Source organism: Shinella sp. 20P9.1.1 (assembly GCF_057798995.1).
This window is the reverse complement of sequence record NZ_JBYOLC010000004.1, coordinates 225,532-279,791: the sequence shown is the minus strand read 5'-3', so window position 1 is coordinate 279,791 and position 54,260 is coordinate 225,532. Positions and strand designations below refer to the sequence as shown.

The window sequence follows — 54,260 nt, the reverse complement described above, 5'->3', positions numbered from 1 at the left end:
CAGCCCGCCATGCCGAAAGTGCCTGCCATTACCAGCGCGACAACGGTGAGAAGAGCTCTGTTCCTGCGCATCCGATCCTCCATGCAATTGACCTTGCATACCATGCGCGCTCCTTTCGATGAATGACAGAAGCGACTTTTCAAAGCGCCCTTCCCTGCGCTATGGTTCCACCACGGCCGGAGGCGGCCGGCAGACCCGCGCCTTTCCAAGGCATGGCGAACGCCTCCCAAAGAACCTTTCTCCACCGTTCATCGTGGGCGAAGGCGTCGGCAATGCGGGCACTGACGAAGACTTCGCCGTAACGAAAGGAACGGACATGCGCGACTACCGCGATGCCAAAGCCATGGCAAAAGCCCTGCGCGAAGCCCTTGCAACCCGCAATACCGAGATCAGCCACAGCGAAGCGCTGGAAATCGTCGCCCGCCAGTTTGGCGCCGACACCTGGAACATCCTGTCGGCCAAGATCGAGGCAAAACCGAATCCCGCCGGCATTGAATTCGAGCAGGCCGTGCCGATCGTGCGCATCTTCGACGTGCCGAAGGCGCAGGAATTCTATCTCGGTTTCCTCGGCTTCACGACGGACTGGGAGCATCGCTACGGCGATAATTTCCCGCTCTACACGCAGGTTTCGCGCGGCGGTCTGCGGCTGCATCTGTCGGAACACGCCGGCGATGCGACGCCGGGCGGCAACATGGTCGTCTACATGAAGGGCATCCGCGCCTTCCAGAAGGAGCTGATCGCCAAGGACTATCGCTATATGAAGCCAGGCCTCGAAGATGAAGGCACGCGGCTGGAGGTGACGGTCACCGACCCCTTCCAGAACCGCATCCGCTTCATGGAGCACAAGGACTAGGAAGCAACGACGAGGGGCTTGCCCCTCGTCACTCCGCCCGCCAGGCGATGACGCCCTTCAGCCGCTCATGCGTGTCTTCCGCAAAGGGCATGACGAGCACGCGGGCAGGATCGACCGGACCGGGAAAAGCCAGCGCATTCCACGCGACCTTTTCGAAGCCGAGCGGGCCGTAATAGGGCGGATCGCCGACGAGCACGACGGCTTCCGAGCCTTTCCGCTTGGCGGCAGCGCAGGCGATGGCGAGCAGTTCGCGGCCGATGCCCCGGTTCTTGTGCGAGGGCCGGACCGCCAGCGGGCCGAGCAGGTGCGCCTTCACGCCGCCGGCCAGAACCGGCGTCATGCGCACCGAGGCGATCGTCTCGCCGTCATCCGTGCAGACGAAGGAAAGCGACAGATCGTGCGGCCCCTGCTCGCGGATGCGCGCGGCGGCGCGCACATGCCGGCCGGGACCGAAGGCTTCTTCGTTGATATGTTCGATTGCGGCGTCGTGGGAGGCATCTTCCGTCAGGTAGACGATATCGTGCTTGAGCATGTTCATGGATCAGGGAACCGGAATACGAAGCTGGGGATGCGGGTTATCGCGCCGCCGCCGGAGGGGGCGCAGCAGGAGCATCAGCGTCGTCGTGGGTTTCCCGTATGGAACATGCTTGTCGTCTTCCTCGCCGGCTTGAGCGCCGGTGCTGATCTGCGCGGATAGCAGAAATTTTCCTTCTGTCAAAGAGCAAAACGCACCGTTCACTAAAAAGCGCCTATCCAGCACATGCCCATGCGCTATCAATGAATTCAAGTTCAGGCCGCGACCGGCCATAAAAGGAGATCATCATGGGCATGCTCGTTGACGGCGTCTGGCATGACGTCTGGTACGATACCAAGGAGACGAAGGGTCATTTCAAGCGTTCTGTCTCGCAGTTCCGCAACTGGATCACGCCGGATGGCGCGCCCGGCCCGACCGGCGAAGGCGGTTTTGCGGCCGAGGCGGGCCGCTATCACCTCTATGTGTCGCTCGCCTGTCCCTGGGCGCACCGCACGCTGATCTTCCGCAAATTGAAGAAGCTGGAGGACCTGATCACCGTCTCGGTCGTCGATCCCCTGATGCTGGCCAAGGGCTGGGAATTCAAGGGCGAGAACGGCGGCACGCTCGATCCGCTGTTCGGTGCTTCAGCTCTTTATGAGGTCTATCTGAAGGCCGATCCGCACTATTCCGGCCGCGTGACCGTGCCTGTGCTGTGGGACAAGAAACTGAACCGCATGGTCTCCAACGAATCGGCCGAGATCATCCGCATGTTCAACGCGGCCTTCGACGGCCTCACCGGCTCGCGCGACGATTATTACCCGGAAATCCTGCGCGCCGAGATCGATGCGCTGAACGATACGATCTACGACACCGTCAACAACGGCGTTTACAAGGCGGGCTTCGCGACGACGCAAGAGGCCTATGAAGGCAGCGTCATCAAGCTGTTCGAGATGCTGGACAGCCTGGAAGACCGGCTTTCGACGAAGCGCTACCTCACCGGCGACAGGATCACCGAGGCCGACTGGCGGCTCTTCACGACACTGGTGCGCTTCGACCCCGTCTATGTCGGCCACTTCAAATGCAACATCCGCCGCATCGCCGACTATCCCAACCTCTACGGCTATCTGCGCGAGCTCTACCAGGTGGAGGGCGTCGCCGAGACGGTGAACATGCGCCACATCAAGGAGCACTATTACCGCAGCCACACGATGATCAATCCGACCGGCATCGTGCCCGTCGGCCCTGACATCCGTCTGGCAACACCGCATGGCCGCGACACGCTGAAGGCGGCCTGAGCCTACCAGAAATCCGCGAAGACGGCCCGCCCGGCGATTTCCTCCAGCCGCCGGCGGGTCGCTGCGGTGGTGGCCGCCGGCAAGGCATCGAGCGTGAAAAAGCCGGCCTCGACGATTTCGCGATCCTTCAGGCGCGGCGCCGTCTGCGTAACGCCATCGCACCGATAGAGCAGGACGTGATCGCGCTTGCTCGTCTGCCTGTTGAAATAGACATGCAGAAGCCGCGGCGGCGCGCCGAGCGCGAGATTGCCCTCCTCCCGGATTTCCTTCGCGACGGCCTCCGGCGCCGTCTCGCCCCGCTCGATCCCGCCGCCCGGCAGGTGCCAGCCGGGCACGTAGCTGTGGCGCACGAGGAAGACCCGGCCCGCCTCGTCGAAACAGGCCGCACGCACGCCCATCGTCATGCCGCGGGTCAGCGAAAAATAGAGATGCGCCAGGCGTGTCACGGCACGCGCCGCAAGGCTGCGGGTCGGTGGCGAAGCGGATTGTGGCCTATCCTGTTCCATTCCGGCACTTCGCCGGAACCTTTCGGGCAAATCAAGTCTTGCAGGTCGAAGCTTCGGGAATATCCACGCGCTTCGCGTTTCCCTGGGCGGACTTATGCTCTAAGGAGGGGGGTATGTTCAGACTTGCCCACATATCGGACGTGCATCTCGGTCCGCTGCCCGCCCTCACCTTTCTTGAGCTTTTCTCCAAGCGGATCACCGGTTTCGTCAACTGGCACCGCAACCGCCGACGCCATCTCTTTACCAACACGCTGGACATCGTGCTCGACGATATCGAGCGGCGCGATCCGGACCATCTGGCGATCACCGGCGATCTCGTGAACCTCGCCACCTCGCTGGAAATCTCGGCGGTCAAGAAGTGGCTGCCGGAGGCCGGCACGCCGGAACATGTCTCGTTGGTGCCGGGCAATCACGACGCCTATGTGCGCGGCGCCTATGAGAAGACGACGCGGGCCTGGTATCCCTATATGCGCGGCGATGCGGCCCCGGCTGAATGGGAAGAAGACAGGCATGTCTTCCCCTATCTGCGCATCCGCGGGCAGGTCGCGATCATCGGCTGCTCGACGGCGGTCGCCACGCCGCCCTTCTCGGCATCGGGCTATTTCGGCAGCCGACAGGCGCGCGAGACGGTCAACCTGCTGCGGGCGGCCGGTGAAGCCGGGCTCTTCCGCGTCGTGATGATCCACCACCCGCCGATTCGCGGCGCGACCTCGTTCCACAAGCGCATGATCGGCATCCGCCGCTTCGCCGCGACGATTTCCACCGGCGGCGCGGAACTCGTGCTGCATGGCCATACCCATCTCAACACCGTGCACTGGCTTCCCGGCCAGATGAAGCAGGTGCCGGTGGTCGGCATCGCCTCGGCCTCGCAGGGACCGGGCGGCCACAAGCCTCCGGCGGGCTACAATCTCTTCACGATCGCAGGCGCGCCCGGAAACTGGAACCTCATGCGCGAACGCTACGCGCTGACACCGGACGGCCTTGCGCTGACGCTTGCGGAAACCACGCGTTTCTGACGCTTTTCCGCGAATAAATCCTCTCGCCCGTCCGTACTTCCTTCTCAGAGCGGTCTGCCGAAAGCCGGCCGTTCGAGACGGCCCGCGTCCGGCAGATTCCGATCGAGAGGGAACCCATGACCATGCTCCGCCACACCATGTTGCTTTCATTCTGCGCCGCCGTCTCGCTGACGGCGCTTTCGGCCGCGCGTGCCGCCGATTCCGACACCACCACGCCGCCGGTCGCCACGGAAACGACGACGACCTGCACCGACGGCAAGATCTGGAACGAGGAAAAGAAGGAATGCGTCGCGCCCGAGGACATGAAGCCCGCCGAGACCACCCCGGCTGAAGGCACGACACCGGCGGACGACAAGGCCAAGACCGAAGAGCAGAAGAAGACCGAGCGCGAGATCGACGACAAGCTCTACACGGCCGCCCGCGAATTCGCCTATGCCGGCCAGCACGAGAATGCGCTCAGGGCGCTGCGCGCCGCCTATAACCAGGAAGATCCGCGCATCCTCAACTATATGGGCTACAACACCCGCAAGCTCGGCAACATGCAGCTCGGCATGACCTACTACAAGCGCGCGCTGCAAAAGGACGAGAACTACATCCTCGCCCGCTCCTATATGGGCCAGGCCCTGATCGAGCAAGGCGACATCGAGGGTGCGCGCGTCCAGCTCGTCGAAATCCGCGACCGCGGCGGCGAGAACACCTGGGCCTACCGCGCCCTTCTCCAGTCGCTCGGCGGCGAGCGCACCACCTACTGACCTGCCGTCAGGCGCCGTCCGAAAACGGGACGGCGCCCATCACATCAAGATCAATCGTTGAGGAACGCGGGAAACTGCGCTCCGGGATGCCGTTCATGCTTGCAGACCCCAGGAAGAATGTTTCATATCAGGCGGTCGCTCCGGCTCAGGGAGCGAATAGAGTTTTGATCCCGAACGTTTCCTTGGAAAAGCAATGCGTCCGACGGCAGAATCGAATGAGTTCCGGCGAGAATTGGTCAATCTGCTGCCCAAGTTGCGCCGTTTTGCCATGACGCTGACGCGCAACAGCAGCGATGCGGACGATCTCGTGCAGGAGGCTTGCGAAAGAGCCATCACGCGGGCTCATCTCTGGAACGGGGAAGGCCGGCTGGAAAGCTGGGTTTATGCCATGACACGCAATCTGTGGGTGGACGAGATCCGCAAGCGAAAGGTCCGCACAGGCCAGGGCACGGTAGATGTCGCCGAGCAGGATACTCTTCACATCGAGGCGTCGGCCGACAAAGCGGTCTATGCCAAACAGTTGCACAAGTTGATCATGACCATGCCCGAGGGCCTTTCCAGCGTCTTTCTCCTGGTGAATGTGGAAGGCCACAGCTATCGCGACGCCGCCGACATTCTCGGCATTCCGATCGGCACCGTGATGAGCCGGCTTTCAGCCGCCCGCATCCGGCTGGCGGCCATGATCTCCGAGCAGACGGAAAGGAGGGCCTGACCGTGGAAAGCACACAGGGTCTCCCGATCGAAGTGCGGCTATCGGCCTATCTCGACGGCCAGCTGCCGCGCGCGGAAATGAACGAAATCGACGAAATCCTCGCGCAGGACGACGATGCGCGCGAGGTCTTCGAGAAGCTGAAGCTCGGCAGCGAATTCGGCGCGCGCGCCTTCGAGCGCATGTTGCAGGAGCCGATCCCGCTCGATCTCGTGCGCAACATCAAGGAAGCCCGCAGCAGCGACGACGACGCGCCGAAGCTCGGCATCGCCGGCATTCCGGTCGCCGCGACGCCTGCCCCGCGCCACAGCGCGTTCTGGCCGCAAGCGCTTGCCGCGTCGCTCGCGATTTTCATGGCGGGCGGCGTTGCCGGCTATCTGATTTCCGAGCAGCAGGACACCGACGGCCCGATCCAGATTGCCGCCGCACCGCGCACCTGGCTTGATGACATCGCGGACTATCACCGCATCTATGCGCGCCAGACGCGCCATCTCGTGGAAGTGCCCGCGAGCGATCAGGACCACATCGTGGAATGGCTGTCGGCCAGCACCGGCGTACCCTTCAAGCTGCCCGACCTTTCCGGCCAGAACTTGAAGTTCGAAGGCGCGCGCCTGCTCGTCGCGGGCGGCAAGCCGGCGGCCCAGTTGCTCTATCGCGATGCCGAGAACGAAATCTTCGCCATCTGTTTCCTGCAGAGCGACCCGGTCGAAGGCAAGACGACGCTGGCTGAAAGCATGCGCAACGACATCGGTCTCGTCTCCTGGCAGCAGGGCAAGGCCTCCTATGTCGTGGTCGGCCCGTCGGCGGATCCGAATCTCGAGCGCATCGCGGAAGCGGTTTCCACGAGTATCTGAGCGGCAGGCGTGCCTTAAAAAATGGCGGCGCTGCTCCGCGGCCGCGCCTATGCGCCTTCCGTATTGCCGGCCGCCACTGCCGTCTCCCTTCCGATCACAACCCAACTTTGGCCAAGTCCTTCGCTGTGTCCGTCCACAGCCGCCACTTGTGGGCGTCGCCGCGATCGTCCATGAGGGTTTGATACTGGGGAGAATGGTATGAGCGAAGCCTTCGGTTTCATGTTCGCCTTTTACGGCCTGCTGCTGGGCCTCGCCGTGGTCGAGGTCGCATCCGGCTTCTCGCGCGCCTATGACGAGCGTCAGCAGCGCAGGATCGGCATCGTCGCCCCGCTCTTCGGCCTGCTGCTTCTGGTCGATCTCATCACGTTCTGGATGAATGCGTGGGCCTATCGCGATATGGCCGAGGTCAACTACATGATCGCCTATGCGGTCGCTGTGGTCGCCCTGCTCTACTACTTCGCCGCCACCCAGGTATTTCCCAAGGCGACCGAAAAGGACACGCTCGACAACCACATCATGGAACACCGCCGCGTTGTGGTGTTCTGCGTGCTGGGCAGCAATCTGATGACCCAGATTCCGCCGGCGGTCTCAGCCGTCACCACGCCATGGCCGCTCTCGACCTTCGCGCTCTGGATCACGCTCAACGCGATTTACTACGCGCTCCTCCTCACGGCCGCCTTCGCGAAGAGCAAGCGGGTGGTGACGATCGTTGTAGGCGTGGCGGTGCTTTACGTGCTCACCGCGACGGCGCTCTTCGCCGGGTAGGCTTTCCGCAAACCCAAAAGAAAAAGCCCGAAAGCAAACGCTGCCGGGCTTTTGTTTTGGGCTTGCGGACCTATCAGCCGCGCGTTGCGAGCACGCGGTTGGCGGCCGAGACGATGGCTTCGAGCGAGGCCGTCACGATGTTGGTGTTGATGCCGACGCCGAACAGCTTGCCGCCGGGATGGACCACCTCGACATAGGCGATGGCCGCCGCATTCGAGCCCTGCTGGAGCGAATGCTCGGAATAGTCGGCAACCGACATGGGAATGCCGAGATAGATCGACAGCGCGTTGATGAAGCCGTCGATCGGGCCGGTGCCCTTGCCCTCGATGCGCTTCGTCTCGCCGCCGTCGGTCACCTCGGCGGCGACGATGCGCGAGCCCTTCTGGCCGCTTTCATCCGGATAGGTGTGGTGGTCGACGAAGCGCAGGCGCGTGCCCGGCTGCGTGACGTAGCGCTCCATGAAGCTCTCATGGATGCGCTTGGCCGGCAGCTCGACGCCCTCTTCGTCCGTAATGCGCTGGATCTCGTCGCGGAACTCGACCTGCAGGTTGCGCGGCAGGTTGATGCCGTAGTCTTCCTGCAGGATATAGGCAATGCCGCCCTTGCCGGACTGCGAGTTGATGCGGATGATCGCCTCGTAGGAGCGACCGACATCCTGCGGGTCGATCGGCAGATAGGGCACTTCCCACAGCGGCTTGTTGGCTTGTCTGATGGCCTTCATGCCCTTGTTGATGGCATCCTGGTGCGAGCCCGAGAAGGCCGTGTAGACCAGCTCGCCGACATAGGGGTGGCGCTCCGGAATGGCCATCTCGTTGGAATATTCATAGACCGACTTGATGCGCTCGATATCCGTGCAGTCGAGCTTGGGATCGACGCCCTGCGTGTACATGTTCAAGGCCAGCGTGACGACGTCGACATTGCCGGTGCGCTCACCATTGCCGAACAGCGTGCCTTCGACGCGATCCGCACCGGCCATCAGGCCCAGTTCCGTCGCAGCGATGCCGGTGCCGCGGTCGTTATGCGGATGCAGGGAGATGATGACGTTCTCGCGGTTGTCGATGTTGCGGCACATCCATTCGATCTGGTCGGCATAGATGTTCGGCGTCGCCATCTCGACGGTCGAGGGCAGGTTCAGGATCAGCTTGTTGTCGGCCGTCGGCTTCACGATCTCGACGACCGCGTTGCAGATTTCCAGCGCCACCTCCAGTTCGGTGCCGGTAAAGCTTTCCGGCGAATATTCGAAGCGGTAGCCGCCGCCGGCCTTGGCGGCCATATCGGTGATCATCTTGGCCGCGTCGGTGGCGATCTGCTTGATGCCGTGGACATCCTTGGCGAAGACCACGCGGCGCTGCAATTCGCTCGTCGAATTGTAGAAATGGATAATCGGGTTATGCGCGCCCTCCAGCGCCTCGAAGGTGCGGGTGATCAGCTCCGGGCGGCACTGCACCAGAACCTGCAAGGACACGTCCTGCGGCACATTGCCCTGCTCGACGCACCAGCGGGCGAAATCGAAATCGGTCTGCGAGGCCGAGGGGAAACCGATCTCGATTTCCTTGAAGCCCATGTCGAGCAACAGCTGGAACATGCGGGCCTTGCGGTCGTGGCCCATCGGATTGATCAGCGACTGGTTGCCGTCGCGCAGGTCTACCGAACACCAGATCGGCGCCTTGTCGATGACCTTGCCCGGCCAGGTGCGGTCGGGAATGCTGATGGTCGGATAGGCCTGATACTTGCTGGCAGCCTCGGGCATGCCCTGCTTGGGAGAATGGGTCTTCAAAATCATCGCTTCGTCTCTTCGTCGTCCCGGCATTCGCGAAAGCGTCATAGCGCCTAACGAGCGCGAATGCATCGGAATTCATACACTGGGGGTGAAACGAGGAGCTATTGCCGGGCGGGCTTTGTCGGCCGCCGGGCGCTCCTCAACGAACCCGGCAACCGCGCGTAAGGCCGAGAATAAGAAGCGAGGAGAAGCCGCGCGAACGCTCGGCGACAGCAGTGCTGCCCCGGGAAACGCGTTCGATGATCTGTGCGCTGGTCTTCAACATAGGCCGTCTATACCGGCGGCCTGGCGAAAGCGCAAGCACCCCGTTGCCTGAAACTTTGGCGGCGGGCTCGTCGTTCATCAAAAGACACAATTGACGCAGACAGTGGAAACGCACAATCTGGGAGACGATCATGAAATATCTTTCCCTCATCCCCCTCGCCCTTCTTGCCGGTTGCATGACGCCGCCCTCGCCCCAGACGATCGCGGATAACGCCTATTGCACCCGCCTCTACGGCGCCGTCAGCGACTACAAGATCCAGTGCCTCTACGAGCGCTCGATCGGCAACAACGATCCGCGCGATCCGTTCTCCAGCCGCAAGCAATAAAAAACCCTCCGCCAGAGGCGGAGGGTTCTGCATTAAGAAAAAACGCGGGCTCTTAGATATCGGCCTGCGAGGTCACGATACGCGAGACGAGGCCGTAGCCCTTGGCTTCCTCGGCGGAGAGCCAGTAGTCGCGGTCCGTGTCCTTGGCGATCTTCTCGATCGGCTGGCCGGTGGCGTCGGCGAAAATCCTGTTCAGGCGCTCGTTCATCTTGATGATTTCACGGGCCTGAATCTCGATGTCCGATGCCATGCCGCGGGTGCCGCCCGACGGTTGATGCAGCAGGAAGCGGGTGTTGGGCAGGCAAAGGCGCTGCTCCTTGGGCGCGGCGACATAGATCAGCGCACCGGCGGAGGCGACCCAGCCCGTACCGATCATCCAGACCTTCGGCTTGATGAACTTGATCATGTCATGGATCGAATCACCCGATTCGACATGACCGCCCGGCGAATTGACGTAGATGCGGATGTCTTCGTCGCTGGCGGCGGCAAGCGCCACGAGCTGCGAGCAGACCTTCTGCGCCAGTTCCTGGTTGATCGGCCCATAGATGAAGATCGAACGCGACTTGAAAAGGTTCGCCTCCGTTTCCTTGCCCAGGGGCAGTTCCGTCTTCTTGTCGTCCTCGTCGCTCATCCAAAGTCTCCGGATTTGTCGTCAGAATAGTCTTGGTCGCTGTGTCAGATAATGCGACTCACTGGCCAAGACAATGCAACAAAACCGATAGAGGGCGATAGAGCCTGCCGGCATGACCGGAAAACAGGGTAAATGGCACTGGTCAGCCGCGGCCGCGATAGGGCTGCACGCCCTGCTCGGGGATCCATGCCCCCTCGGGTGCTGCTCCCGTCTGCCAGAACACATCGATCGGGATGCCGCCGCGCGGATACCAGTAGGCGCCGATGCGCAGCCATTTCGGCTCCAGGAGGTCGACGAGCCGCTTGGCGATGTCGATGGTGCAATCCTCGTGGAAGGCGCCATGGTTGCGGAAGGAATGCAGGTAGAGTTTTAGCGACTTCGATTCGACCAGCCAGCCGTTCGGAACGTAGTCGATGACGAGATGCGCGAAATCCGGCTGACCCGTCATCGGGCAGAGCGAGGTGAATTCCGGCGCCGTGAAGCGCACCACGAAATCCGTGCCCGCATGGCTGCTCGGCACGCGCTCCAGCATGGCCGTATCCGGATCTGCGGGAAGATCGACCTTCTGCCCCAATTGGGACAGGCCTGAAACGTCCGTCTTGCTCATCGTGGGATCCTTTCGATCTTGACCTTGATACCATGCGCCTTTTCGGTTTCCGGCTCGACATGGATGGCGATCTGCGCGCCGGGCTGCACGGCGACGATCGCCTCCTCCAGTCGGTCGCAGATCTCGTGCGCCTGCCCGACCGGCATCGCCGCCGGCACGACGAGGTGGAAATCGACGAAGGTGGCCGATCCCGCCCGCCGGGTCTTCAGATCATGCACGCCGAGCGAGCCCGAGCCATGGGCGGCGATAGCGGCCTTGATGGCCTCCGCCTCCTCCGGCTCCACCGCGTGGTCCATCAGGCCATCGACCGAATGGGTGATGACCTTCCAGCCCTGATAGAGGATGTTGAGCGCAACGAGCACGGCCAGCAAGGGGTCGAGCACCGCATACCCCGTCAGGATGGCCAGCACGAGGCCGACGAGCACGCCAGCCGAAGTGACGACGTCGGAGAGGATGTGCTGCCCATCCGCCGACAAGGCCGGCGAGCGGTAACGGCGGCCGGCGCGGATCAGCACATAGGCCCAGAGCGCATTGATGGCGCCGGCCAGGAAGTTGATCGCAAGGCCGAGCACCGGCGCTTCCATCGGCGTCGGGGCGAAGACGGCCGGCAGGGCCTCTTTCACGATGAGCAGCGCCGCCACGACGATGAGCACTCCCTCGAGAACCGCCGAGAGGTATTCCGCCTTATGATGGCCGAAGGGATGGGTCGTGTCGGCCGGCTTGGCCGCATAGCTGATCGCCGCGAAGGCAACGATGGCCGCGACCACGTTGACGCTCGATTCCATGCCGTCGGACAGAAGCGCCACCGAGCCCGTCACCCACCAGGCGACGAGCTTCAGCCCCATCACGCCCAATGACAAGGGAATGCCCCAAAGCGCCAGCCGCTTGACCGTGCTGCTATCCGTCTTTTCCATAAAACTCTCCATGCGCATGCAAACGAGTTGCAAAAAGCCTGGCCCATCAACGCAAAACCGCGCGCACGGGGACGTGCACGCGGTTTTCTCTTGGGGTCCCTATCGGCCAGTTCGGCCGTTTTGTCAAAGCCTCAGGCGGCTTTTACCTTGGCTTTTTTGGAGAGGTGCGCCACCACGTTCTCGATCATGCGCATGCCGGCATCCTGGCCAAGCGTCATGATGGATTCGGGATGGAACTGCACCGCGGCCACCGGCTCGCTGGCGTGCTCGATGCCCATGATCGTGCCGTCCTCGCTTTCCGCCGTGATGATGAAGTCACGCGGCAGCGTCGCGGGATCGGCGAAGATCGAGTGGTAACGGCCGACCGTCACTTCCTTGCCGAGACCGGAGAAGACGATGCCGGGCTCCAGCACGCGGATGCGCGAGGGCTTGCCGTGCATGGGAACCGCGAGCTGGCGCAGATCCCCGCCATAGGCTTCCGCCAGGGCCTGCAGGCCGAGGCAGACGCCGAAGATCGGCAGGTTGCGCGCGCGCGCCTTCTTGATCGTCGCCTTGCAGTCGAAGTCCTTCGGGCTGCCGGGGCCGGGCGAGAGAACGACCAGATCGGGCTTGATCCGGTCGAAAATCTCCTCCGGCACGGGCGTGCGCACGGTGGTCACGTCCGCACCGGTCTGGCGGAAATAGTTCGCGAGCGTGTGGACGAAACTGTCCTCGTGATCGACGAGCAGGATCTTGACGCCAGCGCCGACCGACGCGACGTCGCGCTGGACCTTGGAGGAATTGCCCGACTTGGCGTCGCGGATGGCTGCGATCATGGCGGAGGCCTTCAGTTCGGTTTCGGCTTCTTCTTCATCCGGGTTGGAATCGTAAAGCAGGGTCGCGCCGGCGCGCACCTCGGCGATGCCGTCCTTGATGCGGATGGTACGTAGCGTCAGCCCCGTGTTCATGTCGCCGTTGAAGCCGACCATGCCGATCGCGCCACCATACCATGCTCGCGGGCTCTTCTCATGCGCCTCGATGAAGCGCATGGCCCAAAGCTTCGGCGCGCCGGTGACGGTGACGGCCCAAGCATGCGACAGGAAGCCGTCGAAGGCATCCATATCGTCGCGAAGACGGCCTTCGATATGGTCGACCGTGTGGATGAGGCGCGAATACATCTCGATCTGCCGGCGGCCGATGACCTTCACCGACCCCGGCTCGCAGACGCGGCTCTTGTCGTTGCGGTCAACGTCCGAGCACATGGTAAGCTCGGATTCGTCCTTCTTCGAGTTCAGCAGCTTCAGGATCTGCTCCGAGTCGGCGATCGGATCGTCGCCACGCTTGATCGTGCCGGAGATCGGGCAGGTCTCGATGCGGCGGCCCGACACGCGCACGAACATTTCCGGCGATGCCCCGACGAGATATTCCTGGTTGCCGAGATTGATGAAGAACGAATAGGGCGACGGGTTGATGGCCTTGAGACGGCGCGAGATTTCCGACGGCTTACTTTCGCAGCGCTCGAAGAATTTCTGGCCGGGCACAACTTCAAAGAGGTCGCCACGACGGAAACTTTCCTTGGCCTTGACCACCAGCTCGGCATATTCGCCGGGGCGGTGATCGCCATGTGGCGGGATGACGTCGACGGTCTGGAACGGTTCGGACGCGATCGTCTCGCCCTTGCCTTCCGTCGAAAGACCGTCCCTGGCAAAGTCATAACGGTCGATCCAGGCCTTGGCGGCATAGTGGTCGACGACGAGGATTTCATCCGGCAGGAAGAGCACCATGTCGCGCTGGTCGTCCGGCCGCTTCAGCTTCAGTTCGATCGCGTCGAACTGGAAGGCGAGATCGTAGCCGAAGGCGCCGTAGAGGCCGAGGCTGGCATCCTGATCGGAATGGAAGAGGTCCGTCACGGCGCGCAGCACGGTGAAGACCGTCGGCATCTTGGAACGCTCTTCCTCGGTGAAGACCCGGTCGGGCAGCTTCACATCGAGATCGAGTCGGGTGGAGGTGCGCGCGCCGAGCTTCAATTCCGATACCGAAGCAAGTCGCTCGGCGATGAAGGCCAGCAAAACCTCGCCGCGGGCATTATAGGCTTCGATCCAGACGGAGCGGCCGAAGGAGGAGATGGCGAGCGGCGGATCGACGACGGCGGTGTCCCAGCGCGTATAGCGGCCCGGATACTCGTAGTTCGAGGAGAAGACCGCGCCGCGCCGCTCGTCGAGCTTGTCGACATAGGCCGAGATCGCGTTTGCATAATCCGCCGCACGGCGGCGGCGGGTGACGGTCACGCCGCCCTTGGTTTCGTAGGCCTCGCCGCCGTCTTCCAGTATTCTCGTCGCCATTCCCCAACTCCGTTTCAGGCCCGGTTTCAAGGCGGCCGAAAACAAAAAAGCCGCCTCGAAACTTCCGGGCGGCTTGTCGTCTCAATCACGCATGACTGGTCAAGGCCGCCTCAGCGAGCCCACCACCAACCAGCAATGTTGATCATCTTTTCCATCGCCGGAAGTGTTAGCGTGAAGTGCGCGAGCACGCAAGAGCGATTGCAGGAACGGACAATCTTGCGGGAAATTGCAACGGCAGCGCCTCAATCTTTGTCAATCCTGCGCACAGCGAGATCAACGCGCAACAAATTGTCAAGCTCGCGAAATTCGCCATGTCCGGAGATTTGCCCAATGCATGAGCACGTGCTAATCCCCGCGGCTTGGAACATTAGAATCAAGGCAAATACCCATGGTCGCCGTCATGGTCGAAGAATTCCGCGAGATGCAGCGCCAGCTCGCGGGCACATTGGAAGACTACGAAACCCCCGAGTTCAAGCGGCTCGACGGTCAGATCGCGCATGTCTTCGATGCGATCTACCAGCATGAGCCGCAGACAGCGGAAGAAGCGCGCACCCTGGCCGGCTTCTTTCTCGACCTCATCGGCGACAACGATGCGGGCGACAATATTCACCTCATCGAGAAGGTTCGCACCATCGTGGAAGAAGGGGCGACCCGCTGCGATCTGCCGATGGAAATCGTACACGGCGCCGGCATCTAGCAGCCTGGCGGCAACCAATTTGGCCGTACGGCGTTTCCCCGCTGACCTCGTCAGCCGGGAGACCGACCCATCGCACACCGCCGCACCCTCCTCCTTATCCTCGCCATTCCCCTTCTCGCCAGTGCCGCCGACCTGCCGAAGGACGGTCCCATGCCCGTATCCCGCCCCGAGCAGAAGGCCGAGGACAAAGCGAACAAGGATGCCGAGACAGCGCCGGACGCCTCGGTGAAAGAGGACGCGGAGCGCAAGGCGCAGGACGACACCAAGGCGGAAGCGGAAAAGAAGGCCAAGACGGAGGCTGAGAAGGCAGCGCAACGCCCGCATGAGGACGCCAAGGCGGAGGCAGCCTGCCGGGCGGAACTGAAAGCCCTCGGCGTGACCTTCGAGGAGGCGCCCGTTGTCAACGACGGTGCGGCCTGCGGCATCGACAAGCCGGTTCTGCTCAAGGGGCTTCCCGGTGACGTGACGGTGGAGCCGGAAGCGACGGTGCGCTGCGAGACAGCCTTGCAGGTCGCCCGCTGGCTGGATGGATCGGTCAAGCCCTCGCTGGAAGCTGCGATGCCCGGTGAGACGATCACGGTGCTCTCCCAGGCCTCCGCCTATGTCTGCAAGAACCGCAATGGCGCGGAAGAAGGCAAGATTTCCGAGCATGCCTTCGGCAACGCGCTCGATATTGCCGGCTTCACCCTGAAGAGCGGCAAGACGATCACGATCCGCCCTGCCGACAAGGAGCCGACGCTGGAGGGCGCCTTCCAGCGTGCCATCACCGAAGCCGCCTGCCTCTATTTCACGACGGTGCTCGATCCCGGCAGCGACGCCGCCCACCAGAATCATCTGCATCTCGACGTGAAGGAACGGCGCGGCGGCTATCGCTACTGCTGGTAAGCTGGCGCACCGCTTCCTATCTGTAGCGCGGCATTCGCCGCTTCATCCTTCAAAGGACCCCTCCATGTCGATTTCCGCCTACGAACTCACCATCCCCACCCTGCAGCGCGGTTTTACCGTGCTCGCCAAACTGCTCGACAAGGCCGAGGCCTTTGCCGAGGAGAAAAAGATCAAGCCGGAAATCCTCGTCAATGCGCGCCTCGCGCCTGACATGCTCTCGCTTGCCGGCCAGATCCAGCGCCTCAGCGACACCGCCAAGGGGGCCGCCGCCCGCCTCACCGGCACGGAAGGGCCGAGCTTTCCCGATGACGAGGTGACGCTGGCCGACCTGCGCGCCCGCATCGCCAAGACGACGGATTACCTTGCCTCGGTCCAGGAAAGCGCCTTCGAGGGTGCTGCCGAACGCACCGTCACGCTGAAGACGCGCGGCGGCGAGCTCAGCTCCTCCGGCAAGGACTACATCCTCACCTTCGTCCTGCCGAACTTCTATTTCCACTTGAGCATGGCCTACGCCATCCTGCGGCACAACGGCGTCGCCGTTGGCAAGCTGGATTTTCTGGGCCGGGCGTAAGATAGAAGGGGCGCCAAAGCGCCCCTTTTTTTCTCAGAACAGCCCCTCGATATAGCCCTGCTCGTTGAGAAAAATCTTCTCCGACGACGGCACCTTCGGCAAGCCGGGCATGGTCATGATCTCCCCGGTAATGACGACGACGAAGCCGGCGCCGGCCGATAGCCGGACTTCGCGCACCGGCACCGTATGGCCAGACGGCGCGCCACGCAGGTTCGGGTCGGTCGAGAAGGAATATTGCGTCTTGGCCATGCAGACCGGCAGGTTGCCGTAACCCTGCTCCTCCCAGACACGCAGCTGGTCGCGCACCGACTTGTCGGCGATGACCTCGCCAGCGTGGTAGATGTCCTTGGCGATCGTCTCGATCTTCTGGAACAGCGGCATCTCATCCGGATAGAGCGGCGAGAACTGCGACAGGCCGGATTCGGCAAGCTCGACGATCCGGCGGGCGAGATCCTCGATGCCGGCGGAGCCCTCGGCCCAATGTTTGCAGAGGATCGCCTCGGCGCCGAGCGTGGCGACAAAATCCTTCACCGCCTGGATTTCACGCTCCGTGTCGGACGTGAAGTGGTTGATGGCGACGACGACGGGCACGCCGAACTTCTTGACGTTCTGCACATGGCGGCCGAGATTGGCGCAGCCCTTCTTCACCGCCTCGACATTCTCCTTGCCGAGCTCGTCCTTCTTGACGCCGCCGTTCATCTTCATGGCGCGCACAGTGGCGACGATGACGGCCGCATCCGGCTTCAGCCCCGCTTTGCGGCACTTGATATCGAAGAACTTTTCCGCGCCGAGATCCGCACCGAAGCCGGCTTCCGTCACCACGTAATCGGCAAGTTTCAGCGCAGTCGTGGTAGCGATCACCGAATTGCAGCCATGGGCGATGTTGGCGAAAGGACCGCCATGCACGAAGGCGGGATTGTTCTCCAGCGTCTGCACGAGGTTCGGCTGCATGGCGTCCTTCAACAGAACCGTCATCGCACCATCCGCCTTGATATCGCGGGCAAAGACCGGCGACTTGTCGCGGCGATAGCCGATGATGATGTTGCCGAGCCGCTTTTCGAGGTCCTTCAGATCCGTCGAAAGACAGAGGATCGCCATTACCTCCGAGGCAACAGTGATATCGAAACCCGTCTCTCGCGGATAGCCGTTGGCGACCCCGCCGAGCGAGGCGACGATGTGGCGAAGCGCCCGGTCGTTCATGTCCATGACGCGCCGCCAGGCGATGCGCCTGATATCGATGTTCTGCTCGTTGCCCCAGTAGATGTGATTGTCGATCAGTGCCGAGAGCAGGTTATGCGCCGAGGTGATGGCATGGAAGTCGCCGGTGAAATGGAGGTTCATGTCCTCCATCGGCACGACCTGCGCATAACCGCCGCCGGCCGCCCCACCCTTCACGCCGAAACACGGCCCGAGCGACGCCTCGCGGATACAGGTGATGGCCTTCTTGCCGATGCGGTTGAGGCCGTCGCCGAGACCGACCGTGGTGGTCGTCTTGCCCTCGCCGGCCGGCGTCGGGTTGATCGCGGTGACGAGGATCAGCTTACCGTTCTTCTTGCCCGTCTGTTCAGCGATGAATTCGGCGCTGATCTTCGCCTTGTCATGGCCATAGGGCAACAGGTGTTCGGCGGGAATGCCGAGTTTGGCGCCGATCTCCAGGATCGGTTTCTTCTTGGCGGCGCGGGCGATTTCGATATCGGACTTCACATCGGCCATGCGGTGTCGCTCCCTCTTCAGCGCTTTTCTACCGCAGTCGGGCTCCTCTCCCGAAGGCGGCGCTTTCTTGTCTTGCAGCGCCATTTCAGCGTGAAGCGGCCCGCAACGCCACGTCGTAATTTGCCGCCCGATACATCAGAAGCGACATTTGCCGATTAATTTGCGCCCGAAACGAAAACGGCGCGTATCCCAAGATACGCGCCGCCTTGAAAGTGCTGCTCGATCAGCGCGCCAGCACGTCGCGCATTTCCACGAGATTGGAGCGCACGCGCAGGATATAGAAACCCATCGTGGCCAGATGCGTCGGCATGATCCAGCCGTCCTCGCGACCATTCGAGATGATCGCCGGCTGGATTTTCAGCGCGGAGCGCAGCTGCTTGATGCTTTCCGTCCAGAGCGGCTCGATGCCGCGCGCCTTGATGACGGCATCGAAATCAGCACCGGCGGCTGACAGGATGCCGTAATACCCATAGAGCTGACCATAGGCGAACCAGAAGCGATCATCCGCCCGCGTGTCGAACCAGCCGCCATTGTGGAATTCCGAGCGCTCGCGGATGATGGCGGAGGTGGAGCCGATATCGTTGGAGATACGGTCGAGGAATTCGATCAGGTTGTCCGAGCGGCCGTCGAAGATCGCCTCGCAGGATTCGAGCGCGGTGTTGAACTTGCGCAGGTCCGCCATCGCCGTGCGATAGTAGTTCGGCGTCGGCGTCTTCGGCAGCAGCGAATCCGAGCCGAAATACCAGGTCTCCTCATCGAACTGCATGTTGCCGCGGGCGCGCTGCAGGTCAGAATTGATGCCGGACGTGCCACGCACGCGGCCGAGCGCATCGACGAGCTCCACGGCGGTGCGGCGGATCGTCTGGTTCACGCCGCGCTGGAAGGCGGCCTTGTTGTCCATCCAGGGCGTGTCTTCCCAATCCATTCCAAAGAAACCGAGCTTGTAGAGCAGCATGGAGGAAATCCAGGCGTTCTGGTTCACGTTGAAATCGATGAGATCGGCCGTCACGTCGACGATCGCCGAGCGCACGCAGGTCTTCGGCTCCGGCTCGACAACCTCCCCAGCCGCTGGCGTGGTCGCGGTTGCGGCTCCGCCAGATGTGGCAATGCCGGCATCCTGCTTACGCTGGGCGAGATTGTAGCTGTTGATGTAATCGGGGTTGAAGCCGCTCCAGACCTGCGTCTGCCAGATGAAATAGGCATAGAAGGCGAAGAGCAGGACAAGGCCGATGCCGATCGGTCCCTTGATGATCCAGCTGCGCGCCTTGTACCAGTTCGCCGCCGTGATGAACGGCCAGAGAATCCAGGCGATCACGAGGCCGATGCCCCGGCCGATGGCCGCGAAGATGCGTTGGAAAAACGCGACGATCGGGTCAAGCATTGGCGTCGTCCTCTCTGATGCCGAACAGTTTCCTGCGGAAAGCAGCCTTGTCTTGCAGATAGGTCCGCGTCAACGTCGCCACAACATATTCGCGGAACTTTTCGCTATAGTGCTCGTAGGCCGCGTAAAACCCCTGCTTGTCGAAGACGAAGCGGGACACGAAGTCATAGGGAACCATCTGTGAAATCAGGCGGTTGACCAGCCATTGGTCCGGATGATCGGGGGCTGCGCGCACCAGCTGGAACCGCCGGTCGGGAGCGACCTCGCCCACCTTGATCTCACCGGTCGACGCCACGGTGCGGATCGCCTCCTGCAGGAAGGGGTAGGTTCCGTCACGTGCGACGAGATCGGCATTGCGGTGCATCCAGGTCTGCAGCCAGATCCGGTCGGCTTTCTCGATATCCGTGGTCGGATCGCTCTGGTTGACGAGATTGACCACCGTCATCTCGGCGCGGTGCTGGAAAAGGCCCGACGGCTCGACCCAGGAGGCGCGCGGCAGTTCAAGCCGCTTGGTCGAGGCGAGAAAATCGAAGATGCGCTTGGGATCGTCGAGCGCGATATAGCTGACCTGCCAGGGCCGCGAGCGGCGAAAGCCCGGCACGCTCGGATCGCAGATGACGGTCGTCGTCTTGTCGTCGAGGAAGACATAGACGCCGCCGAAATGATTTGCCCAGAAGGCATCGTGGCGAAACACCAGCTGGTCCGGCACCAGCGCATTCAGGCGGATATCGCCGGTCTGCTTTGCGAGATCCACCATGCGGTTCAGCATCGCGTCATCAGACCAGGCATTCGGCACCGTCTTCAGCCGGTCGACCAGCCCGCGCAGCTCCGCCGCCTTGCCGAGCATGTCCTCGGCCGAGAGCACCTTGAAACGCACCTCGTTGATCGATAGGAGGTCGTCGATGTCGTTGACGATGGAGACCGAGTCCTCGATCTCGCCATAGAGCGCATCGCGGATGGTGATCGCATTGATCGCCCGCGCATTGGCCGAGAAAAACTCGTGCATCAGGGCGGCAGTGTTGGAAAAGCTCGTATGCACCACCGGCAGGTTCACCTGCTCCGGCGTCATGATGATGAAGCGACGGTTGACGCGGTTCGGATCGAGATAGTCCCGGTCGCCAAGCTCGTCGGCGATCTCGGGCGAAAAACCCGTCATGTCGATGCGGAAGCTGGCGAGCGCCGTGCGGCGCATGCCGAACCCGTCAAGCGCCTTGTTATAGCGCTCGACCAGATGCGGCTCATCCACCGGCAAGAGCCGGCCATAGATCAGTTCGGCTTCGAGGAGGCGTTTCATGCGTCGTTTCTCACCACCGTCCCTCGGCCTTTATCGTCTCCATCTCGCGGATCGCCTTCTCGCGCTGGCGTTCGCGGCGGATGATGTCGGAGACGGCGGCATCGTCGGATTTGTCGGTGTAGCGGAATTCCGAGTCGGCGTAGCGGTTGATCTCCTGCAACACCATCTCCATCGAGATCGGGCCGCGCAGTTCCTCGATCATCGCCTTCTTTTCGTCGTAGCTCTTGTGCATGAAGGCGCCGGCGTTGGCGAACCAGTCGTCGGGCAATTCCACGTCCATGGCGCGCATCTTGATCGCGTCGGTGATGTTTTTGATGGCGCGGCCGGTGAAGCGCGGTTCGGCGAGCTTGATGCGGTGCAGATAGGCGCCGACATCGGCGAGCGACTGGATCGCGCCTTGCTCCTTTTCCTGCGCTTCCCAGACGGCAAGAAGGCCATCCTCCTGCGGCTTGGCGTGCTGCGCGTAGGAGGTCGAGACGGCACGCTTGATCTCCTGTCCCTCGAACAGTTTGTGATCGCCGAGCGGGATCGAATGGTTCTTGCCGACCAGCATGGCGAAGATGTCGATATAGTCGTCCTCGGTCTGCGGCCCGTCCACCAGCCAGCGGGCGCCGGCGCGCTGGCGTAGCGCATCGTCCACGTTCTCGGGGTAGTTGGAGAACATGCCGAAGGTGCAGTTGCCGCGTATCACCGTGGAGGCACCGGCAAAGCTTTCCATCAGCACCGCCGTTACCTCGTGCTGTCCGGCCGAGGCGCGGTCGTCGGAGCGCTTGGCGGCAACCTGATCGACATCATCGATCGTGCCGAAGCCGATCGCCTTGGGATTGATGACGTTATTGACGAATTCCTTGCAATTCTGGCCGGATTTGCCCTGGTAGGAGGAGATCTGGTCGACGCCGAAATTCTCGTAGTGGAAGGCGTAGCCGGCGATCTGGCAGTAGTCGTTGACGAGGCCGGCCAGCATCTGGATGAGGATCGTCTTACCGGTGCCGGGCATGCCGTCGCCGATGAAGGTGAAGAGAAAGCCGCCGAGCTCGACGAAGGGGTTGAGCTGCCGCTCGAAATCATAGGCGACCAGCATCTTGGCGAGCTTCATAGCCTGATATTTGGCGATGTGGTTGCCGATGATCTCTTCCGGCTTCTTGAAGGTCATGACCAGCGGCTTGCGCTTCTGGCCCGGTGCGACATCGAAGCCGGAAAGCGTGAAATCATCTTGCTCGATGCGGATATGCGCATTCTCGAAGCCGGCAAGGCCGGTGAACCGGGCGCGGCGGGAAATCAGCCCCTCGATGGCGACGCGCGAGAAGGCGCGGGCGCGGCTGACCAGCGCCGCATCGTCGGGCGCACCGGCAAGGGTGCGATCGAGCCCGGAGACCATGCTTTTCAGCGCGTCCTGCGGCGTGTCGAAGAGGTAGTCGGGCTCCCCGCCATCCTCAACCGGTTCGCCTTCGCCCGGCAGCGTCGCGCCGAGATAGGCGGCGAAGGTGAAGGCGGCGATATAGGCGGAGGCCGACAGCAGCGCCTTGAACTGGTTGGCCTCGTCACCGGCAAGCGGTGAGGCGAGATTGCGCGCTTGCAGGCCTTCCAGATTGGTCTGACGGGAAAACACATCGGAGACTGCCAGTGCCACCTGCAACCCGCGGCGCGAGCGGAACAGCACGGCATGCTGCTGCGGCGACAGCAACGGGTCGGCGGCGTGCACGGACTGGATGGTCCTTGCCAGTTCCACCTCGCGCGTGCGCCGCGTGCCGGCGGTCGAAACCGTCGAGACGAAGCGACGGCCGGTGCCCGCCAGCGTCGTCCCGCTTTTGCCATCCTCGCTTTCGAGAATGACGAGCTTGGTGACGAGGCTCTGCGCCGCCGCCTGATGCTTGGCGATGTCGTCTTCGTGGATCGTCGTCAGTCCGGCATTGAGGCTCATGGGAGAGTCCTTTTGAAAATTCGGCGGCGGAGGGCCGCCAAGCTATTTTCGTGCCCCGTTAGGAGCGTTTTTCAGCCGATATCTCGAGATATCGGCAAGAAGCGCGACGCAGCGGAGTGCGGAAAGAGCCGGCGGATCGACCCGCCGCGTTTTCAAAAGGACTCCTACCCCTCGCTGATGACCTGGTTTCCCGAGATGACATGCACTTTGTAGGCGCCGAAGATACCCTGCGTCTCGCCGGCGGCGTAGAGCGCCTGATAGGCATCATGCGGCACCAGCGCATGTTTCTCATAGGCGCTGACGCCCATGCGGGTGGCTTCGAGATCGTCGGTCTCGATGTGGAATTCTTCCTGCGCGGGCGTCGAACTCCAAAAACCCTTCTGCGCCGGGCGCTCGGCCTTGGAGAAGACCTCCTGCACCGTCCAGGTGAGCAGCCAGGCGTTTTCCGGCTTGCGCACCTTGGAGAGGATTTCGTTGACGCGCTCGTTGTTCTCGGTGATGCCCGCCGAATAGAACGGGCCGAGCACGATGCGGCGCAGCTGCTTGGGGTGCAGCGTCGGAAAATCCTTGTCGAGATTGGTGGCGATCGTCACCGGCGTCAACGAATAGGCGCTGTTCTTCAGCGTGAAATCGTCGAAACGGCTGGCAAGTTCGGGATTGAGCAGGCCGCCGACCGGTAGCGGAATATCCACCTCTGGATTGAGCTTGCCATCCTGCCCGACCAGCATCTTCACGACATTGTCGCTCGAATCCTCGATGGTCGCCATATAGATCATCGGCAGCGTCGCGGTGCCGTCGAAGGCGCCCCAGCAGACGATGTAGTAGGGCCGCATAGTCTTCGGATTGACCGCGACGCGGATCGTCTCCGGCAGCACGAAGGGCGAGAAAATATCGCCCTTGCCGATCTGCTCCAGATAGAGCCGCTCGGCCATACGGGCCTGGAGATCGCCCGGAAAGGCCTTCTGGCGCAGAATGAAATCCGCCATCTCGCCGCGCAGCTGATCGGCATTCGGCATGGCCGCAAGGCGCTTTTCGGCGCTCTGCCGGTCGTTTTCCAGTTCCAGCACGTTCTGGAATATCGGAAAACCGCTTTCGGCGCGAGAGACGCGGAACTGCTGGACGAAGCCGATGCGGTTCTCCCAGCAGGCGAAAGAGGCCTTCAGCCGGGCGAGATAGGGCATGACGACCTCGCCCACCACGGAATTGCGGTAGAGCGGGGAGTTGCGGTCACCCAGAAAGATTTCAAGACCACCCAGCGCGGCGCGGATGGTCGAGAAATATTGCGCGACGGCGCTGTCTGCCGGTGCGTTCATGGGCATCGCGCCCGTTGAGAAACGGCAAGCGCACGATGGGGCATGCGGACCATCACTGCTTCACGTAATTCGCGGTGTTGTGCTTGTCCATCACGGCCTGGAAACGGCGGGCGAAGGCGTCGTCGGCGAGCTTCTTGCGGCGCTGGATGTCCTGCGTCGCCAGCATGTTCTTCTCGTGCATTTCGAGGAGATCGCCGATATGGCGCTGCGAGGCCGAGCCGATGCCAGCCATGGTCTCTTCCGCCGCCGTATCGACCTGGCTGCCGAGCGTGTTGATCTTGTGCGCCACATCCTGCTGGGCTGCTGTCTTCAACGAGTCTTCCAGCGCCTTGTAGAGCACGATGCGCTGCTCGGTATCGATGGTCAGCTTGTTGATCAGCGTGTTCTGCGCGGCGATCTGGTTGTTGAGCGAATCGACGAAGGTCTGGAACATCGAGGTATAGCGCTCGAGCGTCTGGCTTTCGGCCAGAAGCTCCTGCTCCTTCGCCTGCATCATGTTGTATTCGGTCGCCAGCGCCGAGCGCTCGCCTTCGAGATCCGTGCGGCTCTTCTGGTCGGTCGAGGCGGCGATGCGGTTTTCGAGGTCCATGAGCAGCGGGTTCAGTTCCTCGATGCGCTTCTGGGTCGCTTCGAGGTTGGTCATCGTGCCCTTGCGGCGCTCGATGACCTGAATGAGGCTTGCCTCGGAGGTCTTGTAGCGCTGGTCGAGGATAGACTTCTGCTCCTTCAGGATACCGACGATCGTGTCGGACTTGGAGAGCAGTTCCTGCAGGTTGCCGGCCAGCGACATGTTGCGCACGCGGTCGGTGCGCATGCGCTGCATCTTCTGCTTGGAGAAGATGCCGATGAACTTTTCGTAGCCCGTGTAGCTCTTCATGCTCTCGAATTCGGTGCCGAAGATGTTCGTCGCATCCTCCAGGCCGATGATGAGATCGGCGATATTGCCCTCCATCACCTTCTGCTGGTTGATGACGTCGGAAATCCGGGCATTCTCGATATCGAAATTGACGTCGCCGAGCTTGGTGTCCGCCTTGGCGAACTGGTCGAGAACGGTGCTCGACTGCTCCATCTTGGAGCGCATCTGGTTGACGACGCTGCGGGTCTTTTCGATTTCCGCGTCGAAGTTCTGAAGTGTGGCCATGCCTTGTCCCCTTACGTTCTCCACGGCAGACGTCTTCGTCGCCCGATTTATTCCATCGCGGCAACACTATACGAATTCAGACAGATAGGAACCTGCCCCGCGAGAACATGTGGGACACGGCGGGCGCACCGCAAGATGGTGCCGCCAAATTTTCTGCCGATCGCTAGTAGCCGGCCGGAGCCTTCAGATAGGCGATGAGGTTGGCGATGTCCTCGATCTTCTTCAGGCCGGCAAAGGTCATGCGCGTGCCCGGCACCATCGCCTTGGGCGACATCAGATATTCGGCGATCTGCGCCTCGCTCCACACCTTGCCGTCCTCGCCGAAGGCTCGCATGGCCGGGGAATAGCTGTAATCTTCAATGGTGGCGACCGGCCGGCCGATGATGCCCGACAGCGTCGGCCCAACGCGGTTGACCTTTTCAGTGGAATGGCAGGGCGCGCATTTCTTGAACACCGCCTTGCCGGCCACCGCATCGCCCTCGGCGAAAGCCGGGGCGGCAAGACAGAGGAAGATGGCAAGTGTCGAAAACGGTTTCATCCCGCGTCCCCTTCGCCGCCTCGCCTCACTCGGCATTCATGATGTCGTCCCAATGGCGGCGGCAATAGGAAACGTACTTGTCATTGCCGCCGATTTCCACCTGCGCGCCGGATTTTGCCACCGCGCCGTCGGCGCCGAGCCGGACGACCATCGTCGCCTTGCGGCCGCAATGGCAGATGGTGCGCACCTCACGCATTTCGTCGGCGATGGCGAGCAGCGCCTTCGAGCCGGGAAACAGCTTGCCCTGGAAATCCGTGCGCAGGCCATAGGCCATGACGGGAATGGAGAGCCGGTCGGCGACGCGGGCGAGCTGCCAGACCTGCTCTTCGGAGAGGAACTGCGCCTCATCGACGAAGACGCAGGCGATCTCACCCCCGCCGTCGCCGTTGAGCGCCTCGATATGGCGATAGAGATCGTCCGTATGGTCGAAGGCGATGGCATCGGAGGTCAGCCCGATCCGCGAGGAGATGCGACCCTGCCCCGCACGGTCGTCGAAGGAGGCGATGAAGATCGCCGTGCGCATGCCGCGTTCCTGGTAGTTGTAGGACGCCTGCAACAGCAGCGTCGACTTGCCCGCGTTCATCGTCGCGTAACTGAAATAGAGCTTGGCCATGATTTTCTCCGTCCCCGCGTCATGACGCGGGAAAGGCCGTTTTTCCAGCCGGAAAGGGCGGAAAACCACAGAAATCCGCGCGGCCCGTCCTTTGCGACATCCATGTGCAAAATTGCGAACCGGCGTGAAATTAATTGGACCAATCAGGGCCTTCCGGCTACGCCAAGGTGCTTGAAAGCATATCGTTTTGATGATTGGCTAAACCACCAGTTATAAGGGGAGCAATAAAATGAAGACTGCATCACCATTGAAGACCCTGCTTGCCGCCGCCGTTTCCGTCGTCGCACTCGGCGTTGCCGGCGCGTCTGCCGCCGAAGCCGAAAGCTGCGGCAAGGTCCGGTTCTCGGATGTCGGCTGGACGGACGTGACCTCCACGACCGCGACCGCAAGCGTCATCCTGAAGGGCCTCGGCTACGAGACGGAAGTCACCGTTCTCTCGGTTCCCGTCACCTACACCTCGCTCAGCAACAAGGACATCGACGTCTTCCTCGGCAACTGGATGCCGACCCAGGAAGCCGACATCAAGCCGTTCCGCGACGACGGCTCGGTCGAGACCGTGCGCGAAAACCTCGAGGGCGCGAAATACACGCTCGCGACCAATGCCAAGGGCGCTGAACTCGGCATCAAGGATTTCGCCGACATCGCCAAGCAGAAGGATGCGCTGGGCTCCAAGATCTACGGCATCGAACCAGGCAATGACGGCAACCGCCTGATCATCGACATGGTCTCGGGCAACAAGTTCGGCCTGACCGGCTTCGAAGTCGTCGAATCCTCCGAACAGGGCATGCTGGCCGAAGTCGCCCGCGCGCAGGGCGACGGCTCGCCGATCGTCTTCCTCGGCTGGGAACCCCATCCGATGAACGCCAATTTCAAGCTGACCTATCTGACCGGCGGCGACGAGATCTTCGGCCCCAACTTCGGCGGCGCGACGGTCTATACCAACGTTCGCAAGGGCTACACGACCGAGTGCCCGAATGTCGGCAAATTCCTGCAGAACCTCAAGTTCTCGCTGGAAATGGAAAACCAGGTCATGGGCAAGATCCTGAACGACGGTCAGGATCCGGAGGCCGCAGCGACCGACTGGATCAAGGCGAACCCGGCCGCCATCGAGCCGTGGCTGTCAGGCGTGACCACCAAGGACGGCAGCGGCGAAGCCCTGCCGGCGGTCAAAACCGCGCTTGGTCTCTAACAGGCAAGAATAGGGCGGGAAGGAAACTTTCCCGCCCTTCTTCTCTCCGGATAGTGCACCTCCAGCAAACGTGCCCGGACGGTTCGTTGTCCGGAATTGCGAATGGCTTGTTGCATATCGTCAACCTCCAGACTGGGGCTCGCTGCCGTGGATTGGCTCACCGTCTCTAAAATTCCGATCGGTCCGATCGCCAAGGAAGCCGTCAGCTGGCTGACGACGAATGGCAAGGGCCTGTTCGATTTCCTGAAAGTCTTCCTGCAGGCCGGCATCGATGCCGTGCTCTTCCTGCTGCAAGGCCCCTTCTCCTCCGCCGGCGGCAAGTTCGGTTATGCCATCGCCCTCATCGTGCTCGTCACGGGCGCCAGCTGGCATTTCCGCCGCTCGATCGGCGTCGCCGTCTTCACCTTTCTCGGCCTGCTGCTCATCGTGAATCAGGGCTACTGGAAGGAAACGACGGAAACGCTGGCGCTCGTGCTCGCGGCCACCGGCGTCAGCATGGTCGTCGGCATCCCGCTCGGCATCGCCGCCGCGCGTCGCCCCTGGTTCTATTCGATCCTGCGGCCCGCGCTCGACCTGATGCAGACGATCCCGACCTTCGTCTACCTGATCCCGGCGCTCATTCTCTTCGGTCTCGGCATGGTGCCCGGCCTGATCGCCACCGTGATCTTCGCGATCCCCGCGCCGATCCGCCTCACCCGCCTCGGCATCATCTCGACGCCGCCGTCGCTGGTCGAAGCCGCCCAGGCTTTTGGCGCGACGCCGAGCCAGGTGCTGCGCAAGGTCGAGCTGCCCTTCGCCACACCGCAGATCATGGCCGGTCTCACCCAGACCATCATGCTCTCGCTGTCGATGGTGGTCATCGCCGCCCTCGTCGGCGCCAAGGGTCTTGGCGTTCCCGTGGTGCGCGCGCTCAACACCGTGAACATCTCCATGGGCTTCGAGGCCGGCCTCTGTATCGTTATCCTGGCGATCATCCTCGACCGCCTCTTCCGCTCTTCCGATGATGGAGACGCATGATGACCGAATCCGTCGTCTTCAAGAACGTCTCCATCATCTTCGGCGACAATCCGCAAAGGGCGCTTGCGCTCGCCGATGCCGGCAAATCGCGTGACGAGATCGGCGCGGAAACCGGCCTCGTGCTCGGCGTTGCGGACGCCACGCTGTCGATCACCGAGGGCGAGATCCTCGTGCTGATGGGCCTGTCGGGCTCCGGCAAGTCGACGCTGCTGCGCGCCGTCAACGGGCTTGCCCCCGTGGTGCGCGGCGAGGTGCAGGTGAAAGCCGGCAGCAGCTTCGTCAATCCCTATGCGACCACGCCGAAAGCACTGCGCGACTTCCGCATGCACACCGTCTCCATGGTGTTCCAGCAGTTCGCGCTCCTGCCCTGGCGCACGGTCGCCGACAATGTCGGCTTCGGCCTCGAATTGGCCAATGTGCCCGAGGCCGAGCGCAAGGCGCGTGTCGCCGAACAGCTGGAACTCGTCAATCTCGGCAAGTGGGCGAACCGCAAGGTCAACGAACTCTCGGGCGGCATGCAGCAGCGCGTCGGCCTCGCCCGCGCCTTCGCGACGGGCGCACCGATCCTCTTGATGGACGAACCGTTCTCGGCGCTCGATCCGCTGATCCGCACGCGTCTTCAGGACGAGCTCCTGGAGTTCCAGCGCCGGCTGAAGAAGACCATCATCTTCGTCAGCCACGATCTCGACGAGGCCTTCCGCATCGGCAACCGCATCGCCATCATGGAAGGCGGGCGCATCATCCAGTGCGGCACGCCGCAGGAGATCGTGAAGAACCCGGCCAACCAGTATGTCGCGGATTTCGTGCAGAACATGAACCCGATCAACATGCTGACCGCCGCCGACGTCATGCAGCACGGCGCCTCCGCCAATGGCGGCGTGACGGCGACGGCGACCGCCCAGACCCCGCTCGTCGACATCCTTGACGCCATGTCGCGCACGCCCGGCAATGTCGGCGTGGTCGACAATGGCACGGTCATCGGCACGATCAACGCACAGGATATCGTGAACGGACTGACGCGGCACCGCCGCCGCGGCTGACAGCCCACCCCAATCGGATTAGATAAGGCAGCGCCTCGAAACGGGCGCTGCCTTTTTCATTGCGAAGACCGGGAGAACGAGATGAGCGAGAAGGACAAGCCGAGCGTGCTGCGCGAAACAGACGACGAGGCGCGCCGCCTCGCCCGCACCCTGCTGCGCTCCGCCCGCAGCTGCGCGCTCGCCGTGCTCGAGCCGGAAACCGGCATGCCCTTCGCCAGCCGCACGCTGACCGGCACCGACACGGACGGCACGCCCGTCATCCTCGTCTCGGCACTGTCCGTGCATACGCAGGCGCTGCGCGCCGACCCGCGCGCTTCGCTGCTGGCCGGCGAGCCCGGCAAGGGCGATCCGCTCGCCCATCCGCGCCTTACCGTGATCTGCGAAGCCGAAGAGGTCGCTCGCGACAGCGACGCCCATGCGGCACTGCGCGAACGCTTCGTGCGCCGCCACCCCAAGGCAAAGCTCTATGTCGATTTCCCCGACTTCGCCTTCTTCCGCCTCGTGCCGCTGCGCGCCCATCTCAACGGCGGCTTCGGCAAGGCTTTTATTCTGACGGCCGAGGACCTGCTGATTCGCTCCGCCGCCCGCGGCGCACTCGCCGAAATGGAGACCGGCGCCATCGAGCACATGAACAGCGATCACGCGGAAGCCGCCGGCATCTATGCCCGCCACTATTGCGGCGCCAAGGATGGCGACTGGATCATCGTCGGTCTCGATGCGGCGGGAATAGACCTTGCAAGCGGCGACAAACTGAAGCGGCTGGAATATTCACGCGAACTTGATCAGGCCTCGGAACTGCGCGGCGAGCTTGCGCGTTTGCTTCGCGAAACAAGGGCAGCGAACTGATAGATCAGGCGTTTCCGATCCGTCCAGCTGGACGCTTTCGGTGTCGAGAACGGGCCATCTATCGCTATGCGTGCGCCCTACCCCCATTTCTTGCTCTTGATGGGGGAGGTTTTGTTTATATGCTAACAAGCGCATTCACATAAAATCACATGATTTGAAGCGGAAACGCCCAAAGGAGTTTCAGATGGACAAAATTTCAGACGCAGAACATGCGCAGGCCGAAGTTGCATCCGACTTTCTTTCCGCCATGGCGAACCCCAAGCGTCTCCTGATCCTGAAAGTTCTGGTCGAGGGCGAGATCGCCGTCGGCGCGCTCGCCGGCCAGGTCGGCCTCAGCCAGTCGGCGCTCTCGCAGCACCTGTCGAAGCTGCGTGCGCAGAATCTGGTGACCACCCGCCGTGACGCCCAGACGATCTACTATTCCAGCAAATCGGATGCCGTGTTGACCGTGCTTGCCGCGCTCGACCGCATCTACAAGGCCCCCGGCAACGGCGCTTCGGAAAAGAAACTCCGCATCGCCTGAACGACCCGAGCCTGTCGATCGACAACGCCCCGGATCGCCTTCCGGGGCGTTTTGTTTTGGCACGTTACGTTGCGCGGCATTCCGGAAGCGGGCTAAGACACCGGACAAAGCCGACCGGCTGCACGCAATTTTTGGAGCAAGACTTTGCGCAAATCCCGCAGCGAGATGGACGCGCTCATCAGCGACATCGTCAACGAACCGAAACGGGACAACAGCGCCTATCTGGCCGCCATTGCTGAAGCACGGGACGCGATCGCGAAGGCGGAGGCGCATTTCGGCGTGCCCGTCAAAATGACGACCAAGACCAAGGCAAAAGCCAACGGCAAATTCGTGGTGAAACTGATTTTCGAGAAGGCCGACTGAGCCCGCAAAAAGCGCCCCGACCGGCCGGCGAACATCGCTTGACGCTCTTGGGCGTCTTGATAATTTGACCATCGGGTAAAAATCACCGTCCGGGCTGGCCCGGCATTCCAAACACCATGGAGAGACCGCATGTCCAACCGCCTCAACACACCCAACGATCTGCGCGCCTTCTGGATGCCGTTCACGGCCAACCGGCAGTTCAAGAAGGAACCGCGGCTCTTCGTCGGCGCCAAGGACATGTACTACACGACCCATGACGGCCGTCAGGTGCTGGACGGCACGGCGGGCCTCTGGTGCGTCAATGCCGGTCACTGTCGCCCGAAGATCACCGAGGCGATCCGCGAACAGGCGGGCGAGCTCGACTATGCGCCCGCCTTCCAGCTCGGCCATCCCAAGGCCTTCGAGCTTGCCAACCGCCTCGTCGATATCGCGCCCGAGGGCATGAACCACGTGCTCTACACCAATTCCGGCTCGGAATCGGTCGAGACCGCGCTGAAGGTGGCGCTCGCCTATCACCGCGCCAAGGGCGACGGCTCGCGCTTCCGCCTGGTCGGCCGCGAGCGTGGCTATCACGGTGTCAATTTCGGCGGCATCTCCGTCGGCGGCATCGTCTCGAACCGCAAGATGTTCGGCACGCTTCTGACCGGCGTCGACCACATGCCGCACACGCATTTCCCGGACAAGAACGCGTTTTCGCGCGGCGAGCCGGAGCATGGCGGCGACATCGCCAGCGAATTGCAGCGCATCATCACGCTGCATGACGCCTCCACCATCGCCGCCGTCATCGTCGAGCCGGTCGCCGGCTCCACCGGCGTGCTCATCCCGCCGAAAGGCTATCTCCAGAAGCTGCGCGAAATCTGCACGCAGCACGGCATCCTCCTGATCTTCGACGAAGTCATCACCGGTTTCGGCCGCCTCGGCGCCCCCTTCGCCGCACAGTATTTCGATGTGAAGCCCGACATCATCACCACCGCCAAAGGCCTGACCAACGGCGTGATCCCGATGGGCGCCGTCTTCGTGACGTCGGAAATCCACGACACGTTCATGAACGGCCCGGAGCACATGATCGAGTTCTTCCACGGCTATACCTATTCCGGCAACCCGATCGCCTGCGCCGCCGCACTCGGCACGCTCGACACCTACAAGGAAGAAGGCCTGCTCACCCGTGCCGCCGAACTCGCTTCCTATTGGGAAGACGGCCTGCATTCGCTGAAGGATTGCCCCAATGTCATCGACATCAGAAATGTCGGCCTGATCGGCGCGGTCGAGCTTTCGCCGATCGCCGGCGAGCCGACCAAGCGCGCCTTCAACGCCTTCCTCAAGGCCTATGAGAAGGGCCTGCTGATCCGCACGACGGGCGACATCATCGCGCTGTCTCCGCCACTGATCATCGAGAAGCATGAGATCGACGAGTTGTTCGGCAAGCTGCGCGAAGTCCTGCAGAACAACATCTGATCCGATATTTCAGGACCAGGGAAATGGCGGCTTCGGCCGCCATTTTCGTTTGCGCAATCAAAGCCGGCGCAGACGGCCGGAATAGTGTACGACCGTGCTGATGCCGGGCAAGGCGATGGGCACATCGAAGCAGAAATCCTCATCCTCCGCCCATTCCCGCGCCTCGCTTCTCGGCGCAAGCCAAAGCGGCATGGGAACACCGAAGACGAACCAGCCGCGCATCACCATCGTCAGGCCGTGTTCATCGCATGGCAGATCGAAGGAAAACCGCATCGGGCCGAAGCGTTCGACAAGGCGCGTACCGGACTGGCTGAGTTCGCTTGAAAAGCACTTGCCGGCAAAATCCCGCGTCCAGCGCTCCACCCCGTCGCGTTCCTCGAAAGCGACGTGCAGATCATGTTCACCCTCCGGCGGAAAGCGCATGACCGCGCAGACCAGCCGGGCCAGCAGCGAGCGGCCGCGCCGGACCCGCCCGCGCCCGGCAGCGCCGCCATCGCCGATGACATCATGCATGCCGCGGACCGGCTCCGGCAGACGATCGTAATCCGGGCCGATCACGCGCCGATAGAGCGGCACATAGGGCCTGTCCTCCACCACATGGGCAATCGCCAGCCGCGAAAAATGCGGTTCGAAATCCTCCAGTGCAACCGCGCCCGCCGCATGGCGTGACCCCGGCGCGAGCGTGCCCGCGGCAATGGCATTGGCCAAAACATGGGCGGCAATAGTCGGGATTTCCGGACCGTCTCCCTCTTCGGCAATCAGCGTCCAGCGCCGCACCCGCGCGCCATCCGCGCCCCATCCCTTCACTTCGATCGCCATGGCAGAGCGATCCGAGCCGAAACGCGCGCTCAGGCCTTGTAGCGGCAGCAGCCATTTCGCGAAGGGCGACAGCGTTGCGAGCCAGTGCCATTTTACCGGCCAACTGAGCAGCCAGAGTGTAAGAAGCTGAAACGCGAATTCCGGCCCCGCGCGAAAAATCGTCGCCGGGCGGCCGGGAACGGTTTCCGGCACGATCGTATGATCCGGCACATCGGCAAGCGCCACCAGCCGGCGGATCGGCTTGCGGCCTGGCACCTCGAAACGCTCCCGCCGCAGCCGGTGCCAGCCGGTCTCCTCACGCCAGCGTCCGGCACGCCACAGGCGGAGCGGCTGGCCGACATAACTCAGGATCGCCGCAGCCACCGATACGCCCGCCGTCGCACGGTTCGAAGCGCTGATCGCCATCTCGATTGAGCGTACTTCAACCATATCCTTGCACAGCGCGGCAATGACCGCGCCGGAAAGGGCCGGAACGCTCGATCCGCCGGAGATGACAATGACGTTGGCCGCCCGCGCCGCCGCATCCAGCCGGGCGATGCCGCTGACGAAATCGCGGGCGTCGGCGAGATCGACATAGTGCACGCCGCAGGCGATGCAGGCTTCAACGACGCGATAGCTGCTGCCCTGAAACGGCCCGGCCGCATCGATCAGGAGAAAGGGACGATGCGCCGTGAGCACGGGTCGCAGGTCGCCGTTCCGGTCGGCCACCAGCGCCTGCGCCTGGGGCAATTCCGCCGCAAGGCGCTCGGCGGCTTCGCGATTGCGCCCAGCCACCAGCACCGCCCAGCCATCCGCCGCCAGCCGCCGGCAGAGACGAGCGCCGAACCCACCGTAACCGCCGAGAACGACGACGCTTCTCAAAGCACACGATCTGCATCGCCGGGCGACGGCACCCAGCAGGTTTCGCGCCGCCCGAAGATGCGGTAGCGATTGCGCGCCAGCCAGCGATAGGCGGGATGGCGCAGAAAGCGGGGAACGAACCGCAGCACGGCAATGGCCTTCCACGGCCAGCCGAGGCCGGCATAGATCGCCAGCACCGCGTCGCTGTCCTTCAGCACGGTATCGCCATCGACGATGATCAGGCTTTCCGGATTGGCCGGATCGATGCCGAAACGGCGGTAGAGCGCCGCGCCCGTGGCCTTCTGCATGGACGCGAGGCGGAAGCGGCGGGCGCGATCATGCCGCAGCACGAATTGCGCATTGGCCGAGCAGAGAATGCACTCTGCATCGAAAACGATGATCGGCCCCGCCTTGTCGTCTTGCATCATGCCGTCATCCTATTTCGGCGCTCCGGTGCTATCAACCGAATTCCCCCACAGCTGGCGCGCAAAACCCAGCGATCCGCGCTAGACTGGGACAATAGTCCGTGAAAGGAGATTCGATGCCGAGCCTCACCCGCATTGCCAATGCCGACCTTTCGGTCGAAGTCTCCTCGCTTGGCGCCGAAATGCAGTCGATCACCACGAGGGACGGCAAGGCCTGGCTCTGGAACGGCGACGCCGCCTTCTGGACCGGCCGCTCGCCGGTGCTCTTCCCCATCGTCGGCAAGGCGCCTGACGATACGCTCCTGATCGACGGGACGGCCTATGCGATGGCCCAGCACGGCTTTGCCCGGCGGCGGGAATTTGCGCTTGAGAGCACGACGGAAACCGCCTGCCGCTATGGGCTCGAAGCCTCCGATGAAACGCGGGCCATCTATCCCTTCGACTTCGGGCTTACCGTCGAGCACAGTCTCGACGGCCGGACGCTGACCGTGGCCTCCAAGGTGGAAAACCGCGGCGACACACCCATGCCCTTCGGCTTCGGCTATCATCCCGCCTTTCTCTGGCCGCTGCCCGGCGGCACGGGAAAACCGCACACCGTGACGCTCGACAATGCCGGCGAGCCGAAGCGCCAGCCGCTGGAAAAAGGATTGCTCTCGACAAGCCGCACGCCCTCCCCCTTCGACAGAGGGAGGCTGGTGCTGGCGCAGGATCAGTTCCTCGACGATGCCATGGTTTTTCCCGAGGGGGCGGGTGACGGCCTCACCTATGCCGCCGAAGGTGGCCCGGCCCTGAAATTCCGGTTCGACAACCTGCCGAACCTCGCGCTCTGGACAAAACCCGGCGCGCCCTTCCTTTGCATCGAACCCTGGCACGGCACAGCGGCGGAATTCGGCGGGTCGCGCGAATTGCGCGACCGTCCCTTCACGACGGTGCTTCTCCCCGGAGAAAGCCGCCGTTTCGCCTTCTCCGTCACCTTTCCCGGCTGATCGGCCTTTCTTCTCGCCGGGACGTCGCTAGAGTCTTTTGAAAAGGATTCGGGAGACATCGCCATGGCCGATTTGGAACGCTACATCGATCAGGGAACCGGCCGGGAGCCCGCCGACATCGTGCTCAAGGGCGGGCAATTCTTCGATCTCGTGACTGGCGAACTCGTCGCCTCGGACATCGCGATTTCAGGCGAGCGCATCGTCGGCACCTGCGGCCCCTATATCGGCCGCACGGAAATCGACATCACCGGCCGCATCGTCGTGCCCGGCTTCATCGATACCCATCTGCACATCGAATCCTCGCTGGTCACGCCGCATGAATTCGACCGCTGCGTGCTGCCCTATGGCGTGACGACCGTCATCTGCGATCCGCATGAGATCGCCAATGTGCTGGGCAGCGAAGGCATCGAATTCTTCCTGGACAGCGCGCTGGAAACCATCATGGACATCCGCGTGCAGCTGTCGAGCTGCGTGCCGGCGACGCATCTGGAGACCTCGGGCGCCGATCTTCCGATCGAGCGCCTCTTGCCCTTCCGCCACCATCCCAAGGTCATCGGCCTTGCCGAATTCATGAATTTTCCGGGTGTCATCCACAAGGATCCCGTCTGTCTCGCCAAGCTCGAGGCCTTTCAGGGCGGCCATATCGACGGCCACGCACCGCTTCTGCGCGGCAACGACCTCAACGGCTATCTCTCGGCCGGCATCCGCACCGAGCATGAATGCACGAGCGCCGAAGAGGCACTGGAGAAGATCCGCAAGGGCATGCACATTCTCGTGCGCGAGGGCTCCGTCTCCAAGGACCTGCACGCCCTGCTCCCCATCATCACCGAACGCCTCTCGCCCTTCATCGCGCTCTGCACGGATGACCGCAACCCGCTCGACATTGCCGAACAGGGCCATCTCGATTACATGATCCGCACCGCGATCGGCCACGGCCGCGCGCCGCTCGCCGTTTATCGCGCCGCTTCCATCTCCGCCGCCAAGGCTTTCGGCCTCAGCGATCGTGGTCTTGTCGCGCCCGGCTGGCGGGCCGACATCGTCGTCATCGACACGCTGGAAAACTGCAAGGCGGAGATGGTGTTCTCAGCCGGCCGCAAGGTGGACGACGCGCTCTTCGCCACCCGCAAATCCGTCGCCCCCGTCGGTCTCGACAGTGTGAAGGCGCGGCCGGTTAATGCCGCGCATTTCGCCGTGCCCGTCACTGACGGCGAAACACCCGTCATCGGCGTTCTGCCGGGCAAGATCATCACCGAGCACCGCCGCTATAGCCTGCCGGCGCGCGGCAATCAGACATCTGTCGATCTCGCGCAAGATATCATCAAGGTCGCCGTCATCGAACGCCACGGCAAGAATGGCAACCATGCCAATGGTTTCGTGCAGGGTTTCGGTTTGAAGAAAGGCGCCATCGCCTCGACCGTCGGCCATGACAGCCACAATATCTGCGTCGTCGGCGTGGACGAGGACGACATGGCGCGCGCCGCCAACCGGCTCGGCGAGATCAAGGGCGGCTTCGTGGTGGTGGAAGACGGCAAGGTCACGGGCGAGATCGCGCTCCCCGTCGCCGGCCTGATGAGCCTCGAGCCCTATGAGAGCGTGCGCGACACCCTGCACCATCTCCGCCAAGCCGCCTTCGCACTCGGCGCCACGCTGGAAGAACCCTTCCTCCAGCTCGCCTTCCTGCCGCTGCCCGTTATTCCGCATCTGAAGATTTCGGATCGGGGGATGGTGGATGTGGACAAGTTTGCGCTGATCGGGTGAGATCAACCCGCGCCGAAATCATTCTCGTCGATATCGAGATAGCGGCTCAGGACACGCACGACGACAAGTTGCGACGGCGTGGCACTATAAAAAAGGACGTAGTTTCCAACGAGGAAACTACGGATACCATCCGCTAGTTCAGAGCGTGATCGGCCTGCCTCGGGGTGGCTTGCGAGTTTTCGCGCAACGTCCGCAAACCGATCGAGAAGACGGTCCGCGGCTGTTTCGCTATCATCTGCGATGTATCCCCAGATCTGCAACAGGTCTTCTTCCGCCCGCGGAAGACGGACGACCTCACGCACGGCCGGCCTTTGCACGCTCCGCCCGTGCTCGCGCTTTAATCGAGTCCATGTTGAGCGGAGCGGCCGCGCCGCTTTCCAACCCTTCCTGAACAGCCTCCTTCAAGGCGGCAATCTTGGCTTCACGCTGCTTCTCGCGGTCTTCCAGCAGGCGCAGACCATCACGCAATACCTCACTCGCACTGGCATACCGACCGGTGGCGAGGAGATCACGCACGAAGGATTCATAGTGATTGCCGAGCGTATAGCTGGATGCCATGGTCAACCTCCGAAAATATCACTTTATGATACTATCGGCCGTCTAAACCCGCAACCTCACAGCCGAACGCAGGCCATATCCAGCCCATCCAGTTCGATAGCGCCGTTCTTGAGCTTCGCGCCAAAACCCGGCACCGGCAGTGGCTCACCGAGTTTCAGCGATTTCGCCGGCACGAATTCCGCCTTTTCCCGCGTCAGGTTGAAGACGAAGAGCAGCTTTTCGCCACCCTTTTCCCGGGTGAAGGCGAGGATGTCCTGGTTGGAATTCAAGAAGGCCATGTCGCCGTCGTGCAGCGCATCGTGCTCCCTGCGGAAGGCGAGCGTGGCGCGGTAGTGGTTGAGCACGGAACCGGCGATCTTTTCCTGCGTATCGACGGCATGGCGGGCGTGATCTTCCGGCACCGGCAGCCAGGGTTTGCCCGTGCTGAAGCCCGCATGGGCCTCGCTGTGGTTCCAGGGCATCGGCGTGCGGCACCCGTCGCGGCCCTTGAAGGCCGGCCAGAAGCGGATGCCGTAGGGGTCGCGCAGGTCCTCGAAGGCGAGATCCGCTTCGGTGAGGCCGAGTTCTTCGCCCTGGTAGAGGCAGATCGAGCCGCGCAGCGTGGAGAGCAGCGTGACAGCGAGCTTGGCGACGCGCTCGCGTTCCTCCGGCACCTGGATGAAGCGGCTGACATGGCGGTTCACGTCATGGTTGGAAAAGGCCCAGCAGACCCAGCCGTCCGTCACCGCGCGCTGGAAACTCTGCACGCATTTGCGCACATGCTCAGCGGTGAAATCCGGTCCCAGCAGGTCGAACGTGTAGCACATGTTGAGCTTGTCGCCGCCACCAGTGTATTCGGCGACCGTCTTCAGCGAGCGTGCACCGTCGCCCACCTCGCCAACCGTCATCCGGCCCTCGTATTCGTCCAGCAACGAGCGGAAACGCTTGAGGAAGGCGACGTTTTCCGGCTGCGTCTTGTCGTAGCGATGCGTCTGCATGCCGTAGGGGTTTACGTCGGGCGCATCGAGGCCGATGCCGTCGGGGTCCGGCTCGTGGGGCGGGTTGTCGCGCAGCTTCTTGTCGTGGAAATAGAAATTCACGGTATCCAACCGGAAGCCGTCCACGCCGCGGTCGAGCCAGAAGCGCACGGTCTTCAAAAGCGCGTCCTGCACATCCGGATTGTGGAAATTGAGGTCCGGCTGCGAAATCAGGAAGTTGTGCATGTAATATTGCTTGCGCACGCCGTCCCATTCCCAGCCCGGCCCGCCGAAGATCGACAGCCAGTTGTTCGGCGCCGTGCCATCCGGCTTCGGATCGGCCCAGACATACCAGTCGGCCTTGGGGTTCGTGCGGCTGGAGCGGCTCTCGACAAACCACGGATGCTGGTCGGAGGTATGCGAAATCACCTGGTCGATGATGATCTTGATGCCGAGCTTGTGGGCTTCCGCCAGCATCACATCGAAATCGGCGAGCGTGCCGAACATCGGATCGACATCGCAATAATCCGAGACGTCATAGCCCATGTCGCCCATCGGCGACTTGAAGAACGGCGAGAGCCAGATCGCGTCGACGCCGAGCGAGGCGATGTGCCCGAGCCGCCTGGTGATGCCGCGAAGATCCCCCATGCCGTCGCCGGTCGTGTCCTGAAACGAGCGCGGATAGACCTGGTAGATGACCGCGCCACGCCACCAGTCGTCGGCTTTCTTGGGGGACTTCGCCATGCGTTGCTGCTCCGTTTTCCAATGTGTCGTACGAAGATGTAACGCGGGGGCATGAGGGCGTAAACGGCCGGTGCCCTGATTTTTCGAAGGTTGACGAAGCAGGCCCGCGCCTGAATGATGCCGGCAAATTCCATAGAGAAGGTTGATCGCATGGCCGATGACGTCACCCTTTCCCCGCGCGAAGCAATCGAACTGGCGAAGACGGCGCTGATGCGTGTCGGCATGGCCGAACCGGCAGCGATCGCACTCGCGCAGGCAACCGTCGAGGCCGAGACGGCGGGCAAGCCAGCGGTCGGTTTCGCCCACCTGACAGACTATCTTAGAAGCCTCGTGGATGGCAGGATCGCCGGAAAGGCCGAACCACAGATCACGTCGCCGGTGCCGGCCATCCTGAAATGCGATGCAATGGGCGGGGTGGCGCAGCACGGCTTTTCGATTGCCCGGGAAGAGCTGGCCTCCAAGGCGAAAACCTTCGGCATCGCGGTCTTCACCGTCTGCAACAGCTATACGACCGGCGAACTCGGCTGGTATGCCGCAAGCCTCGCAACCGACGGCCTCGTCGCGATCGCCGCGACCAACAGCCACGCCGTGCTGGCCGGTGCGGGCAGCCGCACCCCGGTTTACGGCACCAACCCGCTCGCCTTTGCCGCGCCGCTGGAGGGGGGCGATATTCTGCTGATCGACCAGTCGTCGAGCGCCACGGCGCTGGTCAATGTCCGCGATGCGGCCGCCCGTGGGGTCGCCATCCCGGACGGCTGGGCCGTGGATCAGGACGGACAGCCGACGACCGATCCCTTCGCCGCCATGCAGGGCGCGCTCGTCGCCTTCGGCGGCAGCCGCGGTGCCAATATCGCCCTCATGGTCGAGGTGCTCGCCGCGGGCCTTGCAGGCGGCAACTGGTCGCTCGATGCCGCGGATTTCCAGGCGGGCGAGACATCGCCGGGGGTCGGACTCTTCGTGCTGGCGCTCTCGCCGCAGCTCTTTGCCGATCATTTTTCGGCCCGGCTTTCAGAGCAGGCCAGGCGGCTTTCGGCTGACTATAATGTCCACGTTCCCGGCCTGGACCGCGTGAAGCGACAGCGAACGGCGGAAACCGCAGGCATCCGCTTGCCCCGCCAACTCTTTGATAGTATTTCCTCTTTCCGGCGGAATTAGAAGCTTCCGGCGACCTGCGGTTCGCCGAAAGCTTTCTAGTTTCTTGTTTACGCATTGTCCGACGCCGAAGCGATGCCGCTTCGGCTGGAAATGCTCTAGCGGGGGATTTTCGATATGGCAGGACGGTTGCTCTCGATTGGCGAGTGCATGGTGGAACTGATGCAGGCCGAGGGCGGCCTGATGCGCAAGAGCTTCGCCGGCGACACGTTCAACACCGCCTATTATGCCCGCCAGTATCTGCCGGCCGATTGGCATGTCGATTATTTCTCCGCCATCGGCGTCGACAGGATTTCCGACGAGATGCGCGCCTTCATCGCCGGACACGGCATCGGCACGCAAACCATCGCCGGTATCGAAGGCCGCTCGCCCGGCCTCTATATGATCCATCTCGACAAGGGCGAGCGCAGCTTCTCCTACTGGCGCTCGGTTTCGGCCGCAAAGCTTCTGGCGCACGATGGCGACCGGCTGCGCGCCGCCATCGAAGCCTCCGATATCATCGTCTTCTCCGGCATCACGCTGGCGATCCTGCCGGCAGAGGATGTCGAGACATTGCTCGCGGAACTGCGCCGCGCAAAGGCTGCGGGAAAACGCGTCGTCTTCGATCCGAACATCCGCCCCCGCCTCTGGGACGATGCGGATTATATGCGTGCGACGATCACCGAGGGCGCGCGCGCCGCAACGCTCGTCATGCCGAGCCTCGACGACGAGACCACCCATTTCGGCGATGCCTCGCTGGAGGATACGATCGCCCGCTACCGCGCGCTGGGCGTGGATGGCTTGGTGGTGAAGGATGGCAGCAAGGGCGCGACGCTCGTCTTCGGCGACAGGCGCAGCCATGTGCCCTCCGCAGAGGTCGAAACGATCGTCGACACGACCAGCGCCGGCGACAGTTTCAACGGTGCATTCCTCGCCCACCTGGCGGTGCAGGATAACCCTGAGACGGCAGCCCGCTTCGCCGCCGATGTTGCCGCCGCCGTCATCCAGCACCACGGCGCGCTGGTGACGAAGGACAAGCTGCCGAAAGGCTGATTGATCGGATCGGCGCCAAAATCGATCGGCTGCGCGCCGACGCGGGCAGAAATCCATCCTAGTCTTCCCCTGCCTCTCATCGAAGACAGGAAAGATCCATGACATCGTCACGCTTCATCGCGGCGCTTGCCGCCACCCTCTCCCTTTGCCCGCTCACCGCGCAAGCGGCCGATTTCACCGTGACCAGCGAGGCCTTCGCCTCCGGCACGGTGCAGTCAGCGCAGTTCTCCGACATCATGGGCTGCACCGGCAAAAACCTCTCACCCGATATCCGCTGGTCGAACGCGCCGGAGGGCACCAAGAGCTTCGTCGTGACCGTCTATGACAAGGATGCGCCGACCGGCTCCGGCTGGTGGCACTGGGTGGTGATCGATCTGCCGGCCGATGCCGATTCGCTTGCCGCCGGTGCCGGCAATGGCAAGGCGAAGCTGCCCGATGGCGCGCGCATGACGCCGACGGATATGGGCGCGCCCGGTTTCCTCGGCGCCTGCCCGCCGGAAGGGCCGGAGCATGATTATACGATCACCGTGAAGGCGCTGGGCATCGACAAGCTGCCGGTGCCGGACAATGCCACGCCCGCCATGGTCGGCTTCGTCAGCAACATGAACGCGCTCGCCACGGCGACGATCTCGGCGAAGGGCAAGCGCTGAGCGCAGGCATCTTGCCCGGGCCTGTCGAAAACGGATAGGTTCGGGCGAGACATTGGATGGACCGGATGAACATCGCCATACGCCCCGATATCGGCGCTTCGGCCCGCATCGTGCAGTATAACCGGCTTCGCTATGCCAATATCCTGATCAACCGTCCGGTCCTGATCCTCGTCGAGCGCGGCACCAAAATCCTGCGCAACAACGAGGAGGAATGGGCCGTACCGGCAGGCGGCTGCATCGCGCTCGCCCAGGGCGAGACCTTCGACGTGATGAATATTGCCGAAGGCGAGCGGGCCTACGAAGCGCGCTGGATCGCCTTCGAGCCCGACACCGTCAGCGCCTTTGCCGGAAAATCGGGCCAGGGCCAGCCCTTCCCGCGCGCCTTTCCCGTCCTGTCTCCGCATGCGGAATTCTACGGCGCCTTTGCCGATTGCGCACAGGCGATCGTCGAACCCGGCGGCATTCCCGATGCGATCGCCCGTCACCGGCTGGGCGAACTCCTGCTCTGGCTCGATCTCGCCGGCGGGCGCTTCGCGCTGCCGCGGCCGGCCGGCTTCAGCGACCGCGTGCGCGATCTCCTCTCCACCGATCCCGCTCGCGACTGGGCCAGCGCGCGCCTGTGCGACGCCCTCGGCGTCAGCGAGGCAACGCTGCGGCGCAAGCTTGCGGCAGAGAAATGGTCGTTCCAGTCCTTGCTGATCGATGTGCGCATGTCGATCGCCATGCAGCTCCTGCAATCCACCGACATGTCCATCCTGCGCGTTGCGGAGGCAGTCGGCTACGAATCGCAATCGCGCTTCGCGGCGCGGTTTCGCGCACGCTTCGGCTTTGCGCCGAGCGCGATCCGCGGACACATCCGGCCCGATTCCTAGAGCATTTCTGGTGAACACTGGTTCACCAGAAATGCTCTAGTCTCTTGTTTTGCCGCATTATCCGACGCCGAAGCGACTTCGCTTCGGCTGGAAATGCTCTAGATCAGCGCTTCTTCTTCGCCTTCGAAGCAAACGGGTTATCCGTCGCCTTGAAGTGGATGCGGATCGGCACGCCCGGCAGGTTGAAGTCGTTGCGCAGGCCGTTCGTTAGGTAGCGGATATAGGATTCCGGCAGCGCATCCGGACGTGTGCACGACACCATGAAGCCCGGCGGACGGGCCTTCACCTGCGTCATGTATTTCAGCTTCAGGCGGCGGCCGGAAACGGCCGGTGGCGGATGCTGCGTCTGCTGCGCATCCAGCCAGCGATTGAGCTTGGCGGTGGAGATACGGCGGTTCCAGGTGCGGTCCGTTTCGATGACGGCCTGCATGAGCTTGTCGAGGCCGCGGCCGGTCTGGCCGGAAACCGGCACGGCGCGGATGCCGCGCGCCTGCGGCAGCAGACGGTCGGTCTTTTCGCGCAAATCCGCCAGCACCGCCTGCGGATCGTCGATCAGGTCCCACTTGTTGAAGGCGAGCACAGCAGCGCGGCCTTCGCGCAGCACGAAATCGACGATCTGCAAGTCCTGCTTCTCGAAGGGGATCGTCGCATCGAACATGATGACGACGGTCTCGGCAAAGCGGATGGCGCGCAGGCCGTCGGCGACGGAGAGCTTTTCCAGCTTCTCCTGCACCCGGGCCTTGCGCCGCATGCCGGCCGTGTCGAACATTTTGATCGTGCGGCCCTTCCAGTCCCATTCGACGGAAATCGAGTCGCGCGTGATCCCGGCTTCGGGGCCGGTCAGAAGACGGTCTTCGCCGAGAAAACGGTTGATCAGCGTGGACTTGCCGGCATTCGGACGGCCGACGATGGCGACGCGCAACGGCTTCGTCTCGTCATATTCCGGCTCGAAATCCTCGTCCTCTTCCGCCGCTTCGGCCAATTCGGCGCGCACGTCGATATCGGTGACGGCTTCATCGTCCTCGGGATAGGCGCGCTCCTCGCCGATCGCCGCGACGATGGCGTCGCGCAGATCGAGCATGCCCTGGCCGTGTTCGGCGGATATCGGTGTCGGTTCGCCCAGGCCGAGCGTGTAGGCATCGTAGAAACCGCCGTCGGAGCCCTTGGCTTCCGACTTGTTGGCGACGAGCACGACGGGCTTGCCCTTGCGGCGCAGCATGTCGGCGAGTGCGGTATCGACCGGCGTCAGGCCCGTCTTGGCATCGACGACGAAGAGCGACAGGTCCGCCTCTTCGATCGCCGCTTCCGTCTGGGCACGCATGCGGCCCTGCAGCGTCTCCGGTGCGGCCTCTTCGAGACCGGCCGTGTCGATGATGCGGAATTTCAGATCGATCAGCTTGGCATCGCCGGGGCGGCGGTCGCGGGTGACGCCGGGCGTGTCGTCGACGAGCGCAAGCTTCTTGCCCACGAGCCTGTTGAACAGGGTGGACTTGCCGACATTCGGGCGTCCGACAATGGCGACGGTGAAGCTCATGGACGTTTTCCGTTTCGTGACCGGCGAAAGGCCGGCTTTAGGAGGACAGCTTGCCGCTTGCCGTGATCAGGTCAAGCAGCATCTGCGCGCGGTTGGCGACGTTGCGCGGGCTTTCGCTGTCGTTGATGATAGCCTCGAACCATTCCTTGGCGCGGGCATAGTCCTCGTGCTTGTAGGCGGAGAGGCCCAGAACCTCGCGGGCGGAGTGGCGAAGCGCGCTCTGCGGCGTGGCGAGCTGTTCGGCTTCCTCCGAAACCTGCTCGTAGGTGCCCGTATCGACCAGAAGATAGGCAGCGCGAAGGCGGGCGGCATCGCGCAACGCTTCCGGCACCGCGCTGTCCTTGGCAATCGCCGTGAAGGCGTTGACGGCGCCCTGCGCGTCGGTCGCGGCGAGCAGCGAGGCGGACCGCATGCGGGCCAGCACCGGATAGGAGCCGAAGCCATCCTTTTCCAGCGCGGTCAGGGCAGCAAGCGCCTCTTCGTTCTTGCCTTCGCGGGCAAGCGTCAGCGCGCCGAGGAAGCTGTCGCCGGCGGCCGACGCCTCGCTGTCGCGCCAGTATTCGTAGCTCACCTTGCCGATCGTGCCGAGAACGACGAGGACGGCGGCGCCGATGAGGATGCGGCCAAAACGCTTCCAGACCAGACGCATCTGGTCTGAGCGAAGTTCCTCGTTCACCTCGCGGATAAAGCTGTCGTCCTGATTTACCATTCCCTGCCCGGCTCTTGCTGACGATTGGAGTTGCCGCCTTCTACCCCATTTTCACGGCGTTGTAAGGGGGCAGGCGCGAAAAGCCCCAGCTCAGCCGATCGATACGGGCAGCGGAGCGACGCCGATCACCAATTCGTGCAGCTTGAGCACGATCACGGCGTAGATCGCGAGACCGACGACGACGGCGATGAGGTCGTATTTCGCCGAGACGAAAACCGGCAGCCTGGTCTCGCCGGCCGCGATGCGCTTCTTCAGCGTGATGCGCAGGATGACGGCCCAGGCGAGGATCGTGACGAAAAGCAGCACCGAATAGCTCTCGCCGTTTGCCAGGAGATGGGCAAGCGCCCAGATCTTGATGGCGACGAGGATCGGGAACTTGAGCTTCGTGCGGATATGGCCGGCCGGCAGGAAACCGGCGACGAGACAGATCGAGGCGATCAGCATCAGCGTCAGCGCGATATGCGCCATGAAGGTCGGCGGGGAATAGAGCATCGCGCCGCCGTTTTCCCGCGCATCGACAAACCCGTAAGCAATGAGCGCGAGGCTGAGCAACGACAGGATGCCATGCACCGCCATCCAACCCGGCTTGCCAAGCGCGGCGATGGCGGCATTGCGCAGGCCCGGCGCGAAGGGGCGCAGAAGATGCGAGGCGATGAAGAGAACGAGACCGGCGATCAGCAACGTCATGGAAATATCCCTTGAATAAAGGCCGGCCCGATAGCCGTTCCCACTGGAATAGCCGTCACCGCGCGACAATTCCAGCCCGATCAAAGGCCCATCAAAGGATTGCCGCATTCCGAAACGATGACAGACCCTTTGCAAATTGTCGCGGGTAGCCATGTTGTCTCGATTTTCCCTTCTCCCCCTCGCCGCCCTGCTCGCCGCAGGCCCGGTTCTCGCCAAGGATGACGCGATCGAGCCGGCCAAACGCAAACAGCTCGTCATCGTCTCCTTCGACGGTGCGCACGACAATCTGCTGTGGGAAAAGAGCCGGGCCATGGCCAAGCGCACCGGCGCGCATTTCACCTATTTCCTCTCCTGCACCTTCCTCTTTCCCAAATCGGAACGCGCGCAATACCAGGCGCCGCATGAAAAACGCGGCCGCTCCAATGTCGGTTTCGCACCCGACAAGGAGGACACGATCCTGCGGCTTGGCGAAATCTGGCTGGCAAAGCTTGAGGGCCACGACATCGGCAGCCATGCCTGCGGCCATTTCGACGGCGGCAAATGGAGCGCCGAGGACTGGAAGGCCGAATTCACGTTCTTCCAGCAGGCGCTGAAGTCAGCCTGGCAGAGCGCCGGCGTCGGCGAACGCGAACCCGCAGGCTGGCAGGATTTTGCCGAAAAGGACATCAAGGGATTTCGCGCGCCCTACCTTTCGGCGGGCAGCGGGCTGGTCAAGGCGCTGGAAGCGAGCGGCTTCACCTATGATGCCAGCCTTGTGACCAAGGGGCCGGCCATGCCCGTCGCCAGCGGCGAAATCCAGCGCTTCGGCCTGCCGCTGATCCCCGAGGGCACCGCGCAGCGCCCGGTCATCGCCATGGACTACAATCTCTACGTCCGTCATTCCAAGGGCAAGGAGAACCCGGAAAAAAGCGCCGCCTTCGAGGAAAGCACGCTCGCCGCCTATCGCGCCGCTTTCGACAAGCAGTATGCCGGCGAACGCGTGCCCCTCCAGCTCGGCTTCCATTTCGTGGAAATGAATGCCGGCGCCTATTGGCGTGCGCTCGATACGTTCCTCACGGAAACCTGCGGCAAGAGCGATGTCGCCTGCGTGAGCTACGCCGAGGCCCTCGACATTCTCGCCAAAGAGAAAAGGGCGACCGAAGCCGCCCTTTAAGATCGTTACGGCTCGTTGGCCGCAAGCTCGCCTTCATCGGCGGCCCGTTGCAGGTAGCGTTCGTCGATATCCGGCAGCGGCTTGTCGTCGATCGCCGCTTCGAAGGCCTTCAGACGCTTGTGGATCGACAGCAGTTCGATGATCGTCGACCAGTAGTTCACGAGATACTGGAACGAGTTGCTGACCTCGCCGAAGGCGGTGGCGATCTGCTGCCAGGTGCCCATGGTGATGCGACCGGCCACGATGGTCGGGATGAGGATGAAGTTCAGGAAGATCGCGTCGAGCTGGCCATAGCCGAAGCGCGCGACGTTGAAGTAGCAATAGTGCCAGTACATGCGGAAATAATTGCGCCGCACATTGCCGAACAGCTCCTTTACCGTGACGGGGTCGGCACGGTCCGCATGGTCCTCGCCATAGACGAGTTCCTTACGATAGGCCGCCTCGACGCGCTGGTTGCGGAATTGCAGGCCGGGCAGCTTGATACCGGCAATCGCGAGCAGCGCCGTACCGAACAGCGACCAGATGATGGCGAGCCAGAACAGCGCGTGGGGAACGGCACCGATGACCGGCAGGTCCCCGACATATTCCGACATGCGGAACAGGATCGGCAGGAACACCACCAGCGTCATGATGGAATTGATGAAGGTGACGCCGAGCCCTTCGAGGATATTAGCAAAGCGCATCGTGTCTTCCTGCACACGCTGCGAGGCACCTTCGATATGGCGCAGCTTCGACCACTTGGACATGTAGTAGTCGTTCATGGCGGTACGCCAGCGGAAGACATAGTGGTTGGTGAAGAAGGCCGTGACGACGTTCAGCACCACCCCGACCATGCCGATTTCGAGGAAGCGTAGCTGCAACGAGAAGAGCTGGTCGGCCGTCACATTGCCCTGCTTGGAGAGCGCCGCCTGGAAGAGATCGAAGAACGGGCCGCGCCAATTGTTGAGCGCGACCGACACCTGCACCGAGAAATAGGCGATGAAGATGATGAAGGCCGAACCCCAGATGGCCCAGTTCGCCCAGGGATGATTGCGCGCGATGGCTTTCCAGACGAAGCCGAAGATCAGCACGAAGATCGTGAAATAGAGGTAGAACCAGAGATTGTCCGGCGAGAAGAAATAGGCAAGCCCGATCGGCGCCTTCTCGTCCGGCCCGAGCGGCGGCAGGCCGATGGCCGCGCCCATTTGCGGCCCCACCGTGTACCAGACGGCGATGCAGATGATGGCCCATACGGCACCGGAGGTGAAGAACAGCTTCGGTTGCGGGAAGAAGGAATGGAACAAGGCGCGAAACTTTCGTTTTCTGATGGCAGCAGCGCCGCCGGTTCGCGCCGAACCTAGAGGAGTTTGCGAACAGCAACAATCGCCAAGCGCCCGGATTACCGAGATTTAATGGAAAGTGCCCCGCCCAGCACGACGATCACCGCGGCCAGCAACAGGATGGCGGCGGCGGCAAGGCTGGGCAGGAGATAGCTGCCGGTGCGGGCAGCAAGGAAACCCGCGCCGAGCGGCCCGAGGATCTGGCCGACACCGAAGGCCGCCGTCATCAGCGCCAGGACCTGCCGGGGGCTTTCGCTCGCCAGAACCCGGCCAAGTTGGAGGCCATAGGCGGTGATGACGATGAAGGTGAGGCCAAGCAGAACCCCGCCGATCAGCGCCGAGGCCGGAAACGGCAGCGTCACGGTGACGGCCACGCCGACCATCTCGACCCGCAGCGCCGCGAGATAAGCCGCCGCCACGCCATAACGTCGCACCACCGGCTTCCAGGCGAGGACGGAGACGGCGGCCGATGCGCCCGTCACCAGCCAGGTCAGACATTCGAGCAGCGGGCTGTGGGCACCTTCGCGGGCGATCGCAACGATGAAGGTGGCGGTGACGACATAGCCGATGCCGAACAGGCCATAGCTCAGCGTCAGAGCCACGAGCGGCCGCGTCCAGACGATGGCCGGCTCGCGCCGCGCGCCCGCATGGCTTTCCGGGCGTGGCAGAAGTCCCATCACGACGATCAGACCGATGGCCCCGAGCACCGCCCCGGCAAGCCAGTCGAAGCGCCAGGTCGGAAGCATCGACATGTCGATAAGCGAGAGCAGATAGACCAGCAGCGCCGAAACCGCGATGCCGAAGCCGACACCGGAAAAATGCGCCATCTGCACGCGCGGATCGCCATGACGCAGACCGATGGACAGCACGATACCGGAGGTGAAGATCATGGCGAAGGCGCTGGCAAGACCGGCAAGAAACCGCACGACGGACAGCGCCGCGACGCTGGAAAGCAACCCCATGGCGACGAGCAGCACGACGGTGGAGACCAGCGCGCCGATGGCAAGACGCCGCTCGAGCCCGGCCGCCCAGCCATAGGCGGCCAGCACCGCACCAAGCAGATAGCCCGCGAAATTGGCCGCGGCGATAATCCCGGCATCGGCGGCATTGAGGCCAAGCCCCGCCATCATGCCGGGCAGGACCGGCGTATAGAAGAAGCGGCCGAGGCCCATGGCGACGGCCATCGCGACCGCACCGGCAAGGGCCGCCCGGACGGGTTCATGCGACAGGAATGGCGTGCGCTGCATCATGGCGCGACCATCGCACTGCAACATGGCCGCGACAAACGAGATTAATTGATCGACGGATCAGCGCCGGTGAAGGCTCGAGGAGCGCGGTTCAACCCGGCAGCGTCACGACCAGCGGCCCGTTGCGCGTGGCAACGACCGTGTGCTCGAACTGCACCGTCGGCGCATTCGGCTCGCTGTAGAGCGTCCATTCGTCCCGGTCACCGCTTTCGGCCCAGTTGGCGCCGAGCGACAGGAAGGGTTCGACCGTAAAGACGAGGCCGTCCGTCATGCGACGCGTTTCCTGCGGATCGGGCCAGGTGGCGATTTCCGTCGGCTCCTCGTGCAGCGAGCGGCCGACGCCGTGGCTGGCGAGGTTGGCAATCAGCGTGTAGCGGTTCTTGCGGGCGAATTCGCCGATCGCATTGCCGACCTGCGCCAACGGCTTGCCCGCCTTCACTTCCTTGAGACCGACCCATAGCGCCCGCTTGCCATCCCGGCAGAGCCGCTCCACCGCCGGCGTCGAACGCCCGACGACGAAGGACGCACCCGTATCGGCAAAGTAGCCGTCGAGCACCGCCGAGACATCGATATTGACGAGATCGCCATCCCGGATCACCCGGTCGCCCGGAATGCCGTGCGCGACTTCCTCGTTGACGCTGATGCAGGTCGCGCCCGGAAACTTGTAGCAGCTTTCCGGCGCCGAGACCGCGCCTGCCGCTTCCAGCATGCGCCGGCCGATCAGGTCGAGCTCGGCCGTCGTCATGCCGGGGCGCACGGCCGTCTGCATGTGCTGCAGCACATTGGCGCAGATCCGGCCGATGGCCTTCAGGCCGTTGAGGTCGTCGTCGTTTTCCAGGGTCATCGTTTCTCTCTTTCGCGGGCGTCCTATCACGCCCGCGCGTCGCTGTCAGGCGGAAGCAGGCTCCGGTTTGGCCGAGTGCTCCGCCAGCATCTCGCGCACCAAAGGTGCCACGCGGGTGCCGTACAGCTCGATTCCGCGCAAAATTTGGTCATGCGGCATCAGGCCGATCGCCATCTGCAACAGGAAGCGGTCGTTCTTGAAGATCTTCTGGTGTGCGACGATCTTCCGGGCCACCGTCTCGGGGTCGCCGAGGAAGAGATGGCCGGTCGGCCCAGTCGACTGGTCGAACTGCGCCCGGCTCGTCGGCCCCCAGCCGCGCTCGCCGCCGATACGGTTCATCACCGCGGCCTGCGGGCCATAGAAGGCATCCGCCGCCGCTTCCGTCGTATCGGCGATGAAGCCGTGCACGTTGATGCTGGTCTTCAGCTTTGCCTCGTCCTGGCCGGCGCGGCGCGCGGCCTCACGGTAGAGATCGAACAGCGGCGCATAGCGCGAGGGCGCGCCGCCGATGATGGCGAGCGCCAGCGGCAGGCCATAGGCGCCGGCCCGCGCCACCGATTGCGGCGTGCCGCCAACGGCGATCCAGATCGGCATCCTGCCATGCGCGGGACGCGGATAGACACCGAGCCCCGGCAGCGGCGCGCGCATCGTGCCGGTCCAGGAAACCTTTTCGCTCTCGTTGAGCGCCAGCAGCAGATCGAGCTTTTCCTCGAAAAGCACGTCGTAATCGTCAAGCGCATAGCCGAAGAGAGGGAAGGATTCGATGAAGGACCCGCGCCCCGCCATGATTTCCGCCCGGCCGCCGGAAATGAGATCGACCGTCGCGAACTGCTGGAAGACGCGAACCGGATCGTCCGACGAGAGCACCGTCACGGCGCTGGACAGCCGGATATTCTTCGTCCGCGCCGCGGCGGCGGCCAGCACCACGGCAGGTGCCGAGGCGGCATAATCCGGCCGATGATGCTCGCCCAGCCCGAAGACATCGAGCCCCACCTGATCGGCAAGCTCGATTTCCTCAAGCAGGTTCTTCAGCCGCCGCTCCCCTTCCCGCCCCTTGTCGGCTGCGGTGGGATCGACGTCGGCAAATGTATAGAGGCCAAGTTCCATGGAGATGTTCCGGATGAGAGGGTTTTTCGTCACATATGGCTGGGAACGGGCGGTTGGAAGAGCGGATCGGGAAACAGTGTGTTTACTGCGGCACTTCCTCTTCGGGTGGAAATTGCCGCCCGCCATACAGGATGCGATCGAAGACTACGGTGTCGCCGGCGATGTGAAAGGCAAGCGTTATGCGCTTTTCAAAGCCCACAAGGCGTAAGCCCACTAGAATATCGTCACGAGTGACGCCTCTTTGCGGGAAACGTTCAAAACCGAGGCAAAACGTCTCGATGCGCTCGATATAGGCTATGGCCCGCGCAGCACCGGATTGCGTGGCTATAAAATCGTAGAGCTTCAAGAGATCGTCCCGCGCCTCCGGCGCAAAGCGGATCTGGTAAAGCACGTCTCACGTCCCGCGCTGCGCTTGATGATGTCGGCGAATCTCATTGAAGACGTCCCTCAGCGGAAGGGCACGCTGCGGATCGGTCTGGGTCGCCAGCACCACGGGCACGACATCCTGTTCCAGCCATCGTTCGACAGCCTGATCCCTTTCGCGAAGTGCTCGGAGCCCGGCGCGCACCACCTCGCTGCCGCTGGCAAATGCACCACTTGCGACCAGCTCATCAATGTAGGCGGATTGCTCCTGTGGGAGACTGAATGTTCGTTTTTCAGCGGGCATTATCTGGCCTCCTCACAAACGTGGTATGAATTCTTCATACCACGTTTGACGAACCGTTGCCAATTGGCGGGTGCACGGCGCCCGCCTTGCAACGGCTCAAAGCTTCGACGCCACCTCTTCCAGCTGTGTCGCCACCTGCCCCCAGCCCTCGTGGAAGCCCATCTTCTCATGCGCTTCGCAGTCCTCCACGTTCCAGTGGCGGGCGATGGCGGTGTAGCGCGTCTGGCCGTTGCCGAGATCGTCGAACAGGATTTCGGCGCTGAAAAAGGCCTTTTCGGTCGGCTTCCAGTCCGGGCCGAAGGCATCGGTCGTGATGATGCGCCTGTCCTTCTCGATCTTCAGGAAGACGCCTGTCGAATCCATGTGGAAACCGTCCGGACCGGTCATGACCGTACGGAACTTGCCGCCGTCGCGCGGTTCCATGTCGACAAGCGCCAGCTCATAGGGCTTGGGCATGAACCATTCTTTCAGGATCTCGGGCGTCGTCCAGGCCTTGAAAAGCTGGGCGGGCGTGGCGTTCAGCACGCGGGCCAGCACCAGTTCGCGGTTGTTGGCAGGCTTGATTTCGGCGTTGACGTTCATGGGGGACCTCCTCGTCGGGTATGTTGGTCGGTTCGTATCAAGGACGCCCGACGGAGGAGCGATCCGACACCGAACACCTACTATTTTTCAGCCGCCGCCATCTCCCGCTGCACGCTGTCGAGATGCTGGCGGATGTGGGCGGCCTCGGCCGGTGTGGTCGCGAGCGCGATGGCGCGGTCGAAGGCCTCATGCGCCTCGCGGTAGCGGCCGAGCTGCTTCAAGAGGCCGCCGCGCAGGCCGTGAAAATAGAAATAGCCGTTCAGCTTCTCCGCCAAGGGTTCGACCAGCGCCAGCGCCGCCTCCGGCCCTTCCCGCTTGGACACCGCGACGGCGCGGTTGAGCCGCACAACCGGCGACGGCTGCAGGCGTTCCAGCGTCTGGTAGAGCAGATCGATCTGCAACCAGTCCGTCTCCGCCGCCGTTGCCGCACGGGCATGCAGGGCGGCAATCGCCGCCTGGATCTGGAAGGCGCCGGGCGCACGATGGCGGATCGCCTTGTCGATCAGCACCAGCGCCTCGTCGATCAGCGCACGGTCCCACAGCGAGCGGTCCTGATCGTCGAGCAGCACGATCTGGCCATCCGCATCGAAACGGGCATCGAGCCGCGAATGCTGGATGAGCAGCAGCGCTGTCAGCCCCATGATCTCAGGTTCGGAGGGGAACAGTTTCAAGAGAAGCCGCGCCAGACGGATCGCCTCCGCGCAGAACGGCGTGTCGGCCTTTTCAGGCACGCCGGCCGAATAGCCTTCGTTGAAGACGAGATAGAGCATCGCCGCGACAAGCCCGAGCCGTTCGGCGCGCGCCACGGCATCCGGCGTCTCGAAGGGAATGCCCGCCGCCGCCACCTTGGCCTTGGCACGCGTGATGCGCTGTTCCATCGCCGCTTCGGAAACGAGGAAGGCGCGGGCGATCTGCTTGACCGAGAGGCCGGAGACGATACGCAGCGCCAGCGCGATCTGCTGGGTCGCCGGCAGGTCCGGATGGCAGCAGACGAAGAGCAGGCGCAGGATAT

The 54,260-nt window shown here is 63.0% G+C and carries 59 protein-coding genes (2 of these 59 only partly in view); 25 read left to right on the top strand and 34 right to left on the bottom strand.

The window, feature by feature from the left end:
• On the bottom strand, window positions 1-104 hold the 5' portion of the coding sequence (locus AC27VQ_RS09385) for a hypothetical protein (RefSeq protein WP_488716073.1). 187 nt of this gene lie to the left of the window's left edge; only the first 104 of its 291 coding nucleotides appear in the window; its start codon is at window positions 102-104; the stop codon falls past the left edge of the window.
• A gap of 212 nt (window positions 105-316) precedes the next feature.
• Here AC27VQ_RS09385 and AC27VQ_RS09380 point away from each other — a divergent pair, with 212 nt between their 5' ends.
• Entirely contained in the window at window positions 317-853 is a 537-nt protein-coding gene (locus tag AC27VQ_RS09380) for a glyoxalase superfamily protein (RefSeq protein ID WP_421591983.1), read from the top strand.
• Window positions 854-881: 28 nt separating this feature from the next.
• Here AC27VQ_RS09380 and AC27VQ_RS09375 read toward each other — a convergent pair whose 3' ends face one another.
• Both AC27VQ_RS09375 and AC27VQ_RS09370 read right to left on the bottom strand, forming a co-directional pair.
• On the bottom strand, window positions 882-1,391 hold the full coding sequence (locus AC27VQ_RS09375; protein WP_244759669.1) for a GNAT family N-acetyltransferase: 510 nt from the start codon (window positions 1,389-1,391) through the stop codon (window positions 882-884).
• A 3-nt stretch (window positions 1,392-1,394) separates the two neighbouring features.
• Complete coding sequence (locus AC27VQ_RS09370) at window positions 1,395-1,661, bottom strand: hypothetical protein (protein ID WP_488716072.1); 267 nt, start codon at window positions 1,659-1,661, stop codon at window positions 1,395-1,397.
• A gap of 14 nt (window positions 1,662-1,675) precedes the next feature.
• Between AC27VQ_RS09370 and AC27VQ_RS09365 the strand changes: the two genes are divergently transcribed.
• Window positions 1,676-2,662 carry a glutathione S-transferase family protein gene (locus tag AC27VQ_RS09365; RefSeq protein ID WP_488716071.1) on the top strand — a complete coding sequence of 329 codons (987 nt, stop codon included), beginning with the start codon at window positions 1,676-1,678 and terminating at the stop codon, window positions 2,660-2,662.
• A gap of 2 nt (window positions 2,663-2,664) precedes the next feature.
• On the opposite strand, the gene AC27VQ_RS09360 is transcribed toward AC27VQ_RS09365, so the two are convergent.
• Window positions 2,665-3,168 (bottom strand): NUDIX domain-containing protein, encoded by a 504-nt coding sequence (locus AC27VQ_RS09360; RefSeq protein WP_488716070.1) that lies wholly within the window; start codon window positions 3,166-3,168, stop codon window positions 2,665-2,667.
• A gap of 113 nt (window positions 3,169-3,281) precedes the next feature.
• On the opposite strand from AC27VQ_RS09360, the gene AC27VQ_RS09355 reads away from it, so the two are divergent.
• The 5 genes from AC27VQ_RS09355 (at window position 3,282) to AC27VQ_RS09335 (ending at window position 7,264) form a co-directional block, all read left to right on the top strand.
• Window positions 3,282-4,184 carry a metallophosphoesterase family protein gene (locus tag AC27VQ_RS09355; protein ID WP_488716069.1) on the top strand — a complete coding sequence of 301 codons (903 nt, stop codon included), beginning with the start codon at window positions 3,282-3,284 and terminating at the stop codon, window positions 4,182-4,184.
• A gap of 116 nt (window positions 4,185-4,300) precedes the next feature.
• A complete protein-coding gene (locus AC27VQ_RS09350) occupies window positions 4,301-4,936 on the top strand; it encodes a tetratricopeptide repeat protein (protein ID WP_488716068.1) in 636 nt (211 codons plus the stop codon).
• 193 nt (window positions 4,937-5,129) lie between these two features.
• Entirely contained in the window at window positions 5,130-5,648 is a 519-nt protein-coding gene (locus tag AC27VQ_RS09345; RefSeq protein ID WP_313529193.1) for an RNA polymerase sigma factor, read from the top strand.
• A gap of 2 nt (window positions 5,649-5,650) precedes the next feature.
• Window positions 5,651-6,499, top strand: a complete 849-nt coding sequence (locus AC27VQ_RS09340) for an anti-sigma factor family protein (RefSeq protein WP_488716067.1) — start codon at window positions 5,651-5,653, stop codon at window positions 6,497-6,499.
• Window positions 6,500-6,697: 198 nt separating this feature from the next.
• Window positions 6,698-7,264, top strand: coding sequence for a hypothetical protein (locus tag AC27VQ_RS09335; protein ID WP_488716066.1), 567 nt, complete (start codon window positions 6,698-6,700; stop codon window positions 7,262-7,264).
• Between the two features lie 73 nt (window positions 7,265-7,337).
• Here AC27VQ_RS09335 and leuA read toward each other — a convergent pair whose 3' ends face one another.
• Both leuA and AC27VQ_RS09325 read right to left on the bottom strand, forming a co-directional pair.
• Window positions 7,338-9,047 carry a 2-isopropylmalate synthase gene (leuA, locus tag AC27VQ_RS09330; protein WP_488716065.1) on the bottom strand — a complete coding sequence of 570 codons (1,710 nt, stop codon included), beginning with the start codon at window positions 9,045-9,047 and terminating at the stop codon, window positions 7,338-7,340.
• 136 nt (window positions 9,048-9,183) lie between these two features.
• A complete protein-coding gene (locus tag AC27VQ_RS09325) occupies window positions 9,184-9,441 on the bottom strand; it encodes a hypothetical protein (RefSeq protein WP_488716064.1) in 258 nt (85 codons plus the stop codon).
• On the opposite strand from AC27VQ_RS09325, the gene AC27VQ_RS09320 reads away from it, so the two are divergent.
• On the top strand, window positions 9,440-9,634 hold the full coding sequence (locus tag AC27VQ_RS09320) for a hypothetical protein (protein ID WP_488716063.1): 195 nt from the start codon (window positions 9,440-9,442) through the stop codon (window positions 9,632-9,634). The two genes, AC27VQ_RS09325 and AC27VQ_RS09320, sit on opposite strands and share 2 nt — an antisense overlap.
• Window positions 9,635-9,686: 52 nt before the next feature.
• Here AC27VQ_RS09320 and AC27VQ_RS09315 read toward each other — a convergent pair whose 3' ends face one another.
• From AC27VQ_RS09315 to AC27VQ_RS09300, 4 genes are all read right to left on the bottom strand, one after another.
• Window positions 9,687-10,265: an ATP-dependent Clp protease proteolytic subunit gene (locus tag AC27VQ_RS09315; RefSeq protein WP_313529176.1), complete on the bottom strand. Its 579-nt coding sequence runs from the start codon at window positions 10,263-10,265 to the stop codon at window positions 9,687-9,689.
• A gap of 142 nt (window positions 10,266-10,407) precedes the next feature.
• Window positions 10,408-10,872 (bottom strand): preQ(1) synthase, encoded by a 465-nt coding sequence (gene queF / locus AC27VQ_RS09310; protein WP_488716062.1) that lies wholly within the window; start codon window positions 10,870-10,872, stop codon window positions 10,408-10,410.
• Window positions 10,869-11,786 (bottom strand): cation diffusion facilitator family transporter, encoded by a 918-nt coding sequence (locus AC27VQ_RS09305; protein ID WP_488716061.1) that lies wholly within the window; start codon window positions 11,784-11,786, stop codon window positions 10,869-10,871. The genes queF and AC27VQ_RS09305 overlap by 4 nt, the downstream gene beginning before the upstream one ends.
• 131 nt (window positions 11,787-11,917) lie before the next feature.
• Window positions 11,918-14,107 carry an anthranilate synthase gene (locus tag AC27VQ_RS09300; protein WP_421591972.1) on the bottom strand — a complete coding sequence of 730 codons (2,190 nt, stop codon included), beginning with the start codon at window positions 14,105-14,107 and terminating at the stop codon, window positions 11,918-11,920.
• A gap of 388 nt (window positions 14,108-14,495) precedes the next feature.
• Here AC27VQ_RS09300 and AC27VQ_RS09295 point away from each other — a divergent pair, with 388 nt between their 5' ends.
• The 3 genes from AC27VQ_RS09295 to AC27VQ_RS09285 all read left to right on the top strand — a co-directional run bounded on the left by AC27VQ_RS09295 (window position 14,496) and on the right by AC27VQ_RS09285 (window position 16,260).
• Window positions 14,496-14,804, top strand: coding sequence for a hypothetical protein (locus tag AC27VQ_RS09295; RefSeq protein WP_488716060.1), 309 nt, complete (start codon window positions 14,496-14,498; stop codon window positions 14,802-14,804).
• A gap of 150 nt (window positions 14,805-14,954) precedes the next feature.
• On the top strand, window positions 14,955-15,689 hold the full coding sequence (locus tag AC27VQ_RS09290) for an extensin-like domain-containing protein (RefSeq protein WP_488716059.1): 735 nt from the start codon (window positions 14,955-14,957) through the stop codon (window positions 15,687-15,689).
• A gap of 64 nt (window positions 15,690-15,753) precedes the next feature.
• Window positions 15,754-16,260 carry a DUF1993 domain-containing protein gene (locus AC27VQ_RS09285; protein WP_488716058.1) on the top strand — a complete coding sequence of 169 codons (507 nt, stop codon included), beginning with the start codon at window positions 15,754-15,756 and terminating at the stop codon, window positions 16,258-16,260.
• A gap of 33 nt (window positions 16,261-16,293) precedes the next feature.
• Here AC27VQ_RS09285 and AC27VQ_RS09280 read toward each other — a convergent pair whose 3' ends face one another.
• The 8 genes from AC27VQ_RS09280 to AC27VQ_RS09245 form a co-directional block, all read right to left on the bottom strand.
• A complete protein-coding gene (locus AC27VQ_RS09280; protein ID WP_488716057.1) occupies window positions 16,294-17,973 on the bottom strand; it encodes a formate--tetrahydrofolate ligase in 1,680 nt (559 codons plus the stop codon).
• A 223-nt stretch (window positions 17,974-18,196) separates the two neighbouring features.
• Complete coding sequence (locus AC27VQ_RS09275) at window positions 18,197-19,354, bottom strand: DUF2333 family protein (RefSeq protein WP_488716056.1); 1,158 nt, start codon at window positions 19,352-19,354, stop codon at window positions 18,197-18,199.
• A complete protein-coding gene (locus tag AC27VQ_RS09270) occupies window positions 19,347-20,648 on the bottom strand; it encodes a DUF6638 family protein (protein ID WP_488716055.1) in 1,302 nt (433 codons plus the stop codon). Before AC27VQ_RS09270 ends, AC27VQ_RS09275 begins: the two co-directional genes overlap by 8 nt.
• 10 nt (window positions 20,649-20,658) lie before the next feature.
• Window positions 20,659-22,569 carry an AAA family ATPase gene (locus AC27VQ_RS09265; protein WP_488716054.1) on the bottom strand — a complete coding sequence of 637 codons (1,911 nt, stop codon included), beginning with the start codon at window positions 22,567-22,569 and terminating at the stop codon, window positions 20,659-20,661.
• Window positions 22,570-22,733: 164 nt separating this feature from the next.
• Window positions 22,734-23,882 carry a hypothetical protein gene (locus AC27VQ_RS09260; protein ID WP_313529151.1) on the bottom strand — a complete coding sequence of 383 codons (1,149 nt, stop codon included), beginning with the start codon at window positions 23,880-23,882 and terminating at the stop codon, window positions 22,734-22,736.
• A gap of 52 nt (window positions 23,883-23,934) precedes the next feature.
• Window positions 23,935-25,023 (bottom strand): hypothetical protein, encoded by a 1,089-nt coding sequence (locus AC27VQ_RS09255; RefSeq protein WP_313529148.1) that lies wholly within the window; start codon window positions 25,021-25,023, stop codon window positions 23,935-23,937.
• Window positions 25,024-25,186: 163 nt separating this feature from the next.
• A complete protein-coding gene (locus AC27VQ_RS09250; protein WP_488716053.1) occupies window positions 25,187-25,561 on the bottom strand; it encodes a c-type cytochrome in 375 nt (124 codons plus the stop codon).
• Between the two features lie 25 nt (window positions 25,562-25,586).
• Window positions 25,587-26,174: a thymidine kinase gene (locus tag AC27VQ_RS09245; protein WP_488716052.1), complete on the bottom strand. Its 588-nt coding sequence runs from the start codon at window positions 26,172-26,174 to the stop codon at window positions 25,587-25,589.
• Window positions 26,175-26,403: 229 nt separating this feature from the next.
• On the opposite strand from AC27VQ_RS09245, the gene AC27VQ_RS09240 reads away from it, so the two are divergent.
• From AC27VQ_RS09240 to aptA, 7 genes are all read left to right on the top strand, one after another.
• The gene (locus AC27VQ_RS09240; protein ID WP_488716051.1) at window positions 26,404-27,363 is read left to right on the top strand and encodes a choline ABC transporter substrate-binding protein; all 960 of its coding nucleotides are present in this window, start codon (window positions 26,404-26,406) and stop codon (window positions 27,361-27,363) included.
• 102 nt (window positions 27,364-27,465) lie between these two features.
• Window positions 27,466-28,380, top strand: coding sequence for a choline ABC transporter permease subunit (choW, locus tag AC27VQ_RS09235; protein ID WP_488716050.1), 915 nt, complete (start codon window positions 27,466-27,468; stop codon window positions 28,378-28,380).
• Complete coding sequence (gene choV / locus AC27VQ_RS09230; protein WP_421591959.1) at window positions 28,380-29,420, top strand: choline ABC transporter ATP-binding protein; 1,041 nt, start codon at window positions 28,380-28,382, stop codon at window positions 29,418-29,420. The genes choW and choV overlap by 1 nt, the downstream gene beginning before the upstream one ends.
• An 81-nt stretch (window positions 29,421-29,501) precedes the next feature.
• Window positions 29,502-30,266: a HugZ family pyridoxamine 5'-phosphate oxidase gene (locus AC27VQ_RS09225; protein WP_488716049.1), complete on the top strand. Its 765-nt coding sequence runs from the start codon at window positions 29,502-29,504 to the stop codon at window positions 30,264-30,266.
• A gap of 184 nt (window positions 30,267-30,450) precedes the next feature.
• Window positions 30,451-30,789 (top strand): ArsR/SmtB family transcription factor, encoded by a 339-nt coding sequence (locus tag AC27VQ_RS09220; RefSeq protein ID WP_117366878.1) that lies wholly within the window; start codon window positions 30,451-30,453, stop codon window positions 30,787-30,789.
• A gap of 144 nt (window positions 30,790-30,933) precedes the next feature.
• The gene (locus tag AC27VQ_RS09215) at window positions 30,934-31,152 is read left to right on the top strand and encodes a hypothetical protein (protein ID WP_488716048.1); all 219 of its coding nucleotides are present in this window, start codon (window positions 30,934-30,936) and stop codon (window positions 31,150-31,152) included.
• A gap of 129 nt (window positions 31,153-31,281) precedes the next feature.
• A complete protein-coding gene (gene aptA, locus AC27VQ_RS09210) occupies window positions 31,282-32,607 on the top strand; it encodes an omega-aminotransferase AptA (RefSeq protein ID WP_488716047.1) in 1,326 nt (441 codons plus the stop codon).
• A gap of 57 nt (window positions 32,608-32,664) precedes the next feature.
• Here aptA and AC27VQ_RS09205 read toward each other — a convergent pair whose 3' ends face one another.
• Together AC27VQ_RS09205 and AC27VQ_RS09200 are read right to left on the bottom strand one after the other, a co-directional pair.
• Window positions 32,665-34,287 carry a saccharopine dehydrogenase family protein gene (locus AC27VQ_RS09205; RefSeq protein ID WP_488716046.1) on the bottom strand — a complete coding sequence of 541 codons (1,623 nt, stop codon included), beginning with the start codon at window positions 34,285-34,287 and terminating at the stop codon, window positions 32,665-32,667.
• Window positions 34,284-34,691 carry a thiol-disulfide oxidoreductase DCC family protein gene (locus AC27VQ_RS09200; RefSeq protein ID WP_488716166.1) on the bottom strand — a complete coding sequence of 136 codons (408 nt, stop codon included), beginning with the start codon at window positions 34,689-34,691 and terminating at the stop codon, window positions 34,284-34,286. Before AC27VQ_RS09200 ends, AC27VQ_RS09205 begins: the two co-directional genes overlap by 4 nt.
• Window positions 34,692-34,807: 116 nt before the next feature.
• Between AC27VQ_RS09200 and AC27VQ_RS09195 the strand changes: the two genes are divergently transcribed.
• Together AC27VQ_RS09195 and ade are read left to right on the top strand one after the other, a co-directional pair.
• Window positions 34,808-35,677, top strand: a complete 870-nt coding sequence (locus AC27VQ_RS09195; RefSeq protein WP_488716045.1) for an aldose 1-epimerase family protein — start codon at window positions 34,808-34,810, stop codon at window positions 35,675-35,677.
• 63 nt (window positions 35,678-35,740) lie between these two features.
• A complete protein-coding gene (gene ade / locus AC27VQ_RS09190; RefSeq protein ID WP_488716044.1) occupies window positions 35,741-37,435 on the top strand; it encodes an adenine deaminase in 1,695 nt (564 codons plus the stop codon).
• 2 nt (window positions 37,436-37,437) lie between these two features.
• On the opposite strand, the gene AC27VQ_RS09185 is transcribed toward ade, so the two are convergent.
• The 3 genes from AC27VQ_RS09185 to bglA are packed head-to-tail and all read right to left on the bottom strand — an operon-like array spanning window position 37,438 to window position 39,693.
• Window positions 37,438-37,737 carry a type II toxin-antitoxin system RelE/ParE family toxin gene (locus AC27VQ_RS09185; RefSeq protein WP_488716043.1) on the bottom strand — a complete coding sequence of 100 codons (300 nt, stop codon included), beginning with the start codon at window positions 37,735-37,737 and terminating at the stop codon, window positions 37,438-37,440.
• Complete coding sequence (locus AC27VQ_RS09180) at window positions 37,730-37,993, bottom strand: type II toxin-antitoxin system ParD family antitoxin (RefSeq protein WP_488716042.1); 264 nt, start codon at window positions 37,991-37,993, stop codon at window positions 37,730-37,732. The genes AC27VQ_RS09185 and AC27VQ_RS09180 overlap by 8 nt, the downstream gene beginning before the upstream one ends.
• Window positions 37,994-38,049: 56 nt before the next feature.
• Complete coding sequence (gene bglA, locus AC27VQ_RS09175) at window positions 38,050-39,693, bottom strand: beta-galactosidase BglA (protein ID WP_488716041.1); 1,644 nt, start codon at window positions 39,691-39,693, stop codon at window positions 38,050-38,052.
• A 150-nt stretch (window positions 39,694-39,843) separates the two neighbouring features.
• Between bglA and AC27VQ_RS09170 the strand changes: the two genes are divergently transcribed.
• From AC27VQ_RS09170 to AC27VQ_RS09155, 4 genes are all read left to right on the top strand, one after another.
• On the top strand, window positions 39,844-40,848 hold the full coding sequence (locus AC27VQ_RS09170) for an Ldh family oxidoreductase (protein ID WP_488716040.1): 1,005 nt from the start codon (window positions 39,844-39,846) through the stop codon (window positions 40,846-40,848).
• Between the two features lie 114 nt (window positions 40,849-40,962).
• On the top strand, window positions 40,963-41,877 hold the full coding sequence (locus AC27VQ_RS09165) for a sugar kinase (RefSeq protein WP_488716039.1): 915 nt from the start codon (window positions 40,963-40,965) through the stop codon (window positions 41,875-41,877).
• A 98-nt stretch (window positions 41,878-41,975) separates the two neighbouring features.
• On the top strand, window positions 41,976-42,527 hold the full coding sequence (locus AC27VQ_RS09160) for a YbhB/YbcL family Raf kinase inhibitor-like protein (protein ID WP_488716038.1): 552 nt from the start codon (window positions 41,976-41,978) through the stop codon (window positions 42,525-42,527).
• Between the two features lie 65 nt (window positions 42,528-42,592).
• The gene (locus tag AC27VQ_RS09155) at window positions 42,593-43,399 is read left to right on the top strand and encodes an AraC family transcriptional regulator (RefSeq protein WP_488716037.1); all 807 of its coding nucleotides are present in this window, start codon (window positions 42,593-42,595) and stop codon (window positions 43,397-43,399) included.
• A 103-nt stretch (window positions 43,400-43,502) separates the two neighbouring features.
• On the opposite strand, the gene der is transcribed toward AC27VQ_RS09155, so the two are convergent.
• From der to AC27VQ_RS09140, 3 genes are all read right to left on the bottom strand, one after another.
• Window positions 43,503-44,933: a ribosome biogenesis GTPase Der gene (gene der, locus AC27VQ_RS09150; RefSeq protein ID WP_421591946.1), complete on the bottom strand. Its 1,431-nt coding sequence runs from the start codon at window positions 44,931-44,933 to the stop codon at window positions 43,503-43,505.
• 37 nt (window positions 44,934-44,970) lie between these two features.
• A complete protein-coding gene (locus AC27VQ_RS09145; RefSeq protein ID WP_488716036.1) occupies window positions 44,971-45,642 on the bottom strand; it encodes a tetratricopeptide repeat protein in 672 nt (223 codons plus the stop codon).
• A gap of 90 nt (window positions 45,643-45,732) precedes the next feature.
• A complete protein-coding gene (locus tag AC27VQ_RS09140; RefSeq protein WP_488716035.1) occupies window positions 45,733-46,329 on the bottom strand; it encodes an NnrU family protein in 597 nt (198 codons plus the stop codon).
• 151 nt (window positions 46,330-46,480) lie between these two features.
• Here AC27VQ_RS09140 and AC27VQ_RS09135 point away from each other — a divergent pair, with 151 nt between their 5' ends.
• On the top strand, window positions 46,481-47,482 hold the full coding sequence (locus AC27VQ_RS09135) for a polysaccharide deacetylase family protein (RefSeq protein WP_488716034.1): 1,002 nt from the start codon (window positions 46,481-46,483) through the stop codon (window positions 47,480-47,482).
• 5 nt (window positions 47,483-47,487) lie between these two features.
• Here the strand turns inward: AC27VQ_RS09135 and sbmA are convergent, their stop codons facing one another.
• The 8 genes from sbmA to AC27VQ_RS09095 form a co-directional block, all read right to left on the bottom strand.
• Window positions 47,488-48,765, bottom strand: a complete 1,278-nt coding sequence (gene sbmA, locus AC27VQ_RS09130; protein WP_421591942.1) for a peptide antibiotic transporter SbmA — start codon at window positions 48,763-48,765, stop codon at window positions 47,488-47,490.
• Window positions 48,766-48,860: 95 nt separating this feature from the next.
• Window positions 48,861-50,051 (bottom strand): YbfB/YjiJ family MFS transporter, encoded by a 1,191-nt coding sequence (locus tag AC27VQ_RS09125; RefSeq protein WP_488716033.1) that lies wholly within the window; start codon window positions 50,049-50,051, stop codon window positions 48,861-48,863.
• A gap of 88 nt (window positions 50,052-50,139) precedes the next feature.
• Window positions 50,140-50,892 (bottom strand): type I methionyl aminopeptidase, encoded by a 753-nt coding sequence (gene map / locus AC27VQ_RS09120; RefSeq protein WP_488716032.1) that lies wholly within the window; start codon window positions 50,890-50,892, stop codon window positions 50,140-50,142.
• A gap of 45 nt (window positions 50,893-50,937) precedes the next feature.
• Window positions 50,938-51,999: an LLM class flavin-dependent oxidoreductase gene (locus AC27VQ_RS09115; RefSeq protein WP_488716031.1), complete on the bottom strand. Its 1,062-nt coding sequence runs from the start codon at window positions 51,997-51,999 to the stop codon at window positions 50,938-50,940.
• 82 nt (window positions 52,000-52,081) lie between these two features.
• Entirely contained in the window at window positions 52,082-52,390 is a 309-nt protein-coding gene (locus tag AC27VQ_RS09110; RefSeq protein ID WP_488716030.1) for a type II toxin-antitoxin system RelE/ParE family toxin, read from the bottom strand.
• Window positions 52,391-52,393: 3 nt separating this feature from the next.
• The gene (locus tag AC27VQ_RS09105) at window positions 52,394-52,666 is read right to left on the bottom strand and encodes a type II toxin-antitoxin system ParD family antitoxin (protein ID WP_488716029.1); all 273 of its coding nucleotides are present in this window, start codon (window positions 52,664-52,666) and stop codon (window positions 52,394-52,396) included.
• A 96-nt stretch (window positions 52,667-52,762) separates the two neighbouring features.
• On the bottom strand, window positions 52,763-53,248 hold the full coding sequence (locus AC27VQ_RS09100) for an SRPBCC family protein (RefSeq protein WP_488716028.1): 486 nt from the start codon (window positions 53,246-53,248) through the stop codon (window positions 52,763-52,765).
• An 80-nt stretch (window positions 53,249-53,328) separates the two neighbouring features.
• Window positions 53,329-54,260 carry the 3' portion of an RNA polymerase sigma factor gene (locus tag AC27VQ_RS09095; RefSeq protein ID WP_488716027.1) on the bottom strand. It continues 325 nt past the right edge of the window, so the window shows 932 of its 1,257 coding nt (coding positions 326-1,257); the start codon falls outside the window, past its right edge; the stop codon is at window positions 53,329-53,331.

What these genes read in the sequence shown, in the direction of transcription:
- choV (WP_421591959.1), top strand. Translation starts at nt 28,380, where the DNA reads ATGACCGAATCCGTCGTCTTCAAGAACGTCTCCATCATCTTCGGCGAC.
- AC27VQ_RS09265 (WP_488716054.1), bottom strand. Translation starts at nt 22,569, where the DNA reads ATGAGCCTCAATGCCGGACTGACGACGATCCACGAAGACGACATCGCC.
- AC27VQ_RS09285 (WP_488716058.1), top strand. Translation starts at nt 15,754, where the DNA reads ATGTCGATTTCCGCCTACGAACTCACCATCCCCACCCTGCAGCGCGGT.
- AC27VQ_RS09375 (WP_244759669.1), bottom strand. Translation starts at nt 1,391, where the DNA reads ATGAACATGCTCAAGCACGATATCGTCTACCTGACGGAAGATGCCTCC.
- AC27VQ_RS09270 (WP_488716055.1), bottom strand. Translation starts at nt 20,648, where the DNA reads ATGAAACGCCTCCTCGAAGCCGAACTGATCTATGGCCGGCTCTTGCCG.
- AC27VQ_RS09145 (WP_488716036.1), bottom strand. Translation starts at nt 45,642, where the DNA reads ATGGTAAATCAGGACGACAGCTTTATCCGCGAGGTGAACGAGGAACTT.
- AC27VQ_RS09105 (WP_488716029.1), bottom strand. Translation starts at nt 52,666, where the DNA reads ATGCCCGCTGAAAAACGAACATTCAGTCTCCCACAGGAGCAATCCGCC.
- AC27VQ_RS09350 (WP_488716068.1), top strand. Translation starts at nt 4,301, where the DNA reads ATGACCATGCTCCGCCACACCATGTTGCTTTCATTCTGCGCCGCCGTC.
- AC27VQ_RS09280 (WP_488716057.1), bottom strand. Translation starts at nt 17,973, where the DNA reads ATGGCCGATGTGAAGTCCGATATCGAAATCGCCCGCGCCGCCAAGAAG.
- leuA (WP_488716065.1), bottom strand. Translation starts at nt 9,047, where the DNA reads ATGATTTTGAAGACCCATTCTCCCAAGCAGGGCATGCCCGAGGCTGCC.
- AC27VQ_RS09295 (WP_488716060.1), top strand. Translation starts at nt 14,496, where the DNA reads ATGGTCGCCGTCATGGTCGAAGAATTCCGCGAGATGCAGCGCCAGCTC.
- AC27VQ_RS09240 (WP_488716051.1), top strand. Translation starts at nt 26,404, where the DNA reads ATGAAGACTGCATCACCATTGAAGACCCTGCTTGCCGCCGCCGTTTCC.
- queF (WP_488716062.1), bottom strand. Translation starts at nt 10,872, where the DNA reads ATGAGCAAGACGGACGTTTCAGGCCTGTCCCAATTGGGGCAGAAGGTC.
- AC27VQ_RS09345 (WP_313529193.1), top strand. Translation starts at nt 5,130, where the DNA reads ATGCGTCCGACGGCAGAATCGAATGAGTTCCGGCGAGAATTGGTCAAT.
- AC27VQ_RS09225 (WP_488716049.1), top strand. Translation starts at nt 29,502, where the DNA reads ATGAGCGAGAAGGACAAGCCGAGCGTGCTGCGCGAAACAGACGACGAG.
- ade (WP_488716044.1), top strand. Translation starts at nt 35,741, where the DNA reads ATGGCCGATTTGGAACGCTACATCGATCAGGGAACCGGCCGGGAGCCC.
- AC27VQ_RS09355 (WP_488716069.1), top strand. Translation starts at nt 3,282, where the DNA reads ATGTTCAGACTTGCCCACATATCGGACGTGCATCTCGGTCCGCTGCCC.
- AC27VQ_RS09360 (WP_488716070.1), bottom strand. Translation starts at nt 3,168, where the DNA reads ATGGAACAGGATAGGCCACAATCCGCTTCGCCACCGACCCGCAGCCTT.
- der (WP_421591946.1), bottom strand. Translation starts at nt 44,933, where the DNA reads ATGAGCTTCACCGTCGCCATTGTCGGACGCCCGAATGTCGGCAAGTCC.
- AC27VQ_RS09220 (WP_117366878.1), top strand. Translation starts at nt 30,451, where the DNA reads ATGGACAAAATTTCAGACGCAGAACATGCGCAGGCCGAAGTTGCATCC.
- AC27VQ_RS09140 (WP_488716035.1), bottom strand. Translation starts at nt 46,329, where the DNA reads ATGACGTTGCTGATCGCCGGTCTCGTTCTCTTCATCGCCTCGCATCTT.
- AC27VQ_RS09315 (WP_313529176.1), bottom strand. Translation starts at nt 10,265, where the DNA reads ATGAGCGACGAGGACGACAAGAAGACGGAACTGCCCCTGGGCAAGGAA.
- bglA (WP_488716041.1), bottom strand. Translation starts at nt 39,693, where the DNA reads ATGGCGAAGTCCCCCAAGAAAGCCGACGACTGGTGGCGTGGCGCGGTC.
- map (WP_488716032.1), bottom strand. Translation starts at nt 50,892, where the DNA reads ATGACCCTGGAAAACGACGACGACCTCAACGGCCTGAAGGCCATCGGC.
- AC27VQ_RS09325 (WP_488716064.1), bottom strand. Translation starts at nt 9,441, where the DNA reads ATGATCGTCTCCCAGATTGTGCGTTTCCACTGTCTGCGTCAATTGTGT.
- AC27VQ_RS09200 (WP_488716166.1), bottom strand. Translation starts at nt 34,691, where the DNA reads ATGCAAGACGACAAGGCGGGGCCGATCATCGTTTTCGATGCAGAGTGC.
- choW (WP_488716050.1), top strand. Translation starts at nt 27,466, where the DNA reads ATGGCTTGTTGCATATCGTCAACCTCCAGACTGGGGCTCGCTGCCGTG.
- AC27VQ_RS09165 (WP_488716039.1), top strand. Translation starts at nt 40,963, where the DNA reads ATGGCAGGACGGTTGCTCTCGATTGGCGAGTGCATGGTGGAACTGATG.
- AC27VQ_RS09125 (WP_488716033.1), bottom strand. Translation starts at nt 50,051, where the DNA reads ATGATGCAGCGCACGCCATTCCTGTCGCATGAACCCGTCCGGGCGGCC.
- AC27VQ_RS09335 (WP_488716066.1), top strand. Translation starts at nt 6,698, where the DNA reads ATGAGCGAAGCCTTCGGTTTCATGTTCGCCTTTTACGGCCTGCTGCTG.
- AC27VQ_RS09380 (WP_421591983.1), top strand. Translation starts at nt 317, where the DNA reads ATGCGCGACTACCGCGATGCCAAAGCCATGGCAAAAGCCCTGCGCGAA.
- AC27VQ_RS09260 (WP_313529151.1), bottom strand. Translation starts at nt 23,882, where the DNA reads ATGAACGCACCGGCAGACAGCGCCGTCGCGCAATATTTCTCGACCATC.
- AC27VQ_RS09365 (WP_488716071.1), top strand. Translation starts at nt 1,676, where the DNA reads ATGGGCATGCTCGTTGACGGCGTCTGGCATGACGTCTGGTACGATACC.
- AC27VQ_RS09135 (WP_488716034.1), top strand. Translation starts at nt 46,481, where the DNA reads ATGTTGTCTCGATTTTCCCTTCTCCCCCTCGCCGCCCTGCTCGCCGCA.
- AC27VQ_RS09245 (WP_488716052.1), bottom strand. Translation starts at nt 26,174, where the DNA reads ATGGCCAAGCTCTATTTCAGTTACGCGACGATGAACGCGGGCAAGTCG.
- AC27VQ_RS09255 (WP_313529148.1), bottom strand. Translation starts at nt 25,023, where the DNA reads ATGGCCACACTTCAGAACTTCGACGCGGAAATCGAAAAGACCCGCAGC.
- AC27VQ_RS09100 (WP_488716028.1), bottom strand. Translation starts at nt 53,248, where the DNA reads ATGAACGTCAACGCCGAAATCAAGCCTGCCAACAACCGCGAACTGGTG.
- AC27VQ_RS09305 (WP_488716061.1), bottom strand. Translation starts at nt 11,786, where the DNA reads ATGGAAAAGACGGATAGCAGCACGGTCAAGCGGCTGGCGCTTTGGGGC.
- AC27VQ_RS09275 (WP_488716056.1), bottom strand. Translation starts at nt 19,354, where the DNA reads ATGCTTGACCCGATCGTCGCGTTTTTCCAACGCATCTTCGCGGCCATC.
- AC27VQ_RS09160 (WP_488716038.1), top strand. Translation starts at nt 41,976, where the DNA reads ATGACATCGTCACGCTTCATCGCGGCGCTTGCCGCCACCCTCTCCCTT.
- AC27VQ_RS09290 (WP_488716059.1), top strand. Translation starts at nt 14,955, where the DNA reads ATGCCCGTATCCCGCCCCGAGCAGAAGGCCGAGGACAAAGCGAACAAG.
- AC27VQ_RS09195 (WP_488716045.1), top strand. Translation starts at nt 34,808, where the DNA reads ATGCCGAGCCTCACCCGCATTGCCAATGCCGACCTTTCGGTCGAAGTC.
- aptA (WP_488716047.1), top strand. Translation starts at nt 31,282, where the DNA reads ATGTCCAACCGCCTCAACACACCCAACGATCTGCGCGCCTTCTGGATG.
- AC27VQ_RS09300 (WP_421591972.1), bottom strand. Translation starts at nt 14,107, where the DNA reads ATGGCGACGAGAATACTGGAAGACGGCGGCGAGGCCTACGAAACCAAG.
- AC27VQ_RS09115 (WP_488716031.1), bottom strand. Translation starts at nt 51,999, where the DNA reads ATGGAACTTGGCCTCTATACATTTGCCGACGTCGATCCCACCGCAGCC.
- AC27VQ_RS09170 (WP_488716040.1), top strand. Translation starts at nt 39,844, where the DNA reads ATGGCCGATGACGTCACCCTTTCCCCGCGCGAAGCAATCGAACTGGCG.
- AC27VQ_RS09370 (WP_488716072.1), bottom strand. Translation starts at nt 1,661, where the DNA reads ATGGCCGGTCGCGGCCTGAACTTGAATTCATTGATAGCGCATGGGCAT.
- AC27VQ_RS09155 (WP_488716037.1), top strand. Translation starts at nt 42,593, where the DNA reads ATGAACATCGCCATACGCCCCGATATCGGCGCTTCGGCCCGCATCGTG.
- AC27VQ_RS09320 (WP_488716063.1), top strand. Translation starts at nt 9,440, where the DNA reads ATGAAATATCTTTCCCTCATCCCCCTCGCCCTTCTTGCCGGTTGCATG.
- AC27VQ_RS09250 (WP_488716053.1), bottom strand. Translation starts at nt 25,561, where the DNA reads ATGAAACCGTTTTCGACACTTGCCATCTTCCTCTGTCTTGCCGCCCCG.
- AC27VQ_RS09180 (WP_488716042.1), bottom strand. Translation starts at nt 37,993, where the DNA reads ATGGCATCCAGCTATACGCTCGGCAATCACTATGAATCCTTCGTGCGT.